Source organism: Streptomyces sp. PsTaAH-124 (genome assembly GCF_000373685.1).
Classification (GTDB): Bacteria; Actinomycetota; Actinomycetes; order Streptomycetales; family Streptomycetaceae; genus Streptomyces; species Streptomyces andamanensis.
This window is the reverse complement of record NZ_KB892163.1, coordinates 1-57,671: the sequence shown is the minus strand read 5'-3', so window position 1 is coordinate 57,671 and position 57,671 is coordinate 1. Positions and strand designations below refer to the sequence as shown.

The window sequence follows — 57,671 nt, the reverse complement described above, 5'->3', positions numbered from 1 at the left end:
CCGCCCGCGTCCAGCACGGTGACACTGACGGCGACACCGGCCGCCTCGGCGGCGCGGTAGGCCGCGGTGACCAGGGTCTCGGCGTCCTGGACGGTCAGCGGGGCGACGGCGTGGATGGTGCTCATCGGAGGGTTCTCCTCGTGGGTGGTGCCCTGGGCGGGAGTGCCGTGGGCGGACGGTGCTGCCCCGGGAGTACCAGGGACGGACGGTGCCGTGAGGGGTCACGGACGGATGGGGAGGGCCGTGATCTGGTCGGCGCGGTGAGGCTTCGGCTCCGCGGTACCCGGTCGTCCCGGGTCAGTGGGGGACGGGAGCCGGGTGCTCCGCCGGTACCGACCCGGTGGCGACCGTGCCGGAGACGCTGTCCCGGCGTTCCAGCGCGGCGGAGACGACGGCGAGCACCAGGGCGCCCGCCGCGAGTGCGGCACCGACCCAGTTGGGCGCGGTGTAGCCGAACCCGGCGGCGATGACCAGCCCGCCGATCCACGCGGACAGGGCGTTGCCGAGGTTGAAGGCGCCGATGTTCACGGCCGAGGCCAGCGTCGGGGCGCCGTGGGCCTGGTCGAGGACGCGCTTCTGAAGCGGCGGTACGGTCGCGAAGCCGAGGGCGCCGATGAGGACGACGGTCACGGCCGCCGCGATCTTGTTGTGCGCGGTGACGGTGAAGAGCGCCAGGACCAGGGCGAGGGCGCCCAGGGAGACGTACAGCAGGGGCATCAGGGCGCGGTCGGCGAACCGGCCGCCGACGAGGTTTCCCCCGACCATGCCGAGGCCGAAGAGGACGAGCAGCCAGGTGACGGAGCCGTCCGAGAAGCCGGCGACACGGGTCATCATCGGCGCGATGTAGGTGATGGCCGCGAAGACACCGCCGAAGCCGAGCACGGTCATCGCCATGGCCAGCAGCACCTGGGCGTTCTTGAAGGCGGCGAGTTCGTGGCGCAGGCGGACGCCCTCGGGCCGGGGCAGGTCGGGGACGAGCCGGGCGATGCCCGCCAGGCCGACGCCGCCGAGGGCGGCGACCGCGGCGAAGGTGACGCGCCAGCCGGCGGACTGCCCGACCAGGGTTCCCAGGGGCACGCCGACGACGTTGGCGACCGTGAGACCGGTGAACATCATCGCGATGGCACCGGCGCGCTTGCCTGGAGCGACCAGCTCTGCCGCGACCACCGAACCGATGCCGAAGAAGGCGCCGTGGGCCAGCGAGGCGACGACCCGGCCGATCAGCATGACGGAGAAGGAGGGGGCCAGTGCCGAGAGCAGGTTCCCGGCGATGAAGAGGCCCATCAGGAGCATCAGCATCCGCTTGCGGGAGATCTTGGTGCCCAGAACGGTCATCAGGGGGGCGCCGAGCATGACGCCGAGTGCGTAGCCGGTCACGAGGAGGCCCGCGGTGGGGATGGAGACCCCGAAGTCGCCCGCGACCTCGGGCAGCAGGCCCATGATCACGAACTCGGTCGTGCCGATCCCGAAGGCCCCGATCGCGAGGGCCAGAAGCGCGAGAGGCATGGGGAGAAACCTTCCCAGAAGATTGCAGGAGCGCTTTACTTTCTCTGACAATAGTTGCAGACGCGGGTTAAACGCAAGCGATGACAATTGCGCGGCTGCTCTATCCTGGAAGCAGCCACCCCGGGATGGAGGAACGCCCATGACAGCGACGGATCCGGCGCTCACCGCGCTCGCCCAGGGCTGGTGCGCCCTCTCTCTGCTGCACGGCAGGATCGAGACGCACATCGAGCGCGCCCTCCAGACGGGACACGAGCTGAGCGTGCGCGAGTACTCCCTGCTCGACGTGCTCAGCCGACAGCACGACGGCGAGGGCGGTCATCTACAGATGAAGCAGGTCGCCGACGCGGTCGTCCTGAGCCAGAGCGCCACCACCCGGCTCGTCACACGGCTGGAGGACCGCGGCCTCCTGGAGCGGTACCTGTGCCCGACCGACCGCCGCGGCATCTACACCAACGTCACCCCGGCGGGCCTCCAGCTCCTGGAGGAGGCCCGGCCGACGAACGACACCGCGCTGCGGGAGGCACTCGACGAGGCCGCGCAGAAGCCGGAACTGGCCCCTCTGGTGCGCGTCGTGGAGTCGCTGCACGCCCCCGCCCCGGCTCCGGCGCCCGTGTAGCCCCGGCGCCCCGCGTTCACCGTCTCCGCCTAGGCTGCGGGGCATGGGAGATCTTGAGATACGCGCCGCCGCCGCCGAGGACGTCCCCGCCATCGTCGCCCTGCTCGCGGACGATCCGCTGGGCGCGCTGCGCGAGTCCCCCGACGACCTCGCGCCGTACCTGGCCGCCCTGGAGCGGCTCCGTGCCGATCCGAACCAGCATCTGGTGGTCGCCGTGCGGCAGGGCCGCGTCATCGGCACCCTCCAGCTCACGATCGTCCCCGGGCTGTCCCGGCGCGGAGCCACCCGGTCGACCATCGAGGGGGTCCGTATCCACGCCGAGGAACGCGGCAGCGGCCTGGGCACCCAGCTCATCGAGTGGGCGGTCGGCACGTCACGGCGCGAGGGCTGCGCCCTGGTGCAGCTGACGACCGACCGGAGCCGCACCGACGCGCATCGCTTCTACGAACGGCTGGGCTTCGAGGCCTCGCACGTGGGCTACAAGCTGCCCCTGTGACCGCCGCGGGGCCGATGGAGGAGCGCCCCGGCCACCCTCGCGCCCGGCCCACCGACACCGGCCGAGGGTGGCTGTTTCACGTGAAACGGCCACCGTTCAGCTCCTCCTCGGCTAGCCGATGCCCCGCCACCCCTGCGGGTCCACGCCGCCGGGCACGGCGGAACCGCTGTCGTACGGCTGACGGGTGAACACGAACGAGCCGAGATCGAGGTGGTCCACGGATCCGTCCGGTCGCCTCACCACCCGCAGCGGCTCACCGGCGTAGTACCCCTCCAGACCCGTCCAGGTGCCGTCACCGTTCGCCCGGAACCGTGACCGGCGCCCGGGGCCTGCGAGCGGCTCCAGCGAGAGGAGTCCGTCGCCGGTCAGCCGCAGACCGAAGCCATGGGTCCCCCAGTACCACTGTCCCGCCAGCTCCAGCACCGCCGGATCGACGTCCCGCGACGGCCGCCAGGGCTCCGGGATGCGCGGTTCGGCATCGGCCACGATCCGGACCAGCTCGGCTCCCACCGTGGCCGTCGGGACACCGGAGGTGCAGTTGGCCAGCACCACGGCGGCCACGTCGTCGTCCACGGCGAGGGTGAGCGAGGCGAGGAAGCCGGGCAGCGACCCCGAGTGCCCCACGAGGAGCCGTTCGCCGGAGCGCCGCAGCTCCATTCCCAGTCCGTACGCGTACCCCGTCACCACATCCGCCGCCGCGCCCGGGGCCGCGGGGGTGCGCATCTCCTGGAGCGACCGGAGGCCGAGCACCCGTTCGTCGCCCCGGGCGAGGAAGGAGGCGAACCGGCCGAGGTCCCCCGTCGTGGACCAGAGTTGCCCGGCCGGAGCCATCCGCCCGAGGTCCTCCACGGGCTCGGGGAGCATCACATCGGCCCACGGGTGCACGGCCCAGCCGCCCGCGTGCGGCGTCCTGGGCCGCACTCCCGTCGCGTTCAGCCCCAGCGGATCGAGCAGCTCACGCCGGAGGACGTCCTCCCACGCGGCCCCACGCACCTTCTCGACCAGCGCGCCCAGCAGGGCGTAGCCGGGGTTGGAGTAGTGGAACCGTCGGCCGACCGGGTGCCGCAGCGGCTCCTCCCCCAGAACGTCGGACAGTTCGGGGCGCAGCGTCCCCGGTGTCCGCTCCCACCAGGGGGCGGGCGACTCGGCAGCCAGGCCGCCGGTGTGGGCCAGCAGGTCGACGATGGTCGCGTCGCCCGCGCCGGTGCCCGGCAGATGCTTCTCCAGCGGGTCGCCGAGGTCGAGCAGACCCTCGTCGCGCAGCCGCAGGACGAGCACGGCGGTGAAGGTCTTGGTGACGGAGCCGATGCGGTACTGGGTGTTCTCGTCCGGTGCGTGTCCGTCCACCGACGTCCGCGCGCCGTGCCAGACCGTCCTGCCGTCCCGCACGACGGACGCGACGAGCGAGGGCGCCCGCCCTTCGGCCTGGGCGACGGCGATCCGGTGCGTCAGGGCGCGGCGGGTGCCGGGCAGCAGTTCATCCTGAGGTGTCGTCATGCCCCCAGTCCATCCGGGACGGCGGTGCGCGTCGAGCCCATTTCGCCGGGCCGCGCCTCACCGTGCGGCCGGACGCCTCGTCAGTCGCGGTCCGTGGTCTCCGGCGCGTGGGGCAGCAGGGGGAACAGCCGCGTGATGAGTGCCACCGGCCGGGCGCCCTCCGGGCGGGCCAGCGGCCGTTGTTCACGGTCCCGGTAAGGCGCGAGGGCCTGCCGGACCGCTTCCGCGACGCGGTTCATCTCCTCGGGCGTCAGGTAGGCGACCGCGCTGAAGGCCGCGTCGTGGCGCCACTCGGGAGGGGCACCGTCCCGCTGGGTCAGCCAGCGCTGCCAGCTCTCGTCCTCCAGCCCTCTGGCCAGATCACCGAACGCGTCCTCGGCCGGCTGGTCGGCGGTGGGACTGTGCCGCGCCAGGCGCCAGGGCCGGGCACGTCCTCCGCGGTGCGGCGCCTCCTCGATGCGGCCGTGCCGGGCGAGCTGCCGCAGATGGAAGGAGCACAGGCCGGAGCTGTAGCCCAGCCGGGAAGCGGCTTCGGTGGCGGTGACGGTGCCGACCTCCGCGAGCAGGTCCAGCAGCGCGGTGCGGACCTCGTGCTCGCGCAGTCCGCCGTCGGTGTCACCCGTACGGTCGCGCGGGATGTCGCGGTCCTCAGTCACTTTGCAAAGTCTGCTACTTTGCAAAGCCCAGCGCAAGCCGAAGAGCCGCAAGTCGAAGAGCCGAGGAGCCGAGGAGAGACGCCGTGACCGAGCGAACCGAGCGTTCCCGCCCCGCCGACCGGCGGATCCGCGTCCAGGGCCGTCCCGTCGACACCTTTCCGGACCGGGCCGCGCGGGCGGAGCACGGCTCGTTCCGCCGGATCACGGTGGTGGGCGAGGAGGTGCTGAGCCGTCCGTGCCAGGAGGTGACCGCGTTCGGGACCGCGGAGCTGGCGGCGCTGATCGACGACATGTTCCTGACCATGTACCTGGCCGACGGGGCCGGTCTCGCCGCCAACCAGGTCGGCGTCGGCCTGCGGCTCTTCGTGTACGACTGCCCGGACGACGACGGGATCCGGCATGTCGGCCACCTGGTCAACCCGGTCCTGGAACTGCCCGAGCCGAGCGGCCGGCGGCTCCTCGACGACGTCGAGGGCTGTCTGTCCGTACCCGGGGCGAACATGACCGTGCCCCGCACCGACCGCGCCGTAGTGCGCGGCTTCGACCAGCAGGGCGCCCCGCTCCTCATCGAGGGCACGGGCTACTTCGCCCGCTGCCTCCAGCACGAGACCGACCACCTGGCCGGTCACACCTACCTGGACCGGCTCTCCGCACGCGACCGCAAGGACGCGCTGCGCCAGATGGCGGACCGCCGCGAAGCCGTCTTCGCCCAGCGGGCGTCCCGGGCCGCGGCGCTGAACGGCTGAGGTCCGGACGACCGAGCGCACCACACCGCGCCCTGAGCGCGAGCACTGCCGACGAGCCCGGACCGCGCACCGATGAGTTTCCCGCGCCGCGCCGGTTCCTACGGCAGGGCACCCACGGACGGAAGGCGGCGCCATGCGGAAACCGATCTACGGCATGAACCTGTCCCTGGACGGCTACATCGCTGCGGCCTGCGACGACATCGGCTGGAGCGGACCGCCGAGCGACGAGCTGTTCCGGTGGTGGCTCGACCACGAGCGGGCGAGTGGCCTGCGCCTGTTCACCGAGGACGCGGTCGCCGAGATCACCCGGCTCACGGCCGAGGACGGCGGCCCGATGGACATCGGCGGCGCGACGCTCGCCGGAGCGGCCCTGCGCGCCGGGCTGATCGACGAGTACGTGATCGCCACCCACCCGGTCCTGGTAGGCGGCGGTACGTCCTTCTTCGCCGCGCTGGACAGCTGGGTGAACCTGGACCTGGTCGAGACACGGACCTTCCCCGGCGGCGTGGTCCTGACCAGGTACGGGACGAGGCACTGAGCAGCAGCACCCGCGCGCTGGTCTCACGGTGCCGCCGTACAGGACACCGGCGCGACACGGCCCGTGGGGTGACGACCTCGGCCGGGAGACACCACAGGGACCGTGCTCAGGTCTGGGCCATGTCCACGAAGCGGGAGTAGTGGCCCTGGAAGGCGACCGTGATCGTCGCGGTCGGGCCGTTTCGGTGCTTGGCGACGATCAGGTCCGCCTCGCCCGCGCGCGGGGACTCCTTCTCGTAGGCGTCCTCGCGGTGCAGCAGGATGACCATGTCGGCGTCCTGCTCGATGGAGCCGGACTCACGCAGGTCGGAGACCATCGGCTTCTTGTCGGTGCGCTGCTCGGGACCGCGGTTGAGCTGGGAGAGGGCGATGACGGGCAGCTCCAGCTCCTTGGCGAGCAGCTTGAGGTTACGGGACATGTCCGAGACCTCCTGCTGACGGCTCTCGGCGCGCTTGGAGCCGCCGGACTGCATCAGCTGGAGGTAGTCGATGACGACCAGCTTGAGGTCGTTGCGCTGCTTCAGACGGCGGCACTTGGCCCGGATCTCCATCATCGACAGGTTGGGCGAGTCGTCGATGTAGAGCGGGGCGGCGGAGACGTCCGGCATCCTGCGGGCCAGCCGGGTCCAGTCCTCGTCGGTCATCGTGCCCGAGCGCATGTGGTGCAGGGCGACGCGGGCCTCCGCGGAAAGCAGTCGCATCGCGATCTCGTTGCGGCCCATCTCCAGCGAGAAGATGACGCTGGGCAGGTTGTGCTTGATGGAGGCGGCGCGCGCGAAGTCCAGGGCGAGCGTCGACTTGCCCATCGCGGGACGGGCGGCGATGACGACCATCTGGCCGGGGTGCAGGCCGTTCGTCAGCGAGTCGAAGTCGGTGAACCCGGTGGGCACGCCCGTCATCTCGCCGCTGCGCGACCCGATGGCCTCGATCTCGTCGAGGGCGCCCTCCATGATGTCGCCCAGCGGCAGATAGTCCTCGCTGGTGCGCTGCTCGGTGACCGCGTAGATCTCGGCCTGGGCACGGTTGACGATCTCGTCCACGTCGTCGTCGCCCGCATAACCCATCTGGGTGATCCGGGTGCCGGCCTCGACCAGGCGGCGCAGCACCGCGCGCTCGTGGACGATCTCCGCGTAGTAGGCGGCGTTCGCCGCAGTGGGCACCGTCTGCACCAGCGTGTGCAGATACGAGGCGCCGCCCACCTTGTTGATCTCGCCGCGCTTGGTCAGCTCGGCCGCGATGGTGATCGGGTCGGCGGGCTCGCCCTTGGCGTAGACGTCGAGGACGGCCTGGTAGATCGTCTCGTGGGCGGGTTTGTAGAAGTCGTGGCCCTTGAGGATCTCGACGACGTCCGCGATGGCGTCCTTGGACAGCAGCATGCCGCCGAGGACGGACTGCTCCGCGTCGAGGTCCTGCGGGGGGACCCGCTCGAAGGCCGAGCCGCCGCCCTCCCAGTCACCGCTCTCCCGGCCCCGGTCGTGCTGTTCGTCGCGGCCGCGCCCGCCTTCGGGCCGTCGGCGGGAGGCAGGCAGACGATCACCTGGTCCGCTGTCGGCCCACGGGTCGTCCAAGGGCTCGGAAATGCTCACCGAGCGGCCTCCTCCCGTCCGCCGAGCGGACCTCGCCGTGCCCCTCATTTCTACGGCACGGCACTGACATATCGAGCAGCCCGCCTCCGCTTCCGGCGCGTCGTCTCACGACGTTTCGGGAGCAGGCGAAAGGAGCAGGCGCCGGACCACGGTAGGCCCCCGGGCACCGTCAGCCAATCTGGTTATCCACAGGCCATGTGGACGACGGGCCCGATGCTGTGGAGAACTCGGCGAAACCTGTGCACGACCCGGTGGACAGTGCTGTGAACAAGCCCTCGCCGCATTCCGGGGACCACTGCTGACCTGGTGGTTTCCCGTCCACCGGCTGTGCAGAAGAAAAACTTTCCCCATCGGACCAAGATCGCTTCGAACAGTGCGCACACCTGCACAGCCCACCAGCAAAAGTAAGGGTCCAAAGCGCTTTGCATCGCTTACCTGTGGACGGTTAGATTGGTGCCCATGACACAGGCCCCCGCACGCCCCGCGGCCGACCGCCGCCGGCATGACCGAGAGATCGTCGCACTGGCGGTCCCGGCCTTCGGCGCACTCGTCGCCGAGCCGCTCTTCGTGCTGGCCGACAGCGCGATCGTCGGCCACCTCGGCACGGCGCAACTGGCCGGCCTCGGGGTCGCCTCCGCCCTGCTGACCACCGCCGTCAGTGTGTTCGTCTTCCTCGCCTACGCCACCACGGCGGCGGTCGCACGCCGTGTCGGCGCGGGCGACCTCCAGGCCGCGATCCGCCAGGGGATGGACGGCGTATGGCTGGCGCTGCTGCTCGGCGCCGCCGTCATCGTGGCGGTGCTGCCCACCGCACCGGCGCTGGTGGACCTCTTCGGCGCCTCGCACACGGCCGCCCCGTACGCGACGACCTATCTGCGGATCTCCGCCCTGGGCATCCCCGCCATGCTCGTCGTGCTCGCCGCCACCGGGGTGCTCCGCGGTCTCCAGGACACCCGGACCCCCCTCTACGTCGCCGTGGGCGGCTTCGTCGCCAATGCCGTCCTCAACGTCGGACTGGTCTACGGCGCCGGCCTCGGCATCGCGGGCTCCGCCTGGGGCACCGTGATCGCCCAGTGCGCCATGGCCGCGGTCTATCTTGTCGTGGTCGTCCGCGGAGCCCGCAGGCACGGCGCGTCCCTGCGTCCCGACGCCGCGGGCATCAGGGCCTGCGCACAGGCCGGTGTTCCCCTGCTGGTGCGCACACTCTCCCTGCGGGCGATCCTGATGATCGCCACGGCGGTCGCGGCCCGCCTCGGTGACGCGGACATCGCCGCCCATCAGATCATCCTGTCCCTGTGGAGCCTGCTCGCCTTCGCACTCGATGCCATCGCGATCGCCGGGCAAGCCATCATCGGCCGCTTCCTGGGCGCCGGTGACACCGCGGGCGCCCGGGACGTCTGCCGACGCATGGTGCAGTGGGGCGCGGTGGTCGGCGTCGTCCTCGGACTTCTCGTGGTCGTGAGCCGCCCGGCGTTCCTGCCCCTGTTCACCAGCGACGCCACGGTGAAGCACACCGCCCTTCCCGCTCTGCTGCTGGTGGCGCTCTCCCAGCCGGTCTGCGGCATCGTCTACGTCCTGGACGGCGTCCTGATGGGCGCGGGCGACGGCCCGTACCTGGCCGGGGCGATGATCCTCACCCTGGCGGTGTTCACCCCCGCCGCGCTTCTGGTGCCTGTGTTCGGCGGCGGGCTCACCGCGTTGTGGGCCGCGATGGCGCTCATGATGACCGTGCGCATGCTGACCCTGTGGATACGGACCCGGTCGGGCCGCTGGCTGGTGACGGGCGCGACGCGCTAAGACCGGTGCCCGCCCGTCACCGCCCCGGTGATCGCGCTGTTTCACGTGAAACCGTGAAAACCGGTGAAACCGTCACACCGTGAAACACGGACGTCCTTCCCGCCTCGTGAGCCGCGCTCGCACGCCGTACGGCCTGCGTGGCGCGAGCCCGCCCCGAGCACGAAGAGGGGCCGCACCCTGCCGGGTGCGGCCCCTCTCTCAGCTGTGTTCAGCCGAGCACGGCGATCAGGCCGCGACGACCTCGATGCTGACCTTGGCGGCCACCTCGGGGTGCAGACGCACGGACGTCGCGTGGGCGCCCAGGGTCTTGATCGGCGCGCCCAGCTCGATGCGGCGCTTGTCGACCTCGGGACCACCGGCGGCCTTGATCGCCGAAGCGACGTCGGCCGGGGTGACGGAACCGAAGAGACGACCGGCGTCGCCGGAGCGGACGGCCAGACGGACCTTCACACCCTCGAGCTGGGCCTTGATCTGGTTGGCCTGCTCGATGGTCTGGATCTCGTGGATCTTGCGAGCACGACGAATCTGCTCGACGTCCTTCTCGCCACCCTTGGTCCAGCGGATCGCGAACTTCCGCGGGATCAGGTAGTTGCGAGCGTAACCGTCCTTGACGTCGACGACGTCGCCCGCGGCACCGAGGCCGGTGACCTCATGGGTCAGGATGATCTTCATGAATGGCTCACCCTTCCCTTATCGCGCGGTGGAGGTGTAGGGCAGCAGCGCCATCTCACGGCTGTTCTTGACGGCCGTGGCGACGTCACGCTGGTGCTGCGTGCAGTTGCCGGTCACGCGGCGGGCACGGATCTTGCCGCGGTCGGAAATGAACTTCCGCAGCATGTTCGTGTCCTTGTAGTCCACGTACGTGACCTTGTCCTTGCAGAAAGCGCAGACCTTCTTCTTAGGCTTGCGCACAGGCGGCTTCGCCATGGTGTTTCTCCTGTGTGATCAAGAAGTGTGGGTACGGCCCACCCTCGGTCCGGCCGGGTCCGGGGACCCGGTGCACAGACCTAGAAGGGGGGCTCGTCCGAGTAGCCGCCACCGCCGCCGGAGCCGGAGCCGGAACCGCCGCCCCAGCCGCCGCCACCCTGGTTGCCACCGGCAGGAGCGCCGGTCGCCCACGGGTCGTCGGCGGGAGCGCCGCCACCGCCCTGCTGGCCGCCGCCGGGGCCGCCGCCCCAGCCGCCGCCACCCTGGCCGCCACCGCCACCGCCGCCGTAACCGCCCTGGCCACCACCGCGGCCGCTGGTCTTGGTGACCTTGGCCGTGGCGTTGCGCAGGCTCGCGCCGACTTCCTCGACGTCCAGCTCGTAGACCGTGCGCTTGACGCCCTCACGGTCCTCGTAGGACCGCTGCTTCAGCCGGCCCTGCACGATGACGCGCATGCCTCGCTGGAGCGACTCCGCGACGTTCTCCGCCGCCTGACGCCAGACCGAGCAGGTCAGGAAGAGGCTCTCGCCGTCCTTCCACTCGTTCGTCTGGCGGTCGAAGGTGCGGGGCGTGGACGCGACGCGGAACTTCGCGACCGCCGCACCGGAGGGGGTGAAGCGCAGCTCGGGGTCGTCGACGAGATTGCCGACGACCGTGATGACGGTCTCGCCTGCCATGGGGGTACCTCTCGGCGGGTTTGCTGCTGGCTGCTGGTGCTGCTACTCGGATCCCGAGAACGCTGAGCCGGGGCTCAGTGGGTCTCGGGGCGGAGGACCTTGGTCCGGAGGACCGACTCGTTCAGGTTCATCTGGCGGTCGAGCTCCTTGACGACCGCAGGCTCGGCCTGCAGGTCGATGACCGAGTAGATGCCCTCGGGCTTCTTCTTGATCTCGTACGCGAGACGGCGACGGCCCCAGGTGTCGATCTTCTCGACCTTTCCGCCGCCGTCACGGACGACAGAAAGGAAGTTCTCGATCAGCGGGGAGACAGCGCGCTCCTCGACATCGGGGTCGAGGATGACCATCACCTCGTAGTGACGCATGTGGAACCCACCTCCTTCGGACTCAGCGGCCACGGTCGTTCCGTGGCAGGAGGGTTGTGATGCGTACGCAATCGTGTGTGCCAGTAAAACAGCCGGCACTGACAACGGGGCCGGACCGGCGGATTCTCCGGGCCGTCCTCGGGTTGTCCCGTGCGCGGGCCGGGCAGACACAAGTGCAGACGGTACAGACTACCCGCACCCGGCTTCCGGTTGAAATCCGGGCACAGAACCCGGCAATCTGGACACCTCGGGTGTACACGGCGCTACGAAGCGCTGCCTCTCGCAGGAGGTGCCCCATGGCACAGACGATGCGACCGAACACCGCCGCGAACAACGGCCTCCTCGCCACGGACGGCAAGTCCCACCCGCTCCAGGACGCGCTGCTCGCGACGACCCTGGTGCTGGGCGTCCTCGCCTTCATCACCGGCCTCCTCTTCCACAGCCTGCATCTGGTGAGCTCCTGGGCCGGGCTGGTGGGCATCCTCACCGGCGCGTACGGCCAGTGGATCTCGGTGACCACGCGCGAACGCTTCGGCCTCATCCTCGGTCTCGGCGCCTCGGCGATCGGGTTCTTCCTCGGCATGGCCCACGGCGGCCTCTTCGGCGGCGTCATCAGCTGACACCGCACCGGGCCGGCCGGATCACGGACGGCGTCCGCCGCACCCCGCGGGCGCCGTCCGCGCGCCGTGCGCCGCTGCCGCCCCGGGCGACAGGCCGGGGCGAAGGTGGTGTGCGGCCAGTCTGCGCGCTCCCCTGGCGCAGTAGGCTTCGGCGCGAGAGCCGGAGCCCCTGAACCCATGGGGACACGCCAGCCCGAGGAGCGCCCCGAATGAGCCTGACCCTGAGGACCATCAGTCGAGAGCAGCATCTGGCCTACATCCAGAGCCTGCCGGCGGCGAGTCACATGCAGGTCCCGGCCTGGGCCGACGTCAAGGCGGAGTGGCGCTCCGAGAGCCTCGGCTGGTTCGACGAGCGTACGGGGTACATGGTCGGCGCCGGGCTCGTGCTGTACCGCCAGCTGCCCAAGATCAAGCGCTACCTCGCCTATCTGCCCGAGGGCCCGGTCATCAACTGGTTCGCGCCCAACCTCGACGACTGGCTCCAGCCGATGCTGGCCCATCTGAAGCGGCAGGGCGCCTTCTCGGTCAAGATGGGTCCGCCGGTGATCATCCGGCGCTGGAACTCCGAGAGCATCAAGAAGGGCATCCAGGACGCGGACGTCAAGCGGCTGCGCGATCTGGAGGCCGACTTCATCGAGCCCCGCGCCTTCGAGGTCGCCGACAAGCTGCGCCGCATGGGCTGGCAGCAGGGCGAGGACGGCGGCGCCGGCTTCGGGGACGTCCAGCCCCGCTACGTCTTCCAGGTGCCGCTGGCCAACCGCTCCCTGGAAGAGGTCCACAAGAACTTCAACCAGCTGTGGCGCCGCAACATCAAGAAGGCCGAGAAGGCCGGCGTCGAGGTCGTCCAGGGCGGCTACCACGAGCTGGAGGAGTGGCAGCGGCTGTACGAGATCACGGCCGTGCGCGACCACTTCCGGCCCCGGCCGCTGTCGTACTTCCAGCGCATGTGGTCCGCCCTCAACACCGAGGACCCCAACCGCATGCGGCTGTACTTCGCCCGGCACAACGGGGTGAACCTGGCCGCGGCGACGATGCTCATCGTCGGCGGGCACGTCTGGTACTCCTACGGCGCCTCGGACAACATCGGCCGTGAGGTCCGGCCCTCGAACGCGATGCAGTGGCGGATGCTGCGCGACGCCTACGCGCTCGGCGCCACGGTCTACGACCTGCGCGGCATCTCCGACTCGCTGGACGAGACCGACCACCTCTTCGGCCTGATCCAGTTCAAGGTCGGCACCGGCGGCCAGGCGGCCGAGTACCTCGGCGAGTGGGACTTCCCGCTGAACAAGCTGCTCCACAAGGCGCTCGACATCTACATGTCGCGACGCTGACCCCGCGCTCCGCTCCGACGGCGCCGGTGGTCCCCACCACCTCTCTGCCCCACCTCACCACACCCCAGCCACGAGAAAGGCCCCAGGTCCGGCCATGGCGCTCACGCTCTACGTCGACACCGCGCGCTGGCGGGCGCATCACAAGCACGTGCAGGAGCAGTTCCCCGGACTGGTCCCGGTCTGCAAGGGCAACGGCTACGGCTTCGGGCACGAGCGCCTGGCCGAGGAGGCCACCCGGCTCGGCTCGGACATCCTCGCCGTCGGCACGACGTACGAGGCCGCCCGGATCAAGGACTGGTTCGGCGGCGACCTGCTGGTGCTGACGCCCTACCGGCGCGGCGAGGAGCCCGTGCCGCTGCCCGACCGGGTGATCCGCTCGGTGTCCTCCATCGACGGCGTCTACGGCCTCGTCGGAGCCCGCGTCGTGATCGAGGTGATGTCCTCGATGAAGCGGCACGGTGTCAGCGAGCAGGAGCTGCCGCAGCTGCACGCCGCCATCGAGAACGTCCGCCTGGAGGGCTTCGCCATCCATCTGCCGCTGGACCGGACGGACGGCTCGGACGCCGTCGAGGAGGTCATCGGCTGGATGGACCGGCTGCGCGCGGCCCGGCTTCCGCTGCACACCATGTTCGTCAGCCATCTGAAGGCCGACGAACTCGCCCGGCTCCAGCAGCAGTTCCCGCAGACCCGCTTCCGCGCCCGGATCGGCACCCGGCTGTGGCTGGGCGACCACGAGGCCACCCAGTACCGCGGCGCGGTCCTGGACGTGACGCGCGTGGCCAAGGGCGACCGCTTCGGCTACCGCCAGCAGAAGGTGGCCTCCGACGGCTTCCTGGTGGTCGTGGCGGGCGGTACGTCGCACGGCGTGGGTCTGGAGGCGCCCAAGGCGCTGCACGGCGTCATGCCGCGCGCCAAGGGCGTCGCACGGGCCGGCCTCGCCACCGTGAACCGGAACCTCTCGCCGTTCGTCTGGGGCGGCAAGCAGCGCTGGTTCGCCGAGCCGCCGCACATGCAGGTCTCGATCCTGTTCGTGCCCTCGGACGCGCCGGAACCGACGGTCGGCGACGAACTCGTCGCCCATCTGCGGCACACCACCACGCAGTTCGACCGGATCGTGGACCGCTGAGCCCGGTCGCCGTCACGCGTGGATGAGGCCCTGTCCGGTGGTCCCCGGGCAGGGCCTCGTCCATGGCGCCATCAGCCTCATCAGCGGCGTTCGCTCAGAGCGAACGCCCTTCCGGGTGCTCCGGTGCTTCGCGGTACTCCGCGGGGCCACCGGCCCACTCCTCCTCGGCCTCGGCCTCGGTGTCCTCGTAGCAGGCCATGTGCCGGGCCGGGCGGGCCGCGGCTCCCAGCACGAAGACGTCCTCGGCCCCGTCGAGCACACCGCCCGAGGGATCGTCGTCCCCGGACCGGCGCACCACGTCGCGGTCCGGCACGAGGATGTCGCGCACGACGACCGCGCACAGGTACAGCGTCCCCGCCAGGTGGACGGCGATCGCCCAGTGGTAGCCGTCGGTCGGCAGTCCCTTGTGGGCGTCTCCGCTGGTCGTGTACGCGAGGTACAGCCAGATCCCGAGGAAGTACGCCACCTCGCACGCCTGCCAGATCAGGAAGTCGCGCCATTTCGGGCGGGCGAGCACGGCCAGCGGGATCAGCCACAGGACGTACTGCGGTGAGTAGACCTTGTTGGTGAGGATGAAGACCGCCACGATCAGGAAGGCGAGCTGGGCGAACCGCGGCCGGCGCGGGGCCATGAGCGCGAGGGCCGCGATGCCGAGGGAGCACACCACCACCAGCAGCGTGGCCACGGTGTTCACGAAGTCGGTGCTGGGCGGGTCGGTCGAGTTCTGGGCCCAGATCAGCCAGAAGGATCCGAAGTCGACGCCCCGGTCATGGCTGAACCGGTAGAACTGCCACCAGCCGTCACCGGCGAAGGCCATCACCGGCAGATTGACGACCAGCCAGGCGACGACCGCGCCCGCGAGCGCCTTGCCGAACTCGCTCCACCGGCCGGCCCGCCAGCACAGGACCAGCAGCGGACCGAGCAGCAGCGCGGGATAGAGCTTGGCGGCCGTGGCGAGCCCGAGCAGGACACCGAAGGCGACGGGACGCTCGCGCGCCCACATCAGCATCGCCGCGGCCGTCAGGGCGACCGCCAGCAGGTCCCAGTTGATCGTGGCGGTCAGGGCCAGGGCCGGCGCCAGGGCGACCAGCAGGCCGTCCCACGGGCGCCGGGCGTGCGTCCGGGTCACACAGACCGCGATGACGGCCGCGCACGCCATGAGCATCCCGGCGTTGACCATCCAGTACCAGCGCTCCTGGTGCTGGATGCTGCCGCTGTGCGGGGTCAGCCAGGAGGCCACCTCCATGAACACACCGGTCAGTACCGGGTACTCGAGGTAGGGCATGTCCCCGGTGAGTTTGTCGAAGTACGGCACGAGCCCGTCGGCGAATCCGCGTCCCTGGTAGAGATGCGGGATGTCCGAATAGCAGGCCTTCGTGTACTGCGAACTCGCTCCGAAGAACCAGGCGCTGTGGTAGCACGGCGCCTTCTGGACCAGGCCGAGGGCGAACATGCCGATCGCGACCAGGGCGATCACCCGCACCGGGGTCCACCAGGACGTCCCGAGCAGCGCGTACCGCCCGACAGGACCGCCGATCAGCTCACTGCCGGCCGCGGCGACCTCGTCCTCCTCGGTCGGCCGGACCGGGCCGGGCTCGTGCACGCTCGCTTGCGTCGATTCAGCACTGGGCATGCCGCACATCCTGCCGTACGCGTCGGTGAAAACGCCGTGGGCCGCCGCACCCGGTGGATGCGGCGGCCCGTGTTTCACGTGAAACGGTCCGGCGGAGCGACGCCCCGGCTCATGGCCGACGGCGGCGACGAGGCGGCCCCAGCCGCTGTGTCGCCGTCTCTACGGCCACCACGACGACTTCGTGGGCGACGGTGAGGTTCCGGTGCCTCCGTTCGCATCGCCCCCGCCACCGGGTCCGCCATCGTCGCCGCCATCACCTCCGTTGCCGCCGTTGCCGCCGTTGGCGCCATTGCCGCCGTTGGCCCCGTTGTTGCCGTTCTGCCCACCGTTGTCGTCACAGCCCCAGAAATTGCAGTGCGTCTGGCTGGGCGACGGCGGAGGCGGCGGCGCGACCGGGCTGTTCTCCGGCTTGCTGGGAGTGGTCGACGGGGACGGACTGTTCTCCTCGGTCTGGGTGGCCGTGGGAGTCGGCGTCGGGCTGGGCGCGGCGTTGACGATCTCACCGATGGGCTCGGGCGTCGGGAACTTCTCCGGGGACTGGCCCTTGAGCGCTTCCATCATGTAGTCGTGCCAGATCTCGGACGGGAACGAGGAACCGTGGATCTTGTCCTGGCCACCGGTGTGGTACATCTCCAGGAACGTGCGCGACTTGTTCTTCTCGTTGTCGTCCAGCCGGAACATGCTGATCGCGGTGGACAGCTGCGGGGTGTAGCCGACGAACCAGGCCGACTTGTTGCCGTCGGTGGTACCGGTCTTGCCCGCCACTTCCCGTCCGGGCAGCTGGGCGTTGGTACCGGTGCCCTTCTCGACCACGGTCTTCAGGACATCGGTGACGTTGTCGGCGACGTTGGCGTCGAAGGCCTGCTTGGCCGCGCTCTTGTGCTCGTAGACCGACCCGTCCTGGTTCTCGATCTTCGTGACGGAGAACGGTTCGTTCTGCTTCCCGCTGGTGGCGAACGTCGCGTAGGCGCCCGCCATGCGGATCGCGCTCGGGTCGGAGATACCGATGGAGAACGACGGGAAGGTGGTACCGGTCAGGCTGTCCTTCTTCAGGCCCGCGTCCAGCGCCGCGTCCTTGACCTTGTCCAGGCCGACGTCCATACCGAGCTGCACGAAGGCGGTGTTGACCGACTGCCGCATCGCCTCACGCAGGTCGATCATGTAGTTGGGCGCGGTACCGACCGACTCGTTGTCGTCGTTCGTCTGGAGCCACTCCTCGCCCTTCTCGTTCTTCCAGACGGTCCCGTCGTACTTCTTGATCTTGAGCTTGTTCTTGCCGCTGAAGCGGCTCTTGGGGGAGACGAGGGTGCGTTCGTCCGCCCCCTGGTTCTCGCCCCCGTCCGGATCACGGACACCGTCACGCATGGCCGCCGCCAGCACGAACGGCTTGAACGTCGAACCGACCTGGGCACCGGTGGCGTCCGCGTTGTCGGTGAAGTGCTTGGTCCAGTCCTCACCGCCGTAGATCGCCTTGATGGCCCCCGTCTTGGAGTCCACCGAGGCGCCGCCGAACTGCACGTGCGTGTCGTACTTCGGACGCTTCTTGGGGTCGATGTTGTTCTTCTGGACCTTCTCCACCGCGGTCTTCAGCTTGTCGACCTTGTCCTTCTCGAAGGTCGTGTGGATCTGGTAGCCGCCCTGCTGGAGCTTGTCCGCGGTGATGCCGGTGTTGTTGATCACGTAGGCCTTGGCGAGGTCGACGAGATAGCCGACCTGGCCGCTCAGCCGGGTGTTCGACCGGGGGCTCTGCCACTTGGGGAGCGACCGGTACTTGTCCCGCTCCGCGGCGCTCAGATGCCCGTACTCGACCATCTTGTTGAGCGTGTCCTGCATCTGGTTCATGACGCGCTTGGTGTTGGCCTGGGGCGTCGCCGACGGGTCGATGGACGTCGAGCCGGCCGGGTCGTAGTACGTGGCGCCCTTGAGCACCGCCGCCAGGAAGGCGCACTCGCCGGCGTCCAGGTCCTTGGCGTCCTTGTTGAAGTACGCCCGGGACGCCGCCTGGAGCCCGTAGGCCCCGCGACCGTAGTAGGAGGAGTTGAGGTACCCCGCCATGATCTGGTCCTTGGGCACCTTGGTCCCGACCTTGACCGACACGAAGATCTCCTTGAACTTGCGGGAGATCGTCTGCGACTGGTCGTTCAGCATCGCGTTCTTGACGTACTGCTGGGTGATGGTGGACCCGCCCTGGGTCTGCTGACCCCGGGCCATGTTGAGCAGCGCGCGCGTGATGCCCTTGGGGTCGATGCCGCTGTCGGTCTCGAAGGTCTTGTTCTCCTGCGAGATGACCGCGTTGCGCATGTTCTTGGGGATGTCCGAGTTGTTCAGGATCTGGCGGTTGATCTCGCCGCCCGTCCGGACCATCTCGCTGCCGTCGGCCCAGTAGTACACGTTGTTCTGGGCGGTCGCGGTCTCCTGGATGTTCGGGACGCTCACCATCGCGTACCCGATGCCGGCCACCGCCACCAGGCTGCCGACGAAGCCGATGAACAGCCCCGTGACCAGCTTCCAGGACGGCATCCAGCGCCGCCAGCCGTACTTGCCCGCGCGCGGATAGTCGATGAACCGCTTCTTGGCGGGCGGAGCCGTCCGGCCCTGGCCGCGTCCGGGCCCGGTGGGGCCGCCGGGCCCGCCTCCGCGCCGCCGGCCGCCGCGCTGCGCCGCCCGGCGGGCCTCGGCCCGGCCACCGTAGGGACGCCCCTCCTGTGCCGCGCCGTACGAGCCCGACCCGTGGGACGTGGACCCGGAGGTGGACCCATCGGAGTCGGCTGAAGATCCGTTGGCGCCTCGCGGGGCCGCGCGGCGGCCGGAGGACGAGCCGGACTGGCCGCGTCGGGCCGCGGCACGTCCGCCTCCCTGCGGCTGCGGCGGTTTGCGACGGTGCTCGCTCATCGAACGATTACTCCTCGGGCAGGCGCACCCGTGCGCGCCTGGAAACAGCGGCTGGTTTCCGGTCCCCCCGAACGTACGGATGTGGCCGGTCGCGCCTCCACCCGTACTGCACCAGGGACAAGGACGTCCCCATGCGTCGCCAGGTTCCCGGTGTCGTGCATGGCGGACAGACTACGCACCGCCAAAACCCACCGGGTCCCGAAGTTCACCCCAAACCAGGCAACTTGGCTGCAACGAAACAGTGATGTGATCCCGTTCACCCTGTCCCCCCTTGTCGCACACGCGGGGTCGTTCTATCGTCTGGATGTATCGAGTCGATACATCAGTGCGACATAAAGACCGTCACGGCACCCGGTACGGCATGAGCCGGCACCGGGTCGCGGCAGAGAGGAGGCGACGATGGGCCGGCGTTCCGGAATCCTTGAGTTCGCCGTACTCGGCCTGCTCCGCGAGTCCCCGATGCACGGCTATGAGCTGCGCAAACGGCTCAATACGTCGCTGGGTGTGTTCCGTGCGTTCAGTTACGGGACGCTGTATCCCTGCCTCAAGACGCTGGTCGCCAACGGCTGGTTGACCGAGGAACCGGGGAACACCACCGAGGACGCCCTCGCCGCCCCGCTCGCCGGGCGCCGCGCGAAGATCGTCTACCGGTTGACGGCAGAAGGTAAGGAGCACTTCGAGGAGCTGCTCTCCCAGACCGGCCCCGACGCGTACGACGACGAGCACTTCGCCGCGCGCTTCGCCTTCTTCGGGCAGACCTCGCGCGATGTGCGCATGCGCGTGCTCGAGGGCCGCCGCAGCCGGCTGGAGGAGCGTCTGGAGAAGATGCGCGCCTCCCTCGCGCGCACCAGGGAGCGCCTCGACGACTACACCCTTGAGCTCCAGCGCCACGGGATGGAGTCCGTGGAGCGCGAAGTGCGCTGGCTGAACGAGCTCATCGAGAGTGAGCGGGCCGGGCGGGACCTCAAGGGTTCCGCCGACGGGGGGACCGCTCAGCAGGACACCACCAATGGAGCGACGGGCGGCCTGCCCCGGACCGGGGATCCTTCCCGGCCGGATACGCCCGGCGACACCGCCACGTGAGGTCCCGTCGGGGCTTCACCAGTACACACAGGGAGCAACCGGAATGGGTTCGGTTCGCGTAGCCATCGTCGGTGTGGGCAACTGCGCCGCATCGCTGGTGCAGGGCGTCGAGTACTACAAGGACGCCGACCCGGCGGCCAAGGTCCCGGGCCTCATGCACGTGCAGTTCGGCGACTACCACGTGCGTGACGTCGAGTTCGTGGCCGCCTTCGACGTAGACGCGAAGAAGGTCGGTCTGGACCTCTCGGACGCCATCGGCGCCTCCGAGAACAACACCATCAAGATCTGCGACGTGCCCTCCGCCGGTGTGACGGTGCAGCGCGGCCACACCCTCGACGGCCTCGGCAAGTACTACCGCCAGACCATCGAGGAGTCCGCCGAGGCTCCGGTCGACGTGGTCCAGGTCCTCAAGGACAAGCAGGTCGACGTCCTCGTCTGCTACCTGCCGGTCGGCTCCGAGGACGCGGCGAAGTTCTACGCCCAGTGCGCCATCGACGCCAAGGTCGCCTTCGTCAACGCCCTCCCGGTCTTCATCGCCGGTACCAAGGAGTGGGCGGACAAGTTCACCGAGGCGGGCGTCCCGATCGTCGGTGACGACATCAAGTCGCAGGTCGGCGCCACCATCACGCACCGTGTCATGGCGAAGCTGTTCGAGGACCGGGGCGTCGTCCTGGACCGCACGATGCAGCTGAACGTCGGCGGCAACATGGACTTCAAGAACATGCTCGAGCGCGAGCGCCTGGAGTCCAAGAAGATCTCCAAGACGCAGGCCGTCACCTCGCAGATCCCCGACCGGGACCTCGGCGAGAAGAACGTCCACATCGGCCCGTCCGACTACGTGGCCTGGCTGGACGACCGCAAGTGGGCCTACGTCCGCCTCGAGGGCCGCGCCTTCGGTGACGTCCCGCTGAACCTGGAGTACAAGCTCGAGGTCTGGGACTCCCCGAACTCCGCGGGTGTCATCATCGACGCCCTGCGCGCCGCGAAGATCGCCAAGGACCGCGGCGTCGGCGGCCCGATCCTGTCGGCGTCCTCGTACTTCATGAAGTCCCCGCCGGTCCAGTACTTCGACGACGAGGCCCGCGAGAACGTCGAGAAGTTCATCCGCGGCGACGTCGAGCGCTGACGTCACGCTGAACGCTCCTGCCAGGGCTGAGAGGGTCCCCGAGGCGATCGCCCCGGGGACCCTCCCGTCTGTGCCCCGGGGACCCTCGCGTATGTGAGGCTGTGCCCCATGGCCGTCGTCCGTGACCTGCGCGTCCTGCTGCGCCAGCAGGGCTTCCGACGGCTGCTCGCCATACGGCTGCTCTCCCAGGGTGCCGACGGCGTCTATCAGGTCGCGCTCGCCGCCCACGTCGTCTTCTCCCCCGAGCACCAGGCCTCGGCCGCCGCCGTCGCCTCGGCGATGGCGGTGCTGCTGCTGCCCTACTCCCTGGTCGGCCCGTTCGCCGGTGTGCTGCTGGACCGCTGGCGGCGCCGTCAGGTCTTCCTCTACGGCAATCTCGCCCGCGCGGTGCTGGCCGCCGCCACCGCCGTGCTGATGGCGGCGGGCGCCGCCGACTGGCTGTTCTACGCCTCCGCCCTGTGCGTCACCGCCGTCAACCGCTTCGTTCTGTCGGGCCTGTCCGCCGCGCTGCCGCGGGTGGTGGACGCCGAGCGGCTGGTCGTCGCCAACTCCCTGTCGCCGACCGCGGGCTCCCTCGCGGCCTTCGGGGGCGGCGGCCTCGCCTTCGCCCTGCGCCTGGCCGGGGCCGACTCGGACGCCGCCGTGGTGCTGCTGGGCGCCGTCCTCTATCTGTGCGCCGCCCTCACGTCCCTGCTGATGGCCCGCGACCTCCTCGGCCCCGACCGCGACCCGGCGCCGCCCCGGCTGGGTGCCGCGCTGACCGGCACCGCGCGGGGCCTGCTGGCCGGTGTACGGCACCTCGCCGCGCCGCCGCGCCGGGCGGCGGCTCAGGCTCTGGGCGCGATGGCGCTGATGCGGTTCTGCTACGGCGCGCTGACGGTCATGGTGCTGATGCTGTGCCGCTACGGCCTGTCCGCGCACGCGGACGAGGGGCTGCGCCTGCTCGGTCTCGCGCTGGGCGCGTCCGGGGCCGGGTTCTTCGCCGCGGCGCTGGTCACTCCCTGGGCCGCCGGCCGGCTGGGCCCCCTGCGCTGGATCGCGGTGTGCGCCGGTTCCGCCGCGGTGCTGGAACCCGCTCTCGGGCTGCCGTTCGCCACCGGTCCGCTGCTGGTCGCGGCCTTCGTGCTCGGGCTCGTCACCCAGGGAGCGAAGATCGCCACGGACACGGTCGTGCAGTCCGGTGTCGAGGACGGCTTCCGCGGCCGGATCTTTTCCGTTTACGACGTGCTGTTCAATGTCGCCTTCGTCGGCGCGGCGGCCGTCGCGGCGCTGATGCTGCCTCCGGACGGCCGATCGACGGTCCTGGTCATCACGATTGCCGTGATCTACGGAGGGGTTGCGGGGGCTATGGCCCGGTTTGAACACCGCTGACTGTCACATCAAAGACACAGAGTCTCCTGGGAAGTACAGGGATGTCAGTGGGGGCCTGTAGCTTACGTGCGTCTTATTTCGACGCCGTGTTCGCGTCATCGTGCCTATGTTCTAGGGGGACCCCCAAGTGACCACTCCGCCGCCGCCCCAGGGCCAGAACCCGTACGCCCAGGCCCCCACCGCTCCCATGGGGCAGCAGCCCGGTCAGCCGGGAGTCCCGCAGCAGCCCTACCCGCCGCAGCAGCCGTACGCCCCCTTCCCCCAGCAGCAGGGCGCGCCGGTGCCGCCGCCCGCACCGGCCGGCAAGCGTCTGGGCAAGAAAGCCATCCGCATCATCGGTGTGATCGTGGTCGCCATCATCATCGCTCTCCTGAAGTTCGGCGCGGGCTGGTTCCTGACCCGCGACGACGCGGAGACCACCTCGGTGGGCTCGTGCATGCACAACGACGGAACGATGACCAAGGCCGACCTCAAGGAGGTCGACTGCTCGTCCGCCAACGCCCAGTACAAGGTGGTCGAGAAGTTCGACGGCTCCACCGACACGGATAAGTGCAAGACCGTCACCGACGCGACGATCTCCTACGTCCAGTACGGCGGCGGCCACGATGTGGTGCTCTGCCTGAAGGAAGCCAAGTAACGCCCTGACTCGGCAGTACGGCGAAGGGGCGGTGTTTCACGTGAAACACCGCCCCTTCGTCATGGCCGGGTGCCACGGAGGTCATGTTTCACGTGAAACACGGCCTCCGCACTGTCAGCCTTCCTGCTGGGCCCACCACTCCCGAAGGGCCGCCACAGCGGCATCGTGCTCCATCGGGCCGTGCTCCAGGCGCAGCTCCAGCATGTGCTTGTAGGCGCGGCCGATCGCGGGACCGGGCGGGACACCGAGGATCTCCATGATCTGGTTGCCGTCGAGGTCCGGGCGGATGGAGTCCAGCTCCTCCTTCTCCTGGAGCTGGGCGATGCGCTCCTCCAGACCGTCGTACGCACGGGACAGCGCGAGCGCCTTGCGCTTGTTCCGGGTGGTGCAGTCGGACCGGGTCAGCTTGTGCAGGCGGTCGAGTAGCGGACCGGCGTCGCGGACATAGCGGCGGACCGCCGAATCCGTCCACTCGCCGGTGCCGTAACCGTGGAAGCGCAGATGCAGCTCGACCAGGTGCGAGACGTCCTTCACCAGCTCGTTGGAGTACTTCAGGGCGGTCATGCGCTTCTTGGTCATCTTCGCGCCGACCACCTCGTGGTGGTGGAAGGAGACCCGGCCGTCCTTCTCGAAGCGACGCGTACGGGGCTTGCCGATGTCGTGCAGCAGGGCGGCCAGGCGGAGGGTGAGGTCGGGACCCGCCTCCTCCAGGTCGATCGCCTGCTCCAGAACGATCAGCGAGTGGTCGTAGACGTCCTTGTGCCGGTGGTGCTCGTCCCGCTCCAGCCGGAGGGCGGGCAGCTCGGGCAGCACCCGGTCGGCCAGCCCGGTGTCGACGAGCAGAGTCAGGCCCTTGCGCGGACGGGTGGAGAGGATCAGCTTGTTCAGCTCGTCCCGTACCCGCTCGGCGGAGACGATCTCGATGCGCCCGGCCATCTCCTTCATCGCCGTGACGACCTCGGGGGCGACCTCGAAGTCGAGCTGCGCGGCGAAGCGCGCGGCCCGCATCATCCGCAGCGGATCGTCCGAGAAGGACTCCTCCGGGGTGCCGGGGGTGCGCAGCACTCGCTCCGCCAGATCCTCCAGGCCGCCGTGCGGGTCGATGAACCTCTTCTCCGGCAGCGCGACGGCCATGGCGTTCACGGTGAAGTCCCGACGGACCAGGTCCTCCTCGATGGAGTCGCCGTACGCCACCTCGGGCTTGCGCGAGGTGCGGTCGTACGCCTCGGACCGGTAGGTCGTCACCTCGATCTGATAGCCGTCCTTCTGCGCACCGACCGTGCCGAAGGCGATCCCGACCTCCCACACGGCGTCCGCCCAGGGCCGCACGATCTTCAGTACGTCCTCGGGACGCGCGTCCGTCGTGAAGTCCAGGTCGTTGCCGAGCCGGCCGAGCAGCGCGTCACGGACGGACCCGCCGACCAGAGCGAGCGAGAACCCCGCCTCCTGGAAACGGCGCGCGAGGTCGTCGGCGACAGGGGCCACCCGCAGCAGCTCGCTGACCGCGCGCTGCTGCACCTGGCTCAGGGCAGGGGGAGTGTCATCGTTGGCGTTCGGCACAACAGAAGAGGGTACGTGCCCAGGCGGCCCGGCCGCGTCGTTCCGGTGCGCGCACGGGGACGCCCCCTTGCTTACCCGTTCAAGACCGTCCCATCGTGATGTAACGAACGGCATCCCCGGATACGCGGATATCCAGGGCGCGCCCCGGCTTCCCGGCGATCTTGTGGCCGCCTCCGCGGCACTTCCGCTCCGCAGGTCTCGTTACCATGCGGGGACGCACATTCCGACGACCACTGACGACGAGGGACGGGCGAGCGCGTGGCCGAGGCGGCAGACTTCCTGGGGACCAGTCCCTCACCTGCCCGCCGCTGGCTGCGGCGAACCGGGACACTGCTCGCCGGGGCGCCGCTGCTGGCCGGTCTGCTCCAGCTCTCCGCCCCGGCCGCGCACGCCTCCGGCCAGGAAGCGCCCCGGGCCGCCGTCTCCGGGTCGCGCACCGTCGCGGTGTCCCTCGACTCCCTCAGCCCCAGCATCCCCTCCGCGGGAGACACGGTGACCGTGTCGGGCACGGTGACGAACAAGGGGAAGCAGCCGGTCACCGACGCGCACGTCGGGCTGCGGGTGGGCCCGCTCCTGGACACTCGCTCCGAGATCGACACCGTGGCGCAGCGCACCGACTTCGAGCCCGGTACCGACGGCTCGGAGATCGGCGGCAAGTACACACAGAAGTTCACCGCGCTCCAGCCCGGCGTCGCGCAGCACTTCAGCATCTCCGTCCCGGCCGCCAAGCTGGACCTCGGCGCCGACGGCGTCTACGAGTTCTCCGTCTCGCTGTCGGGGCAGACGCCCGTCCAGCGGTGGGACCAGGTCCTGGGCATCCAGCACACCTTCCTGCCGTGGCAGCCCTCCGACGCATCGGTGAAGACGAAGACGACCGCCCTGTGGCCCCTCGTCTCCACCGTCCACATGACGGCGGAGACCGGCCCCGGCGCCGTGCAGACACCGGTCTTCCTCAACGACGACCTCGCCAAGGACCTCGCCCCGGGCGGCCGGCTGGAACGGATGCTCACCCTGGGCAAGGATCTCGACGTCACCTGGGTGATCGACCCTGACCTGCTGGCGTCCGTCGACGCCATGACCCGCAACTACCGCATCCGGACGGACCCCGGTGCGGATCCTGTCGCCGGCACCCACCAGGCGGTGGCCAAGCAGTGGCTCGCCGAGCTCCAGCAGGCGGTGGCGGGCAAGGAGGTCGTGGCGCTGCCGTTCGCGGATCCGGACCTCGCGGCGGTCGCCCACCGCGGCACCAGCGTCTCCGGGACCCTGAGCCTGCTCAAGGACGCCACGGACGTCGCCGCCAGCACGGTGGAGACGGTGCTCCACGTCAAACCGGCCACGGACTTCGCCTGGCCGGTGAACGGTGCCGTCGATCCGTCGATCATCCGGGTCGCCACCTCCGCCGGAGCCGACAAGGTCATCGCGCGCAGCGACAGCCTCGAAGAGCCGGACAGCATGACCTACACGCCGTCCGCGGCCCGGCCCATCGGCCAGGGCACCACCGCGGTCGTCGCGGACGCACGCCTGTCGACCGCGTTCGAGGGCGATCTGTCGCAGGCCGGTGCCAGCACGCTCGCGGTGCAGCAGTTCCTCGCCCAGAGCCTCGAACTCAACGGTCAGACGAGCAAGCAGCGCAGCATCGTCGTCGCCCCGCAGCGCATGCCCAGCACCAGCCAGGCCCAGGCCATGTACCAGGCCCTGCTCGCCCTCCAGCAGGGCACCTGGTCCCAGTCCCAGGATCTGGCCGGCGCGGCCAAGGCCGATCCGGACCCCAAGGCCACGACGAAGGTTCCGTCGGCGTCCCGCTACCCCTCGTCGCTGCGCAAGCGGGAGCTGCGGGGCCCGGCCTTCACGGAGATCGCCGACACCCAGGACAAGGTCGACAACTTCGCGGTGGTGCTCACCGACGAGTCCCGGGTCGTCACCCCCTTCGGACGCGCGATGAACCGCGAGATGTCCACGTCCTGGCGCGGCCGCGACAGGGCGGCCGCGGGCTTCCGCGACGGAGTCAAGGCCTACCTCGACGACCTCTCCGAAGAGGTCAAACTGATCGACAAGTCGGAGACCAAGCTCTCCGGCCGCAGCGCGACGATCCCTGTGACGGTCCAGAACAACCTGGTGCAGGGCGTCGACCACCTGGTGCTGCGGCTCACCTCGTCCAACCCCACCCGGTTGAAGATCGGCGGCAAGGCGTACGCGGAGCAGCCGATCGCGGTCTCCGGCGGGCACAGCCAGTCCGTGAAGTTCACCACGTCCGCCAACGCCAACGGGCCCGTGACGGTGGTCGCCCAGCTGTACACGCAGGACGGCCAGGAGTACGGCGCGCCCGTCAGCTTCGACGTGAAGGTCACCGAGGTCACCGCCACCGTCATGCTGGTCATCGGCGGCGGTGTGCTGCTGCTCGTCCTCGCCGGTTTCCGCATGTACACCCAGCGCAAGCGGGCGGCGGCCGGGGAGGAGCCGCAGGACGGCGAGAACGCGCAGGCCACAGGGGACGCAGAAGGACCGGGGGACACCGGAGCGGACGGCGGGGACGGTCCCGGCCGCGGCGACGGCGGTTCCGGCGGCTCTCCCGCCCCCGACGGCTCCGCCGAGACCGGCCGGGAACCGGGTGACCCGGAGAACAGCGAACCGGAGAACCCCGCGGGCCCCGCGGAACGTCTCACGCAGGAGTCGGGCAGCCGGTCCCCCGCAGCAGACCGGGAGCAGCCGAGTGACCCGACACCGGACACCGCATCCGAAAGCGCCGACCCGTCCGGCACGGGTGAGAAAGTGGACCGTTGAGGATGTCGTGGCCCGGAGGGCCCGGGACGATGAGGTGGGGTAACCATGAACGCGCCGTACGACCCTGACCACGGCCGGGCCGTGGGCGGCTCGGGCCACCCCGGTACCCCGCCGTCCGAGCACGGCCAGGTGCCGCAGCAGCCGCCCGCGGACATGTACCTCCAGGACGCCTACGCCGAGGACCCGTACCGGCAGCAGGACCTCACCGCCCAGGACCCGGTCGGCGAGGCCCTGTACGACCGTGCCGCGCACCCGCCACCAGCGCCGGGTACGTACGAGCCGCAGCAGCCGCTGTACGGCAGCCCACCGCCCTCCCCGTACCCACCGGACCCACGGATCTGGGCCCAGACCCCGCCGCCCGAGCCGTCGGGCACCACCCAGTACCTGCCGTACGGCGAGGATCCCCGCACCACGCAGTTCGTGGGCGTCGACGACCTGGTCAGCCACTCCGCCGAGGAGCAGCACGAGCCGGACGCCTTCGCGCACCTCTTCCGCGACCAGCAGCAGGGCGGCTACCCCCAGGACCCCCGGCAGTCCGCCCACCCGAACCAGCAGGAAGCCGGGCCGTACGGCTACGACCCCCGCCAGAGCGGCTACCAGGCCCCCGGGCAGCCCGCCTACCAGGACCAGCAGGGCTACGGCTACCCGCCCGCGGACCAGCAGGGCTACCCGGCCGGGCGGCAGGACTACCAGGCCCCGCAGAGCATGGGCGGGTACCCGGCGCCGCCCGAGCCGCCGTCCGTCCCCGGTCCCGCGCCGGTCCCGGCCGCCGGTCAGGGCCCGATGGGCCCCTACGCCCCGGCTCCGGGCGCTACCCGGACCGTGGCCGAGGCACCTGCCCCCGCCCCCTCGGCCGCCCCGGCGGCGAAGAAGGGCGGCAAGGCGTCGGGGCTGCTCAAGTCCAGCGCCGTGATGGCGGCCGGCACGATGGTCTCCCGGCTCACGGGCTTCATCCGCTCCGCGATGATCGTCTCGGCACTGGGCGTCGGCCTGCTCGGCGACACCTTCCAGATCGCCTACCAGCTGCCGACGATGATCTACGTCCTGACCGTCGGCGGCGGCCTCAACTCGGTCTTCGTCCCGCAGCTCGTCCGGGCCATGAAGGAGGACGACGACGGCGGCGAGGCCTACGCCAACCGGCTGCTGACGCTGGTCATGGTGGCGCTGGGGGCGCTCACCGTGCTCGCGGTGGTCGCGGCGCCGCTCCTGATCCGGGTGCTGTCCCCGTCGGTGGCGGGCGACCCGGCGGCCAACCAGGTCGGCATCACCTTCACCCGCTACTTCGTGCCCTCGATCTTCTTCATGGGCGTCCATGTGGTGATGGGGCAGGTCCTCAACGCGCGCGGGAAGTTCGGCGCGATGATGTGGACCCCGGTCCTGAACAACATCGTCATCATCGTGACGCTCGGCACGTTCATCTGGGTGTACGGCACCGCCGCCCACTCCGGCATGGGCGTGGCGAGCATCCCGCCGGAGGGCCAGCGGCTGCTCGGTGTGGGCATCCTGCTCGGTCTCATCGTCCAGGCGCTGGCGATGATCCCGTATCTGCGGGAGACCGGGTTCCGGCTGCGGCTGCGCTTCGACTGGCGGGGGCAGGGCCTCGGGAAGGCCGCGAGCCTCGCCAAGTGGACCATTCTCTTCGTCCTCGCCAACCAGGCCGGGGCGATCATCGTCACCCGGCTGTCGACCGCGGCGGGCAAGCAGTCCTCCGTGGACGGCGTCGGCTTCGCCGCCTACGCCAACGCCCAGCTGATCTGGGGCCTGCCCCAGGCCATCATCACCGTCTCCCTGATGGCCGCCCTGCTGCCGCGGATCTCCCGCTCGGCCCACGAGGACGACACCGGCGCCGTCCGCGACGACATCTCGCAGGGGCTGCGCACCACGGCCGTCGCGATCGTGCCGATCGCCTTCGGGTTCCTCTCGCTCGGCATCCCGATGTGCACCCTGATCTTCGGCTCCTCGGGCACCGGCGAGGCCACCAACATGGGATTCATGCTGATGGCCTTCGCCCTCGGCCTCATCCCCTACTCCGTGCAGTACGTCGTCCTGCGTGCCTTCTACGCCTACGAGGACACTCGGACGCCCTTCTACAACACGGTCATCGTGGCCGCGGTCAACGCGGGCGCCTCGGCCGTGTGCTACTTCGTGCTGCCGGCCCGCTGGGCCGTGATCGGCATGGCCGCCGCGTACGGCCTCGCCTACGCGATCGGCGTGGGGGTCGCCTGGAGCAGGCTGCGCAAGCGGCTCGGCGGCGACCTCGACGGCTCCCGCGTCCTGCGGACGTACGCCCGGCTGTGCATCGCCGCGGTACCGGCGGCGCTGGTCAGCGGTGCCGCCTGCTACGAGATCAGCCATCTGCTGGGCCAGGGCGTAGCCGGTTCGTTCGCCGCGCTGCTGGCCGGCGGTCTGCTGCTGCTCGGCATCTTCTTCGTCGCGGCCCGCCGGATGCGGATCGAGGAGATGAACTCGCTCGTGGGCATGGTCCGCGGACGGCTGGGACGTTGAGGCGGGGGTAGGCGCACAACCATCGTCCGCCGCCGTGTGTCGTGCATAGCGCCGGACTGTGGGCACAATTGGTTTCGGCGTCGGACAGCGCGATGGATGGGGAGGCAGGAGCGACGGTGGCGGAACGGAGCACGGCTGCCGTCGACGTGGCAGACAACAGCGGTGACGAACCGCTGACCGCCGAGGCGGACCAGTCCACGGCCGACGGGGTGGCCCAGAACCGGGAGCGGGACACGGACAACGACGAGGCGCAGGGGAGCGGCGGGACCGAACGTCCCGGTCAGAAGGCCTCACCGCCCGAACTGCACAGCGGTCACAAACTGGCCAGACGCTACCGCCTGGAGGAGTGCGTCACCCGTCTGGACGGATTCAGCAGCTGGCGCGCGGTGGACGAGAAACTCCGCCGGGCCGTCGGGGTGCACATCCTGCCCGCCGACCACTCCCGTGCCCGCTCGGTCCTGGCAGCGGCCCGTTCCTCGGCGCTGCTCGGGGACCCGCGCTTCGTCCAGGTCCTCGACGCCGTCGAGGAGAACGACCTCGTCTACGTCGTCCACGAGTGGCTTCCCGACGCCACCGAACTGACCACCCTGCTGTCCACCGGCCCGCTGGAGCCGCACGACGCCTACCAGTTGGTCAGCCAGGTCGCCTCCGCCATGGCCGTCGCACACCGCGAGGGCCTGGCCCATCTGCGCCTGAACCCGAACGCGGTGCTCCGTGCCTCCACCGGTCAGTGGCGCATCCGCGGCCTCGCCGTGAACGCCGCGCTCCGCGGGATCAGCTCCGAGACACCGCAGCGGGCCGACACCGAGGCGATCGGCGCGCTGCTGTATGCCGCGCTCACCCAGCGCTGGCCGTACGAGAACGACGCCTACGGGCTGTCCGGCCTGCCCAAGGCCGTCGGCCTCATCCCGCCGGACCAGGTCCGCGCCGGGGTCCACCGCGGTCTGTCCGAGCTGGCCATGCGCGCCCTGGTCAACGAGGGCGCCACCGCCTCGCGTCATGAGTCTCCGTGCACGACGCCGGAGGAGCTGGTGAAGGCGATCGGTGAGATGCCGCGGATCCGCCCGCCGGAGCCCGTCTTCACCGCACCGCCGGAGTACCAGGGCACGTCGTACCAGCAGGGCACGTACGGGCGCCCGGCACCGCGTCCCGGCGTCACCCAGCCGGTGCCGGCCCCGCCGCCCCCGCTCCAGAGCCGGACCGGCAAGGCCCTGAAGTGGGCCGTCTCCGCCCTGCTCATCGCCGCGCTGGGGCTGGGCAGTTGGCAGCTCGCCGACGCCCTGATGGACCAGGGCGGCAGGTCCACCAAGGACAGCCAGACGCAGACGCAGGACGGCAGCGACAAGAAGGACAAGCAGCAGCCGAAGCCGCTCCGGCCCCTCCCCGTCCAGGGGGCGCAGGAGTTCATCGCCAAGGGGGACGCACAGCACCCCGGCGACGTCGGCAAGACGTACGACGGCAATCCGTCGACGTACTGGAAGACGAGCACCTTCATGGAGGGCCCGCCTCTCGCACCGTTCAAGCCCGGTGTAGGGATCGTCTACGACCTCGGCTCGGAACAGAACCTCAGTCAGGCGTCCGCCGGTCTCCTCTACAGCGGTGACCACACCACGGTCGAGCTGTACGCGGCCGGGTCCCTGTCGCCGGGGTCGCTGGAGTCGATGCGGAAGATCGGGGACGCCACGACCAGCGGCGCCACCGTCACGGTCAAGACCGCCAAGCCGGAGAAGACTCGGTACGTCCTCGTCTGGATCACCGCCATGCCCTACTCGGGTGCCGACGCGAACACGTACAGCACCGCCGGCTACAAGCAAGCGATCACCGAAGTGAAGTTCGCCGGCTGACGCCGCACCGAGGGGGAGGGGGCCCGATGGCGGACGACAGCGCCTACCACGACGCGAGCGACCAGGACCTCCTGTCCCGCCACGTGGAGGGTGACCACGACGCCTTCGGTGAGCTCGTACGGCGTCACCGTGACCGGCTCTGGGCGGTCGCCCTGCGCACGCTCGGGGACCGCGAGGAGGCCGCTGACGCCGTGCAGGACGCGTTCGTCTCCGCCTACCGGGCCGCCCACACCTTCCGCGGGCAGTCGGCCGTCACCACATGGCTGCACCGGATCACGGTCAACGCCTGCCTCGACCGGGTCCGCAAGGCGGCCTCACGGAAGACCTCGCCGGTGGACGACACCGAGCGCCTGGAGCAGCTCCTGGAGCCGCACGAGTCGGCCTCCGCGCCTGCCGAGCGGAACGACGTGCAGCGGCAGCTCATCGAGGCGCTGGGCACACTCCCGGCCGACCAGCGGGCCGCTCTGGTGCTCGTGGACATGCAGGGCTATCCCGTCGCCGAGGCCGCTCGCGTCCTCGAGGTGCCGGTGGGCACGGTGAAGAGCCGCTGCGCCCGGGGCAGAGCAAGACTCCTCCCTCTGCTCACCCATCTCCGGCCGAACGGCTCCGGCGCCGAGGCCGGCGAGGAGCCGGGCCCGGGACGGAACCGGACGCAGGGTGCATCCGTCCCACCGGCAGCGAGTCCTCCGGACCGGGAGACGCGCAACGGCGAGCCAGGCGATTCAGCTGCGGTGAAGGGCGGAGGTGGGCGAGCGTGACTGCCACGACGGACACGGACGGGCACCCGGACGTCTCAGAGATCTCCGACCTCACCGAAGGACTGCTCACTCCTTCCCGGGCGGAGGATCTGCGACGGCATCTGAGCACCTGCGCCGACTGCGCCGACGTCCGGGCCTCGCTCGACGAGATCCGGAGCCTGCTCGGCACCCTCCCGGCACCGCACCACATGCCGAGCGACATCGCGGACCGGATCGACGCCGCTCTCGCCGCAGAGCCCCACCCCGCTGCCCCCGAGATGAAGATCACTGGTGGCGCCCGCCATGTTTCACGTGAAACAAGCGGCGATGTTTCACGTGAAACATCGGCACCTCCCACGGCGGACCGCCCGGTCGGCAACGTTCGGACATCCCGTACCGGCCCCGGCCGTAAACCGCGCCCGCGCCGTGTGCGCCGCGGGATCGCCGTCCTGGGCGCTGCTCTCACCGTCACCGCCCTCGGGGTCGCCACAATCGTCCTGACCTCCCAGAACGACGACCAGCACGCCAGCACAGCGGCTTCCGCCCCCTCAAGTACCTCCGCGCAGACCTTCTCCGAGGGAACTCTCGCGCGTCAGGTCACCAGCCTGCTCGACGGGACACCGCGGACGCAGGGCACGACCCACGCCCCGCACAGCTTCGGAACCGACGCCGGTCCGGACACCGGTGCGGAACCAGGTGCCACCACGCGCACGAGCCCAGGTGCCGAGCAGCCCCACATCCTCAAGGACGACCCGACCGTCGCGGTCCCCCCCTGCGTCCGCCAGGGCATCGACAGCACCGGCGCCCCTCTCGCCGCGCAGCCGGGCCTCTACGCCGGCCGGGACGCCTATCTGGTGGTGCTGTCCGACCCCTCCGGCGCGAGCTCCCGGGTCACCGCCTATGTCGTGGACGCGTCCTGTGTGCACGATCCCGCCATCACGGCCCGGGTCCTGCTGTCACACACCTACACGCGCTCCTGAGCAGGGATTCCCGAAGACGCCGCATCCCATCGCCGCTCTCCGTCCTTCCGCCGTGTCCGGGCGCCTCCGTGTGCCCGAGGACACCGGGAATGCACGCCCCTTAGGATCCGTTGGGTGGGGTGAGAGCACCGAGAGAAGCTCCACCGGCCGTAGGACACAGTCCAGAGACGAGGAAACAAGCCGTGAGCGACGTCCGCAACGTGATCATCATCGGCTCCGGGCCCGCCGGCTACACGGCGGCCCTCTACACCGCGCGCGCGTCGCTGAAGCCGCTGGTGTTCGAAGGCGCCGTCACCGCGGGTGGTGCGCTGATGAACACCACCGAGGTGGAGAACTTCCCCGGCTTCCGCGACGGCATCATGGGCCCGGATCTCATGGACAACATGCGGGGCCAGGCCGAGCGCTTCGGCGCCGAGCTGATCCCGGACGATGTCGTCTCCGTCGACCTCACGGGTGAGATCAAGACCGTCACGGACACCTCGGGCACCGTGCACCGGGCGAAGGCCGTCATCGTCACCACCGGCTCGCAGCACCGCAAGCTCGGTCTGCCCAACGAGGACGCTCTCTCCGGCCGGGGTGTGTCCTGGTGCGCCACCTGCGACGGGTTCTTCTTCAAGGACCAGGACATCGCCGTGATCGGCGGCGGTGACACGGCGATGGAGGAGGCCACCTTCCTCTCCCGGTTCGCCAAGTCCGTGACGATCGTCCACCGCCGGGACACGCTGCGCGCCTCCAAGGCGATGCAGGAGCGCGCCTTCGCCGACCCGAAGATCAAGTTCATCTGGGACAGCGAAATCGCCGAGGTCCAGGGCGAGCAGAAGCTGTCCGGCCTGAAGCTGCGCAACGTCAAGACCGGCGAACTCTCGGATCTCCCGGTGACGGGTCTGTTCATCGCGATCGGCCACGACCCGCGGACCGAGCTGTTCAAGGGCCAGCTCGACCTGGACGAAGAGGGCTACCTGAAGGTCGACGCGCCCTCCACGCGCACCAACCTCACCGGTGTGTTCGGTGCCGGTGACGTCGTCGACCACACCTACCGCCAGGCCATCACCGCCGCGGGCACCGGCTGCTCCGCCGCCCTGGACGCCGAGCGGTTCCTTGCCGCTCTCGCGGACAACGAGCAGCAGGCAGAGCCCGAGAAGACCACTGTCTGACCTCCCTGACCGCCCCACCCCGCACGAACGCGAAGAAACTAAGGAGCCCGCCGTGGCCGGCACCCTGAAGCACGTGACCGACGCCTCCTTCGAGCAGGACGTCCTGAAGAGCGACAAGCCCGTACTGGTGGACTTCTGGGCCGCCTGGTGCGGTCCCTGCCGCCAGATCGCCCCGTCCCTCGAAGCCATCGCCGCCGAGTACGGCGAGAAGATCGAGATCGTCAAGCTCAACATCGACGAGAACCCGGACACGGCTGCCAAGTACGGCGTCATGTCGATCCCGACGCTGAACGTCTACCAGAACGGCGAGGTCGCCAAGACCATCGTCGGCGCGAAGCCGAAGGCCGCGATCGTCCGCGATCTTGAGGACTTCATCGCCTAGTCAACCGATCCGCCGGGTCGGCGACGCATGTTTCACGTGAAACACGAATGGGCCAGCCCGTCAGGGCTGGCCCATTCGGCGTACAGCGGGGGTCACAGGGGGCGCAGTGCCGGTTCCTTCTGGACCGCTCCCAGCAACCGGTCGAGGGCCATCTCCACGTCTTCCTTCCAGGAGAGGGTCGAGCGCAGCTCCAGGCGGAGCCGGGGGTGCGCGGGGTGGTGCCGGACCGTCTTGAAGCCCACCGCCAGCAGATGATCCGCCGGCAGCACACAGGCGGGTTCCTTCCAGCGGGCGTCCCCGAAAGCCTCGATGGCCTTGAAACCGCGGCGCAGCAGATCCTTGGCGACGCTCTGCACCAGCACCCGCCCCAGCCCTTGTCCCTGGTAGCCGGGCTGCACGAAGCCCGTCATCAGCTGGACCGCGTCCGGGGAGACCGGGCTCGTCGGGAACGCGGTGGAGCGGGGCACATAGGCGGGAGGAGCGTAGAGCACAAATCCCACCGGCGCATCGTCGACGTAGGCGACGCGACCGCACGAGCCCCAGTCCAGCAGGACGGCGGAGATCCACGCTTCCTTCTCCACGGCGAGCCTGCCCGCTCTGACCGCGGCCTCACCGCTGACCGGGTCCAGCTCCCAGAAGACGCATGCGCGACAGCGCTGGGGAAGATCCTCAAGATTGTCCAGAGTGAGCGGCAGGAGCCTACGGCCCATGAAGGCTGATCCTCGCTTCCTTCGCCCGCTGCGTCACGAGCGGCCGTCCCTCCGGGACGAGGCGTCAAGTGGATGCGTCATACCTGATCGCATCGTATCCACGATGGGTTTCGGTGGACACCGAGGAGAAGCAAAGGCGGGCCGTGAACCGGTGGTGTTCCGGTTCACGGCCCGCCTGTGCGGAGCCTCTGCCCGCCCTGACCCGCCGAGGGGCCAGAGGCCCGAGGGATCAGGAGTCCGTCTCGGTCTCCTCCGGACCGCCGTCCAGCAGGCCCTTCTGAAGTACCGGTCCCTCGCCGGGAGCCAGCGAGCCGAGAATGCGTTCGAGGTCTTCCATCGAGGCGAACTCTACGGTGATCTTGCCCTTCTTCTGCCCCAGGTCGACCTTCACCCGGGTCTCGAAGCGGTCGGACAGCCGGGTCGCGAGATCGGACAGGGCGGGAGACAGCCGAGCTCCGGCACGCGGTCCCTTCGACCGCGGCGATGCCTGCGGCCGTGACCCCATGAGCGTCACGATCTCCTCCACGGCCCGCACCGAGAGGCCCTCGGCCACGATCCGGTGGGCAAGCCGGTCCTGCTCCTCCGAGTCCTCGACCGAGAGGAGCGCCCGCGCATGTCCGGCGGACAGTACTCCGGCGGCCACCCGGCGCTGCACCGCCGGCGAGAGCCGCAGCAGGCGCAGGGTGTTGGAGACCTGCGGGCGGGAGCGGCCGATGCGGTCGGCCAGCTGGTCATGGGTGCAGTTGAAGTCCTTCAGCAGCTGGTCGTAGGCGGCGGCCTCCTCCAGCGGGTTCAACTGGGCCCGGTGCAGGTTCTCCAGCAGGGCGTCGAGCAGCAGCTTCTCGTCGTCCGTGGCTCGTACGATCGCCGGAATGGCTTCGAGCCCGGCCTCACGGCAGGCCCGCCAGCGCCGCTCGCCCATGATGAGCTCGTAGCGTTCGGGAGCGATCTGCCGTACGACGACCGGCTGGAGCAGGCCGACCTCCTTGATGGAGGTGACCAGCTCGGTCAACGCCTCCTCGTCGAAGACCTCACGGGGCTGACGAGGGTTCGGCGTGATGAAGTCCAGGGGCACTTCCGCGAAGTGGGCGCCCACCGGCGGGGGCGGCACCATGGCCACCTTCGCCGCGGCCACTCCCCGGTCGGACATCAGCACCGGGCCGGGGTTTCCCGCCGGACCCGGCAGCGGGGTCCTCTCCGTCGGAGCGGCAGGGATCAAGGCCCCCAGGCCCCGGCCCAGCCCAGGCCTCCGTCGCTCACTCACTGGATCCCCTCCACCATGCTCGGGTCGCTCTGTGCGCCGATGTGGGCATGCGTGGCGTCATAGCTGACCCCGACGCCCTTCAACGCGATTTCTCGTGCCGCCTCAAGGTAGGAGAGGGCACCGCTCGATCCTGGATCGTAGGTCAGCACCGTCTGCCCGTAGCTGGGTGCCTCGGAGATACGCACCGAGCGGGGAATGCTCGTCCGCAGCACCTCGTCGCCGAAGTGGCTGCGCACCTCGTCGGCGACCTGGGACGCCAGACGGGTCCGGCCGTCGTACATGGTGAGCAGGATGGTCGACACATGCAGGGTGGGGTTCAGATGCCCCCGCACCAGATCGACGTTGCGCAGGAGCTGCCCCAGTCCCTCCAGTGCGTAGTACTCGCACTGGATCGGGATGAGGACCTCCTGGCCGGCTACCAGGGCGTTGACCGTCAGCAGACCGAGCGAGGGCGGGCAGTCGATGAGGATGTAGTCCAGCGGCTGCTCATACGCCTGGATCGCCCGCTCCAGTCGGCTCTCCCGGGCCACCAGGGACACCAGCTCGATCTCCGCACCGGCGAGATCGATCGTGGCGGGGGCGCAGAAGAGACCCTCGACATCGGGAACAGGCTGGACGACCTCCGCCAGAGGCTTGCTCTCCACCAGCACGTCATAGATCGACGGGACTTCGGCGTGGTGGTCGATCCCCAGCGCGGTGGAGGCGTTCCCCTGCGGGTCGAGGTCGACCACCAGGACCCGGCTGCCGTGCAGAGCCAGTGAGGCGGCGAGGTTGACGGTCGTCGTCGTCTTGCCGACGCCGCCCTTCTGGTTGGCGACCACCATGACACGGGTCTGTTCGGGGCGGGGCAGGCCCTCGCCGGCGCGGCCTAGAGCCTCGACCGCCAGTTGGGCAGCACGACCGATGGGGGTGTCGTCCATCGGGGGCGGTGTTTCACGTGAAACATGCTCCCCGATCGACTCGGTACGGGGACCGGGGACCGGATCGGTCATCGGTCCCGCGATGTTGGCGTCGGACCGCAAGGATTCACTCTCCTCGACTTCAGGCTCGCGATGAACAGAGCCTCCCATGCCTTCGGGGTCGCGAACCAGTGAGGCCTGTCGTTCTGTGGAGAAATCCACCTCTGTGGACAACTCCGTTCCCTCTCTGGGTGAACCGAGAGGCTTGCGGTCGCGGGGATGGGCCGCAGCGCGGCCACGGTTGATGATGCCGTGCAGCAGTGAGCGACGTTTCACGTGAAACACGATGACAACAATTCGCCCTTTTTGTGAGCGACACTCCGCCGCGCGCCCCCCAGCGGAGTCCGCCCGGCGGAGCAGAGACTCATCGCCTCCGGCGCACCCGGCCCGTCCGGGCCGCCTTCGCACGCTTCGCGGCGAAGCGCACTCCGCCCGGACTCTCACCGACCTCCACACGGACCACGGTGGACAGCGGATCCACGATCCCCTCACCCACATGCAGGATGGAGGTCTCCACCGCACCGAGTTTGCTCAGCGCGGTTCCGGCGCTCTTCAGCTCCTCCTCCGCCGTGTCCCCCTTGAGCGCCAGCATCTCGCCGTAGGGGCGCAGCAGCGGGATGCCCCAGGTGGCCAGACGGTCCAGCGGGGCCACCGCCCTGGCGGTCACCACATGGACCGGCGGAAGCTTGCCCATGAGTTCCTCGGCGCGTCCCCGGACGACGGTGACATGGTCGAGCCCCAGGAGCTCGACGACCTCGGTGAGGAAGTTGGTGCGCCGCAGCAGCGGCTCCAGCAGCGTGATCTTGATGTCGTCCCGGACCAGGGCCAGGGGGATCCCCGGCAGGCCGGCGCCGGAGCCGACATCGCACACGGTCACCCCTTCGGGAACGACCTCGGAGAGCACCGCGCAGTTCAGCAGATGCCGCTCCCACAGGCGAGGTACCTCCCGTGGGCCGATGAGCCCTCGCTGCACTCCTGCCTCGGCCAGCAGCTCGGCATACCGGACCGCATCCGCGAAGCGATCACCGAATACCTCACGTGCCTGCTCGGGCGCAGGGGGGAGCTCCGCTGCCTCCGTCACGGGAACCGTCCTTCCGTACCGCATCAGCGCGATCAGCGCCGACCATCAGAACTACCAGGCTGACAAAGTTCGGCCCCGCCTGCGCTACAGACGGGGCCGGTGGAACGTGGGGTCCGCTCAGGCGGGGAGTACGACGACGAAGCGCTGCGGCTCCTCGCCCTCGGACTCACTGCTCAGGCCCGCAGCCTTGACGGCGTCGTGCACGACCTTGCGCTCGAACGGGCTCATCGGCTTGAGCTTCACGGGCTCGCCGGTGCTCCGGGCCTCCGCCGCGGCCTTGGCGCCCAGCTCGGACAGCTCGGTCCGCTTCTGGGCGCGGTAGCCCGCGACGTCCAGCATCAGACGGCTGCGGTCGCCGGTCTCCCGGTGCACGGCCAGCCGCGTCAGCTCCTGGAGCGCCTCCAGCACCTCGCCGTCCCGCCCGACCAGCTTGTGCAGGTCACGGGTGCCGGCGTCACTGATGATCGAGACAGAGGCGCGGTCGGCCTCGACGTCCATGTCGATGTCGCCGTCGAGGTCGGCGATGTCCAGCAGACCCTCGAGGTAGTCCGCCGCGATCTCGCCCTCCTGCTCCAGGCGGGTCAGGGCGTCTGCGCCCTCGGCAGCGGCGGAGGTGGTGCCTTCCGTCACGGGATGGGCTCCTTCTTACTTCTTGGACGGGGACTTGGGGCGCTGCGGGCCCTTGCGCTGGCCGGACTGGGCCTTGCTGCGGGTGCCGCCCGCCGACTTGGCGGCAGGCTTCTTGGCAGCGGCGGGAGGAGTGTCCTGCGGTACGTCGGACTCGCTCTCCGGCTCGGCCTTGGTCAGCGAGGGGGCCTGCTCGGAGTCGTCGGCGCCTGCTGCCTTGGCCCCGCCCTGGCGCTGGGCCTTGCTCTGCCGCTTGGGCTGCTGGCGCCGGGGAGTGGTGCCGGCCGTGGTGGTGACCGTGCCGTCCTCGGTCTCCACGACGGTGGCGGCGTCGCTCTTGATCACGGTGCCGTCGGCCTGGGCCGCCAGACCGGCCTTGGTCAGGCTGTTGACGAACTTGCGCTCGAACTCGTTGCGGTCGCGGCCCTTGGCGACGATCGCCTTGACGATGGCCTTCTCGCCCCGGTTGCGGGTCTTGCCGTGGTGCGTGACGTGCTTGTACAGGCGCTCCAGGTAGGCGGCCTGGGCCTTGGAACCCGGGGTCGGGTTGTTGTGGATCACGTACATCTGCTGGCCCATGGTCCACACGTTGGTGGTCAGCCAGTAGACAAGGACACCGACCGGGAAGCGGATGCCGAAGAAGGCGAACATGATGGGGAAGACGTACATCAGCATCTTCTGCTGCTGCATGAACGGCGTCTTCACCGTGGTGTCGACGTTCTTCGTCATCAGCTGGCGCTGCGTGTAGAACTGCGACGCCGACATCAGGACGATCATGATCGCGGTGACGACCCGGACGTCGGTCAGCGAGGCGCCGAGCTTCTGCACCGTGTCGGCGCCGTCCAGGAACTTCGCGGCGAGCGGCGCGCCGAAGATGTGCGCCTGGCGGGCGCTCTCCAGCAGCGAGTCGTTGATGACGCCGATCTTCTTGCCCGAGGCGATGCCGTTGAGCACGTGGTACAGGGCGAAGAAGAACGGGGACTGCGCCAGGATGGGAAGGCACGAGGAGAGCGGGTTGGTGCCCGCCTCCTTGTACAGCTTCATCATCTCTTCGGACTGGCGCTGCTTGTCGTTCTTGTAGCGCTCCTGGATCTTCTTCATCTCCGGCTGGAGCGTCTGCATCGCCCGTGTCGCCTTGATCTGCTTCACGAAGAGCGGGATCAGGCAGATACGGATGAGGATCACCAGGGACACGATGGACAGGCCCCAGGCCCAGCCGGTATCCGGTCCGAAGATCGCCCCGTACACCGTGTGGAACTGGACGATGACCCAGGAGACGGGCCAGGTGATGAAACTGAAGAAACTGGCAATCGTGTCCACTAATCATGCTCCTTGGGCATGGGACGAGGTCTTCGCGGCCGGGCTCGGCGGGAGGTCCCCGTCGGTGGCCGGTTCGGCGGCGGAGGGCCCGCCCTTGCGCGCACGCCAGGCGGCACGCAGCGATTCGTGCCACCGCGGGCGCTTGCGCGGAGGAACGTGGTCCACACCGCCCAGCGACCACGGGTTGCAGCGCAGGATGCGCCAGGCGGTGAGTGCCGTTCCCTTGACGGCGCCGTGCCGGTCGATGGCCGTGTAGCCATAGTGGGAGCACGACGGGTAGTACTTGCAGACCGGCCCGAGCAGTGGACTGATCGTCCACTGGTACAGCTTGATCAGGGCCAGCAGCGGGTACTTCATCGCGTGCCCCCTCCCAGCAGTCGTTGAAGGGCGGCATCCAGGTCGCGGGCCAGTTGCGCGTGATCGGCGTCGCCCGCACCGGGTAGCGCTCGTACGACTACCAGGCTACCGGGGGGCAACTGGTCGACCCGGTCGCGCATCAGATGGCGAAGCCTTCGCTTCACCGTGTTGCGCACGACCGCGCCGCCCACTGCCTTGCTCACGACGAAACCCGCACGCGTCGGGGGAGCGCTCTCCCCAGGCGCGTGCGGGTCCGTTGCACCGCTACGAAGATGGACGACGAGGAGTGGGCGGCCGGCCCGGCGTCCTCGTCGTACCGCGGTCGCGAAGTCCTCGCGCCGCCTCAGCCGGTTCTCGGTGGGCAGCACGACGGCATGACCTGACCGGGATCAGGCGGACAGACGGGCGCGACCCTTGCTACGGCGGGACGCGAGAATCGCGCGGCCGGCACGGGTGCGCATACGCAGCCGGAAGCCGTGGGTCTTCGCGCGACGACGGTTGTTCGGCTGGAAGGTGCGCTTGCTCACTCGGGGGCTCCAGAAAGAATCGGTAGTGGCGGGGTGCCGTCCTGGCTGTCACCGTGCGCCCACGATCAGCTCGTAGTCACGCGCGTGTGCACCGCTTGACCGATCACCTTGACGCGATCTGTGCCCTTCGGAGGCAGGCGGCAGCAGCCATCGACAACTCGACCTGGTTACGGTACGCGCGGCTAGGCCATCCGGTCAAACCGCGCAGCGCCGGGACACACTTGTCCACAGCCTGGGGACAACAACTTGAACGGTACCCGCCGCGCTGACTACCGTGGGCGGACTCCCCTTCGTTCCCTTGTCCCCCGTTTACATCCCGACCCGTCCCGAACCACACGTTCGTGGGACCCCGTGAGAGAGCGTGCCCTGTGGCTGACGTACCTGCCGATCTTGCCGCAGTGTGGCCACGCGTACTGGAGCAGCTCCTCGGCGAGGGCCGGGGGCAGGGGCTGGAGACCAAGGACGGACGCTGGATCCGCCGCTGCCAGCCGCTCGCGCTGGTCGCGGACACCGCGCTGCTCGCCGTGCCGAACGAATTCGCGAAGAACGTCCTGGAGGGCCGTCTGGCCCCGGTCGTCAGCGAGAGCCTGAGCCGCGAGTGCGGCCGGCCGATCCGCATCGCGATCACCGTCGACAGCTCCATCGGCGAGTCCCAGCCCCCCGCACCGGCGGGCCAGCAGGCCCCCCCGGCCTCGAAGCAGCGCTACGACGAGTACGGGGAGTACGGGGAGTACGAGGAGCAGGAACTCCCCACCGGCCAGGGCGGATACGAGGGCTACGGCCGGCACCGGGCCGACACCCGCCGCCCGGACCGCCCGGACCGCCCCGATCACGCCGAGCGGCGCGACCAGCACGACCACCCCGACCGCTCCGACCGCCCGGAGCGGCACGACCGGCGCGAGCGGCAGGACCGCCCCGGCCGCGGCGACGAGCACCCCGGCGGCTCAGGCAAGAGCGGCGCGAGCGGCGATCCGCTGCCCCCGCGCACCGGCCCGGCCGACGGCGCTGACCAGTTGCCGACCGCCCGCCCCGCCTATCCCGCGGAGTACGGCGACTACCAGCGCCCCGCGCCCGGGGCCTGGCCGCGCCCCGCCCAGGACGACTACGGCTGGCAGCAGCAGCGGCTCGGCTTCCCGGAGCGGGACCCGTACGCGTCGCCCGCCCAGGAGCCGTACGGCGCACGCGACCAGTACGGACCGCAGGAGAGCTACGGCGCGCCCGAGGGGTACGGCGGCGCCAAGGACGCGTACGGCTCCGCGAAGGACACGTACGGCGGCGGGCACGAGCCCTATCCGCCGTCCCAGGAGTACTCCCCGTCCCAGGACTACCGTCCGCGTCCGGTGGAGCGCCCCGCGTACGACCCCTCGCGCTCCGACTACGACTCCGGCCGGTCCGAGTACGACCAGCGCGACCCGGTCCGCCGGGAGCTGCCCGAGCCGCCGCCCGGCGGCGGGCCCGCGCACCGCGGCGGTCCGGCGGTCCCGCCCTCGTCCGGCGGCGGCTCAGGACACGCGGCCGGGCACGCGGCGCAGGGCCACGGGCCGGGCGAGCCGACCGCGCGGCTCAACCCGAAGTACCTCTTCGACACGTTCGTCATCGGCGCGTCCAACCGGTTCGCGCACGCCGCCGCCGTGGCCGTCGCCGAGGCACCCGCCAAGGCGTACAACCCGCTGTTCATCTACGGCGAGTCGGGCCTCGGCAAGACGCACCTGCTGCACGCGATCGGGCACTACGCGCGCAGCCTCTACCCGGGCACGCGCGTGCGGTACGTCAGCTCGGAGGAGTTCACCAACGAGTTCATCAACTCCATCCGCGACGGCAAGGGCGACAGCTTCCGCAAGCGCTACCGCGAGATGGACATCCTCCTCGTCGACGACATCCAGTTCCTGGCGGACAAGGAGTCGACGCAGGAGGAGTTCTTCCACACCTTCAACACGCTGCACAACGCCAACAAGCAGATCGTGCTGTCCTCGGACCGGCCGCCCAAGCAGCTGGTCACCCTGGAGGACCGGCTGCGCAACCGCTTCGAGTGGGGCCTGATCACCGACGTCCAGCCGCCCGAGCTGGAGACGCGCATCGCGATCCTGCGCAAGAAGGCGGTGCAGGAACAGCTCAACGCCCCGCCGGAGGTGCTGGAGTTCATCGCCTCCCGCATCTCGCGCAACATCCGCGAGCTGGAGGGGGCGCTGATCCGGGTCACGGCGTTCGCCTCGCTGAACCGGCAGCCGGTGGACCTGGGGCTGACGGAGATCGTTCTCAAGGACCTCATCCCCGGCGGCGAGGACAGCGCGCCAGAGATCACGGCGCCGGCCATCATGGCGGCCACGGCCGACTACTTCGGCCTCACGGTCGAGGATCTGTGCGGTACCTCGCGCGGCCGGGCGCTGGTCACGGCACGGCAGATCGCCATGTACCTGTGCCGCGAGCTGACCGACCTGTCGCTGCCGAAGATCGGCGCGCAGTTCGGCGGCCGCGACCACACGACCGTCATGCACGCCGACCGTAAGATCCGCGCGCTGATGGCCGAGCGGCGCTCCATCTACAACCAGGTCACCGAGCTGACCAACCGCATCAAGAACGGCTGAGCACCCGCCGCACGGCGGCACGGCACAGCACGCACAGCACGGCACAGCACGGCACAGGACGACACGAGGGCGCCCCCGCGGAACGGATCCGCGGGGGCGCCCTTCGCAGTGCCCAGGAGGCCGGCACCGGCGGGAAGGCTCCCGACCGCCCGCCGACCGGCTTCGGACGGCCGGGCGCCGGGCGGTCGGGACGCGATCGGCGCCCGGCCGCACCTCGCCCACCAGTCCCCGCTGTTCGATTACTCGCCGGGTTACGGCCGCCCTCCACAGATTGGGCGACTTTCTTCCGTCCACATGCTGGGGACTGGGGAGTTGTCCCGAACGGCGTCCACAGGCAGGCCGCGGATCGGGCGTCCGCCCAGCTCAGCCCCCTGTGGAATCGTGGACGAAGGATCTCCACAGGCTGTGGACGAAGCGGAGATCCACAGGCTGTGCGTGAAGTTGTCCACGGACAACCCACAGGCTGTGGCCGGTTGTCCCCAATGATCGGCTGCTTCTCCACATGGTTGTCCACTGTTCGGCAACGCGACGCACCTGGTCACCGTGTCGAGTGAAAGCCGTCACACCAAGGTGCCGGATTGGGGTGTGGGAAACGTGGGTAAACCTGGGGACGCAGCTGGGGAGAACTGCCCTCGATCTGTGGGTTAGGTGTGCAGAACTTTCTGTTCTCCACAGAGACCCCGAGTTGTCCACCGGCTCCACCCACAGGGGCAGTGGACAAAATTCCTGCGCTGAGCTGGGCAAACGTGGTTATCCACGGTATCCACAGCCCCTACTACTACTCCCAACCAGTAAGAGAGCGGAATCCGTTTCGAAGCGGGTCCTGTGCACAACTCGCGCTCTCGAGCCCGGCCGCCCCCCGGAGCGACTTGACCCCGACCGGCACCTACTGTCAGTGCGGTGCGTCAGACTGGTCCCCGGTGCTCCTCCCGTCACAGCGGGCGGTGACACCGAGTCGGAGGACTCAGTAGCAACAGCAGGAGGCGGCTTACGGTGAAGATCCGGGTGGAACGCGACGTACTCGCGGAGGCAGTGGCCTGGGCGGCACGCAGCCTCCCGGCCCGTCCGCCGGCGCCTGTTCTCGCCGGCCTGCTGCTGAAGGCGGAGGACGGCCAGCTGAGCCTGTCGAGCTTCGACTACGAGGTCTCCGCGCGCGTCTCGGTGGACGCCGAGGTCGAGGAGGAGGGCACCGTCCTGGTCTCCGGCCGGCTGCTCGCCGACATCTCCCGCGCGCTCCCCAACCGGCCGGTGGAGATTTCCACAGACGGTGTACGGGCGACGGTGGTCTGCGGCTCCTCGCGCTTCACCCTTCACACCCTGCCTGTGGAGGAGTACCCGGCCCTGCCCCAGATGCCGAACGCCACCGGCACGGTCCCCGGCGAGGTCTTCGCCTCCGCGGTGCAGCAGGTCGCCATCGCCGCCGGCCGCGACGACACGCTGCCCGTGCTCACCGGTGTCCGCATCGAGATCGAGGGCGACACGGTCACCCTGGCCTCCACCGACCGCTACCGCTTCGCGGTCCGCGAGTTCCTGTGGAAGCCGGAGAACCCGGACGTCTCCGCGGTCGCCCTGGTGCCCGCCAAGACGCTCCAGGACACCGCCAAGGCGCTGACCAGCGGCGACAGCGTCATCCTCGCGCTCTCGGGCTCGGGTGCGGGCGAGGGCCTGATCGGCTTCGAGGGCGCGGGCCGCCGGACGACCACCCGCCTGCTCGAAGGCGACCTCCCGAAGTACCGCACGCTGTTCCCCACCGAGTTCAACAGCGTCGCCGTCATCGAGACCGCCCCCTTCGTGGAGGCCGTCAAGCGCGTGGCCCTGGTCGCCGAGCGCAACACCCCGGTGCGGCTCAGCTTCGAGCAGGGCGTGCTCATCCTGGAGGCCGGCTCCAGCGACGACGCACAGGCTGTGGAAAGGGTCGACGCCCAGCTGGAGGGCGACGACATCTCCATCGCCTTCAACCCGACGTTCCTGCTGGACGGCCTGAGCGCCATCGACTCCCCGGTCGCCCAGCTGTCGTTCACCACGTCCACCAAGCCCGCGCTGCTCAGCGGCAAGCCGGCCGTGGACGCCGAGGCGGACGAGGCGTACAAGTACCTGATCATGCCGGTCCGCCTGAGCGGCTGAGCGGCCTGTCCGGGCCCGACGGTGGGGCGTACGCGCGTACGTATGAGCGCGTATGCCCACGGATGTGCCCGAGCGTCCGGGTCTAGGCTCGGACCCGGGCACTCAAGTGCCCCCACATCACGTCGGACACCTAAGGACACAACTGATGGAGCTCGGTCTCGTCGGCCTCGGCAAGATGGGCGGCAACATGCGCGAGCGGATACGCCGCGCGGGCCACACCGTCTTCGGATACGACCGCAACCCCGACCTCGCGGACGTCCACAGCCTGCAAGAGCTTGTGGACAAGCTGGACGGCCCGCGCGTGGTCTGGGTGATGGTCCCGGCCGGAGCCCCGACCCAGTCGACCATCGACGAGCTGGCCGAGCTGCTCGAACCGGGTGACGTGGTCGTGGACGGCGGCAACTCCCGCTGGACGGACGACGAGAAGCACGCGAAGCAGCTGGCCGCCAAGGGCATCGGCTTCGTCGACTGCGGCGTCTCCGGCGGCGTGTGGGGCCTGGAGAACGGCTACGCGCTGATGTACGGCGGCGACCAGGAGCACGTCGACCGGGTGCTGCCGGTCTTCGACGCGCTCAAGCCGGAGGGCGACTTCGGCTCGGTCCACGCGGGCAGGGTGGGCGCGGGCCACTTCGCGAAGATGGTCCACAACGGCATCGAGTACGCGATGATGCAGGCGTACGCCGAGGGCTGGGAGCTGCTGGAGAAGGTCGACTCCGTGGACAACGTCCGCGAGGTCTTCCGGTCCTGGCAGGAGGGCACCGTCATCCGCTCCTGGCTGCTCGACCTCGCCGTCAACGCGCTGGACGACGACGAGCACCTGGAGAAGCTGCGCGGCTTCGCCCAGGACTCCGGTGAAGGGCGCTGGACGGTGGAGGCGGCCATCGACAACGCCGTGCCGCTGCCCGCGATCACGGCCTCGCTGTTCGCCCGGTTCGCCTCCCGCCAGGACGACTCGCCGCAGATGAAGATGATCGCCGCGCTGCGCAACCAGTTCGGCGGCCACGCCGTGGAGAAGAAGTAGTCCGAAGGACGTCGCGGTCCGCGGACCGCGAGGACCCGGGCCCCGGACGGTCCGTACGACACGGGACCGTCCGGCGGTCCACCCGCTGGAGGAGGCCGGCGCACGACCATGCACGTCACGCATCTGTCGCTGGCCGACTTCCGCTCGTACCCCCGGGCGGAGGTCCCGCTGGACCCGGGCGTCACCGCCTTCGTCGGTCCCAACGGCCAGGGCAAGACGAATCTCGTCGAGGCGGTCGGCTACCTCGCCACCCTCGGCAGCCACCGGGTCGCCTCCGACGCCCCCCTCGTCCGCATGGGCGCCGAGCGGGCGGTGATCCGTGCGCAGGTCCGGCAGGGCGAGCGGCAGCAGCTGGTGGAGCTGGAGCTGAACCCCGGCCGCGCCAACCGGGCCCGGATCAACCGGTCCTCGCAGGTCAGACCGCGTGACGTGCTCGGCATCGTGCGGACGGTGCTGTTCGCGCCCGAGGACCTCGCCCTGGTCAAGGGCGACCCCGGGGAGCGCCGCCGCTTCCTCGACGAGCTGGTCACCGCCCGCTCCCCGCGGATGGCGGGCGTCCGCTCCGACTACGAACGCGTTCTCAAGCAGCGCAATACCCTGCTGAAGTCCGCGGCGCTCGCCCGCCGCCACGGCGGGCGCACCATGGACTTGTCCACGCTGGACGTGTGGGACCAGCACCTCGCGCGCGCGGGCGCCGAACTGCTGGCCCAGCGCCTCGACCTGATCGCCACCCTCCAGCCGCTGGCCGACAAGGCGTACGAGCAGCTGGCTCCCGGCGGCGGGCCGGTCGCCCTGGAGTACAAGCCGTCGGCGCCCGGCGACGCGCACACCCGCGAGGACCTGTTCGCGCAGCTCATGGCCGCGCTCGCCGAGGTCCGCAAGCAGGAGATCGAGCGGGGCGTCACCCTGGCCGGCCCGCACCGCGACGACCTGGTGCTCAAGCTCGGGCAACTGCCCGCCAAGGGCTACGCCTCCCACGGCGAGTCCTGGTCCTACGCCCTTGCCCTGCGCCTGGCCTCCTACGACCTGCTGCGCGCCGAGGGCAACGAGCCGGTGCTGGTCCTGGACGACGTCTTCGCCGAGCTGGACGCCCGGCGCCGCGAGCGGCTGGCCGAGCTGGTCGCGCCCGGCGAGCAGGTCCTGGTGACGGCGGCGGTCGACGACGACGTACCGCATGTGCTGGCGGGTACGCGGTTCACCGTGTCGGACGGGACGGTGGAGCGCGTATGAGCGGCGGGAACGATCCGGCGGCCGGTGCCGGGAAGGCCGCCGACGCGGCGCGGGCGCCCAAGGCGTCCGGGCGGGCCCCCGAGCCCTCCGGCGTCGACCTCGCGCGCGTGGCGCTGCGCGCGGCCAAGGAGGCGGCACGCGCGCGTGGGGACGCGACGCGGCAGAAGAAGCAGGCGCGGCGCGGCGGCGGTCTGCGCTCGGGCGCCCGCGCCGACGGCCGGGACCCGATGGCGCTCGGGGCGGCCATCAACCGGCTGATCACCGAGCGCGGCTGGGAGACCCCGGCCGCGGTCGGCGGGGTGATGGGCCGCTGGCCGCAGATCGTGGGCGCGGACGTCGCCAAGCACTGCGTGCCGGAGCGGTACGACGAGGACGAGCGGGTGCTGGCCGTGCGCTGCGACTCGACGGCCTGGGCGACGAACCTGCGGCTGCTCGCGCCGAACCTGGTCGCCCGGCTCAACGAGGACCTCGGGCACGGCGCGGTCCGGCTGATCAAGGTGCACGGCCCCGGTGCGGGGCCCCGGCGCTACGGTCCGCTGCGCGCGCCCGGCAGCAAGGGACCCGGCGACACCTACGGGTGAAATGCCCTCTTTGTACGTCGGGGTGCGGGTGATGCGGCGCCCGTGGGGCGATCGGCGGACCATCGCCCGAAAAGGTGACAGAGATCACATCATGCGGTCACGGAGGGCTGTCGGCGGACCGGTCGCAGCACCTGGTCGCGCAACCGCACGCGCTTGCGAATCCTGACCTGACCCCGGAGTAGCGAAGGGTTGACATCCGGAAGCGCTGAGTGCCGCTGTGAGCCTCTTGGGGCCCCCTTCCGCATATCGGGACCCGGCGAAGGCCGGTTCAGGGCGCCACATGCGGACTCAGGTACCGGCAAACCCCCATCAGTGTCGGCGCTACCGGTAGACTGGGAGCAGATCCCGCCCCGACCGTGGGGACCGTCCGGGAAAAGCTGAGCAACGCTGATCAAAGGCTTACCAACGCAACATGCCGCAGCCGCTCCGGCGACCCTCCCCCAAAGGGGGCACCCCCAGGAGCCCGGCTCGTGCTGTGCCAGAAAGGGCGCTTCGTGGCCGATTCCGGCAACCCCAACGAGAACATCCCGTCCACCGACGCCGACGCCCAGCCGTCGGCCGCCTCTTTGCACAGTGAGGCCACGGCCTCGTACGACGCCAGCGCCATCACCGTCCTGGAGGGTCTGGACGCGGTCCGCAAGCGACCCGGTATGTACATCGGCTCCACCGGTGAGCGCGGTCTGCACCACCTCGTGTACGAGGTCGTCGACAACTCGGTCGACGAGGCGCTGGCCGGGCACGCGGACACCATCGACGTGACGATCCTGCCCGACGGCGGGGTCCGCGTCGTGGACAACGGCCGCGGTATCCCGGTGGGCATCGTCCCCTCCGAGGGCAAGCCCGCCCTGGAGGTCGTGCTCACCGTGCTGCACGCGGGCGGCAAGTTCGGCGGGGGCGGCTACGCGGTCTCCGGCGGTCTGCACGGCGTCGGCGTCTCCGTGGTGAACGCCCTGTCGTCCAAGGTCTCCGTCGAGGTCAGGACCGACGGGCACCGCTGGACCCAGGAATACAAGATGGGCGTCCCCACCGCCCCCCTGGACCGGCACGAGGAGACCGAGGAGACCGGCACCTCGGTCACCTTCTGGGCCGACCCGGACATCTTCGAGACCACCGAGTACTCCTTCGAGACGCTGTCGCGGCGCTTCCAGGAGATGGCCTTCCTCAACAAGGGCCTGACGATCCGGCTGACCGACGAGCGCGAGTCGGCCAAGGCCACCACCGGCGCGGACGAGGCGGGCGCGGACCAGAAGGACGAGGTCAAGTCCGTCACGTACCACTACGAGGGCGGCATCGTCGACTTCGTGAAGTACCTCAACTCCCGCAAGGGAGAGGTGGTGCACCCCACGATCATCGACCTGGAGGCCGAGGACCGGGACAAGAGCCTGTCCCTGGAAGTCGCCATGCAGTGGAACGGCGGCTACAGCGAGGGTGTGTACTCGTTCGCCAACATCATCCACACGCATGAGGGCGGTACGCACGAGGAGGGCTTCCGGGCGGCCCTCACCAGCCTGATCAACAAGTACGCGCGCGACAAGAAGCTGCTGCGCGACAAGGACGACAACCTCACGGGCGACGACATCCGCGAGGGCCTGACCGCGATCATCTCGGTCAAGCTGAGCGAGCCGCAGTTCGAGGGCCAGACGAAGACCAAGCTGGGCAACACCGAGGCGAAGACCTTCGTCCAGCGCGCCGTCTACGAACACCTGAACGACTGGCTGGACCGCAACCCGGTCGAGGCGGCGGACATCATCCGCAAGGGCATCCAGGCGGCCACCGCGCGCGTGGCGGCCCGCAAGGCCCGCGACCTCACCCGCCGCAAGGGCCTGCTGGAGTCCGCCTCGCTGCCGGGCAAGCTCTCGGACTGCCAGTCGAACGACCCCACCAAGTGCGAGATCTTCATCGTCGAGGGCGACTCCGCCGGCGGCTCGGCCAAGTCCGGCCGCAACCCGGAGTACCAGGCGATCCTGCCCATCCGCGGCAAGATCCTCAACGTCGAGAAGGCGCGGATCGACAAGATCCTCCAGAACCAGGAGATCCAGGCGCTGATCTCCGCGTTCGGCACGGGTGTGCACGAGGACTTCGACATCGAGAAGCTCCGCTATCACAAGATCATCCTGATGGCGGACGCCGACGTCGACGGCCAGCACATCAACACCCTGCTGCTGACCTTCCTGTTCCGCTTCATGCGGCCGCTGGTCGAGGCCGGCCATGTGTTCCTGTCCCGCCCCCCGCTGTACAAGATCAAGTGGGGCCGGGAGGACGTCGAGTACGCCTACTCCGACCGCGAGCGCGACGCGCTCCTGGAGATGGGCCGCCAGCGCGGCAAGCGGGTGCGCGAGGACTCGATCCAGCGCTTCAAGGGCCTCGGCGAGATGAACGCCGAGGAACTGCGTGTGACCACCATGGACCAGGAGCACCGTGTGCTCGGCCAGGTCACCCTCGACGACGCCGCCCAGGCCGACGACCTGTTCTCGGTCCTGATGGGCGAGGACGTCGAGGCCCGCCGCCAGTTCATCCAGCGCAATGCCAAGGACGTCCGCTTCCTCGACATCTGAGTCGGTCTCAGCTGACCGCACCAGGAAGGATCCTCACCAGCAATGGCCGACGAGAACACTCCAGTCACCCCTGAAGAGGGCGGCGACATCGCCATGCGCATCGAGCCCGTCGGGCTCGAGACGGAGATGCAGCGCTCGTACCTCGACTACGCGATGTCCGTCATCGTCTCGCGTGCGCTGCCCGACGTCCGGGACGGTCTCAAGCCCGTCCACCGGCGTGTGCTGTACGCCATGTACGACGGCGGCTACCGCCCCGAGCGCGGCTTCTACAAGTGCGCCCGCGTCGTCGGCGACGTCATGGGCAACTACCACCCGCACGGCGACTCCTCGATCTACGACGCGCTGGTCCGCCTGGCGCAGCCGTGGGCGATGCGGATGCCGCTGGTGGACTCCAACGGCAACTTCGGCTCGCCGGGCAACGACCCGGCGGCGGCCATGCGCTACACCGAGTGCAAGATGGCGCCGCTGTCGATGGAGATGGTCCGCGACATCGACGAGGAGACCGTCGACTTCACGGACAACTACGACGGCCGCTCCCAGGAGCCGACCGTCCTGCCCGCCCGCTTCCCGAACCTGCTGATCAACGGCTCGGCCGGCATCGCGGTCGGCATGGCGACCAACATCCCGCCGCACAACCTGCGCGAGGTCGCCGCCGGTGCCCAGTGGTGCCTGGAGAACCCGGACGCCTCGCACGAGGAGCTGCTCGACGCGCTCATCGAGCGCATCAAGGGCCCCGACTTCCCGACCGGCGCGCTGGTCGTCGGCCGCAAGGGCATCGAGGAGGCGTACCGCACCGGCCGCGGCTCCATCACCATGCGCGCGGTCGTCGAGGTCGAGGAGATCCAGAACCGGCAGTGCCTGGTCGTCACCGAGCTGCCGTACCAGACCAACCCGGACAACCTCGCGCAGAAGATCGCCGACCTGGTGAAGGACGGCAAGATCGGCGGCATCGCGGACGTCCGCGACGAGACCAGCTCGCGCACGGGCCAGCGCCTGGTCATCGTCCTCAAGCGGGACGCGGTCGCCAAGGTCGTCCTGAACAACCTCTACAAGCACACCGACCTCCAGACCAACTTCGGCGCCAACATGCTGGCCCTGGTCGACGGCGTGCCGCGCACCCTCTCGCTGGACGCGTTCATCCGCCACTGGGTGACGCACCAGATCGAGGTCATCGTCCGCAGGACCCGCTTCCGGCTGCGCAAGGCCGAGGAGCGCGCGCACATCCTGCGCGGCCTGCTGAAGGCCCTGGACGCCATCGACGAGGTCATCGCCCTCATCCGGCGCAGCGCGACCGTGGACGTGGCGCGCGAGGGCCTGATGGGCCTGCTGGATATCGACGAGATCCAGGCCAACGCCATCCTGGAGATGCAGCTGCGCCGGCTGGCCGCCCTGGAGCGCCAGAAGATCGTCCAGGAGCACGACGAGCTCCAGGCGAAGATCACCGAGTACAACGCGATCCTGGCCTCCCCGGTCCGCCAGCGCGGCATCGTCAGCGAGGAGCTGGCCGCGATCGTCGAGAAGTACGGCGACGACCGCAAGACCAAGCTCATCCCGTACGAGGGCGACATGTCCATCGAGGACCTGATCGCCGAGGAGGACATCGTCGTCACGGTCACCCGCGGCGGCTACATCAAGCGGACCAAGACCGACGACTACCGCGCCCAGAAGCGCGGCGGCAAGGGCGTGCGCGGCGCGAAGCTCAAGGAAGACGACATCGTCGACCACTTCTTCGTCTCCACCACGCACCACTGGCTGCTGTTCTTCACGAACAAGGGCCGGGTGTACCGGGCGAAGGCGTACGAGCTGCCGGACGCCGGGCGGGACGCGCGCGGCCAGCACGTGGCGAACCTGCTGGCCTTCCAGCCGGACGAGGCCATCGCCGAGATCCTGGCGATCCGCGACTACGAGGCGGCCCCCTACCTGGTGCTCGCCACCAAGGCCGGACTGGTCAAGAAGACGCCTCTGAAGGATTACGATTCGCCTCGCTCGGGCGGCGTCATCGCGATCAACCTGCGCGAGGGCCAGGACGGCGCCGACGACGAGCTGATCGGCGCCGAGCTGGTCTCGGCCGACGACGACCTGCTGCTCATCAGCAGGAAGGCGCAGTCGATCAGGTTCACCGCCTCGGACGACACCCTGCGGCCCATGGGCCGTGCCACCTCGGGTGTGAAGGGCATGAGCTTCCGCGAGAGCGACGAACTGCTGTCGATGAATGTGGTGCGAGCCGGTACGTTCGTGTTCACTGCCACCGACGGCGGGTACGCCAAGCGGACCCGGGTCGACGAGTACCGCGTCCAGGGCCGCGGCGGCCTCGGCATCAAGGCCGCCAAGATCGTGGAGGACCGCGGTTCGCTCGTGGGCGCGCTGGTGGTCGAGGAGAGCGACGAGATCCTCGCCATCACACTCTCGGGCGGAGTGATTCGCACGCGAGTCAGCGAGGTCAGGGAGACGGGCCGTGACACCATGGGCGTCCAACTGATCAACCTGGGCAAGCGCGATGCCGTCGTCGGTATCGCACGTAACGCCGAGGCGGGACGCGAGGCGGAGGAAGTCGACGGCGACGTGGCCGTGGACGAGGCCGTCGAGGGTGCCGCGACCACCGGCACGGACGAGGGTGAGGCGCCCTCGGCCGAGTAGCACGAGGAGTGAGTCATCGTGAGCGGAGCCACGGGCGCCGGATCGTCCGGTACCTCCACTGGTACGGAATCGGGCGGCGGCCGTGGCTCCGCCGCGCGTGCGACGGACTCGCACACCACCAACCTGAACGCGATCAAGTCGCCCGCGACCGACTCGCACTCTCCCACGCACGGATCCCAGGGGGGAACGGTGACGGACACCAGAGGCCCGCAGACGCAGGGTCAGCCCGGGGAGGCCCAGCAGCACGCTGCGGCCTCCCCGCTGCCCGGGGAGCGGCAGCCGCAGCAGCACGGCGGCCCGTACCACCCGCCCCAGGCCTACCCGGCGGCCGGCGCGGACCGGTCCGGCACCGTGCGCAGGCCGCGCACCGGCGCCAGGACCACCCCGCGCACCCGCAAGGCGCGGCTGCGGGTGGCCAAGGCCGACCCGTGGTCGGTGATGAAGGTCAGCTTCCTGCTCTCCATCGCGCTGGGCATCTGCACCGTCGTGGCCTCCGCCGTGCTGTGGATGGTCATGAACGCGATGGGCGTCTTCTCGACGGTCGGCGGGACCATCTCGGAGGCGACCGGCTCCACCGAGTCGAACGGCTTCGACCTCCAGTCCTTCCTCTCCCTGCCGCACGTCCTGATGTTCGCGGCGATCATCGCGGTCATCGACGTCGTCCTGGCGACGGCGCTGGCGACCCTCGGCGCCTTCATCTACAACCTCTCGGCGGGCTTCGTCGGCGGCATCGAACTGACGCTGGCCGAGGACGAGTGAGGCGTCGTCCGTAGCGATCTCCGGCGGCCCCTCGTGGGCCGCCGTAGCCCGTCCTCCCACCGATTTTGGGACTGCCCCCGTCGTGCGCTAATCTTCAGGGGTCAGCGCGCGGGACATACACCGCAGAGCGCGGCGGGGCTATAGCTCAGTTGGTTAGAGCGCATCCCTGATAAGGATGAGGCCACAGGTTCAAATCCTGTTAGCCCCACCAGCACGAAGACCCCCAGCCGGTACCGGTTGGGGGTCTTTGACATCCACGGCTGACATCAGCCGATGAGCGGGTCTTCCAGAAGTTCTGCGAGGAGTGCGACCGCTTCGCGCTCGTCGTCGCCCACCACGTGGGTGTAGACGTCCATGGTCATACTGATCTGGCTGTGCCGGAGGATCGCCTGGGCAACCTTGGGGTGCACCTTCAGGAAGGCGAGCAGGGTGCCGCAGGTGTGCCGGGCGAGCCGGACCGTGATGCGGCGGACGCCGGCGCGCTTCACGAGGCGGTCGAAGGTCCGCGAGAAGCCCACCGGGTCGATCATGCCGCCGCGCTCCGAGGAGAAGATCAAGTCATGATCCGGCTCCTGCGACCAGTGCTCACCGGCGATCTTTCGTTCCAGCTCTTGCAGCTCCCGCCGCTCCTCCAAGGCGCGGGCGCAGAACTCGGGGAGGGGAAGCACGGCCTGTGAGGACTCGGTCTTGAGGTCCTTGAGGACCAGCCCGGCGCCCTTGACACGCTGCACCTGCTTGACCGGGGTGCAGTGGCGAGCCTCGAAGTCGATGTCCTGCCAGCGCAGGCCTAGGACCTCACTGCGACGGAGCCCCAGCACGAGGACCAGGACGCACGCCGCGTAGAGACGGTGAGCGCGGGACGCCCGGAGGAAGGCGACAGCCTCACGCGCGGTCCATGCCTTGCCCTTGTCCTTGCTCACCTTGGGCATGTCCACCAGGAGGGCGACGTTGCGCGTCAGGATCTCCTCACGGATGGCCCGGTTCAGAGCGTTGCGCAGCACCCGCAGCACCTCGAAACGGGTGGCAGCCCCAACTTCCTCACGTTTCAGTGCGGCCATGAACGTGCGGATCTGCGCTGGCGTGAGCTTGGTCAACGGCTTCTTGGCCAGGCGCGGCAGCAGGTACAGCCTGATCTTGGACTCGTACTTGACGTAGGTGTTGTGCTCCCGTTCCGGCTTGACGATGTGCTCCAGCCAGTAGGCCAGCCACTCACCGAGCGTCCAGGCCCGAGAGGGCACCGGAATGCCGTTCCGCTCCTGCTCCTGGAGCTTGCCGAGCTTCTCGTTGGCCTCGTCCCAGGTCGCGCCGTAGACGTACTTCCGGACACGGTTGCCGTCCGTGTCGGTGACGTACGCGGCGCCCTGATAGCGACCGTCCTTGCGCTTGGCGATGGTGCCCCCGCCGTTGGGCCGTCGCTTGGCCATCAGGCAGCCTCTCCCATCTGTCCCGTGATGAAGGCGCGCACCGCGTCCGTGGGGATGCGGCGGCAGCCGTCGACCTTGATGGACACCAGCCGACGCGTGCGGATCAGGTCGTAGACCTTGGTGCGGCCGACCTTGAGCCGTTCCATGACCTCGGGAACGGTCAGTAGCTCGGGCATGGCAGTGGTCATGAAGCGGCTCCTTCCAGGTCGAGCAGGGCGGGTAGTTCTTCGCGGGCGGTGTCGCGGTTGGCCCGGATCTCTTGGGCGATGGTGGCGGCGAGCCAGGATTCGCCGGGGGTGTGGCCTTGTCCGGCGTAGGTCCAGTGGGCGAGGACGAGGGTGGAGCCGTCCGGGTCGTCGGGGTCTTCGGGGAGTCCGCGTTCGTGGCGTTCCTGGCGGGCGCGGTAGTCGGCGCGTACCTGGCGGCGTTCGCTGAGGGTGGTGGAGTAGGCGCGGGACTTGGTCATGAAGTGGCCGCGGAAGCCGAGCATGTGGGCCCAGCGCCACAGCAGCCGGTCGGGGTAGGCGTCGTCCAGGGNGTGGCANGCNTCGATCAGGCGGCGGGTGTGCGGGGGCAGTGGCAGGCGGTCGAGTTCGGCCAGCTCCCCGATCCGGCGGTCCACTGTCTCGGTGGCTTCGGCGGCTTTGGTGGCGTATTTGGCGACGTAGGAGGCGACCGCCGTGTCGGTCAGTTCGACACCCTGCAGGCTGCCGATCGGCTGCACGTCCACCTGGGAGCCCCA

51 protein-coding genes and 1 tRNA gene (1 of these 52 running past the window's edge) are annotated in these 57,671 nt (G+C 69.9%); 28 read left to right on the top strand and 24 right to left on the bottom strand.

Annotated features, from left to right (window positions below; translation table 11 throughout):
* Together B086_RS0109860 and B086_RS0109855 are read right to left on the bottom strand one after the other, a co-directional pair.
* Positions 1-125, bottom strand: the beginning of a protein-coding gene (locus B086_RS0109860) for a GlcG/HbpS family heme-binding protein (RefSeq protein ID WP_018566251.1). It extends 298 nt beyond the left edge of the window; 125 of the gene's 423 nt are visible here — the first part of the coding sequence; the start codon lies at positions 123-125; the stop codon falls past the left edge of the window.
* A gap of 172 nt (positions 126-297) precedes the next feature.
* The gene (locus tag B086_RS0109855; RefSeq protein WP_018566250.1) at positions 298-1,506 is read right to left on the bottom strand and encodes an MFS transporter; all 1,209 of its coding nucleotides are present in this window, start codon (positions 1,504-1,506) and stop codon (positions 298-300) included.
* Between the two features lie 139 nt (positions 1,507-1,645).
* On the opposite strand from B086_RS0109855, the gene B086_RS0109850 reads away from it, so the two are divergent.
* Together B086_RS0109850 and B086_RS0109845 are read left to right on the top strand one after the other, a co-directional pair.
* Positions 1,646-2,122 carry a MarR family winged helix-turn-helix transcriptional regulator gene (locus tag B086_RS0109850; RefSeq protein ID WP_018566249.1) on the top strand — a complete coding sequence of 159 codons (477 nt, stop codon included), beginning with the start codon at positions 1,646-1,648 and terminating at the stop codon, positions 2,120-2,122.
* A 43-nt stretch (positions 2,123-2,165) separates the two neighbouring features.
* A complete protein-coding gene (locus tag B086_RS0109845; RefSeq protein ID WP_018566248.1) occupies positions 2,166-2,618 on the top strand; it encodes a GNAT family N-acetyltransferase in 453 nt (150 codons plus the stop codon).
* 111 nt (positions 2,619-2,729) lie between these two features.
* Here B086_RS0109845 and B086_RS0109840 read toward each other — a convergent pair whose 3' ends face one another.
* Together B086_RS0109840 and B086_RS0109835 are read right to left on the bottom strand one after the other, a co-directional pair.
* Complete coding sequence (locus B086_RS0109840) at positions 2,730-4,115, bottom strand: serine hydrolase domain-containing protein (RefSeq protein ID WP_018566247.1); 1,386 nt, start codon at positions 4,113-4,115, stop codon at positions 2,730-2,732.
* Positions 4,116-4,195: 80 nt separating this feature from the next.
* Positions 4,196-4,771 (bottom strand): helix-turn-helix domain-containing protein, encoded by a 576-nt coding sequence (locus B086_RS0109835; RefSeq protein WP_018566246.1) that lies wholly within the window; start codon positions 4,769-4,771, stop codon positions 4,196-4,198.
* Positions 4,772-4,854: 83 nt separating this feature from the next.
* Here B086_RS0109835 and def point away from each other — a divergent pair, with 83 nt between their 5' ends.
* Positions 4,855-5,517 (top strand): peptide deformylase, encoded by a 663-nt coding sequence (gene def / locus B086_RS0109830; protein WP_018566245.1) that lies wholly within the window; start codon positions 4,855-4,857, stop codon positions 5,515-5,517.
* A 133-nt stretch (positions 5,518-5,650) separates the two neighbouring features.
* Positions 5,651-6,055, top strand: coding sequence for a dihydrofolate reductase family protein (locus B086_RS0109825; protein ID WP_018566244.1), 405 nt, complete (start codon positions 5,651-5,653; stop codon positions 6,053-6,055).
* A gap of 106 nt (positions 6,056-6,161) precedes the next feature.
* Here B086_RS0109825 and dnaB read toward each other — a convergent pair whose 3' ends face one another.
* Positions 6,162-7,640, bottom strand: coding sequence for a replicative DNA helicase (gene dnaB, locus B086_RS0109820; RefSeq protein WP_026252268.1), 1,479 nt, complete (start codon positions 7,638-7,640; stop codon positions 6,162-6,164).
* Positions 7,641-8,099: 459 nt separating this feature from the next.
* On the opposite strand from dnaB, the gene B086_RS0109815 reads away from it, so the two are divergent.
* Positions 8,100-9,437, top strand: coding sequence for an MATE family efflux transporter (locus tag B086_RS0109815; protein ID WP_018566242.1), 1,338 nt, complete (start codon positions 8,100-8,102; stop codon positions 9,435-9,437).
* Positions 9,438-9,662: 225 nt separating this feature from the next.
* On the opposite strand, the gene rplI is transcribed toward B086_RS0109815, so the two are convergent.
* The 4 genes from rplI to rpsF all read right to left on the bottom strand — a co-directional run bounded on the left by rplI (position 9,663) and on the right by rpsF (position 11,406).
* A complete protein-coding gene (rplI, locus tag B086_RS0109810; protein WP_018566241.1) occupies positions 9,663-10,109 on the bottom strand; it encodes a 50S ribosomal protein L9 in 447 nt (148 codons plus the stop codon).
* Between the two features lie 18 nt (positions 10,110-10,127).
* The gene (gene rpsR / locus B086_RS0109805) at positions 10,128-10,364 is read right to left on the bottom strand and encodes a 30S ribosomal protein S18 (RefSeq protein WP_003949403.1); all 237 of its coding nucleotides are present in this window, start codon (positions 10,362-10,364) and stop codon (positions 10,128-10,130) included.
* 80 nt (positions 10,365-10,444) lie between these two features.
* Positions 10,445-11,041, bottom strand: coding sequence for a single-stranded DNA-binding protein (locus B086_RS0109800; RefSeq protein WP_018566240.1), 597 nt, complete (start codon positions 11,039-11,041; stop codon positions 10,445-10,447).
* A 74-nt stretch (positions 11,042-11,115) separates the two neighbouring features.
* Positions 11,116-11,406 (bottom strand): 30S ribosomal protein S6, encoded by a 291-nt coding sequence (gene rpsF, locus B086_RS0109795; protein WP_018566239.1) that lies wholly within the window; start codon positions 11,404-11,406, stop codon positions 11,116-11,118.
* Between the two features lie 296 nt (positions 11,407-11,702).
* Between rpsF and B086_RS0109790 the strand changes: the two genes are divergently transcribed.
* The 3 genes from B086_RS0109790 to B086_RS0109780 all read left to right on the top strand — a co-directional run bounded on the left by B086_RS0109790 (position 11,703) and on the right by B086_RS0109780 (position 14,483).
* Complete coding sequence (locus tag B086_RS0109790; RefSeq protein WP_018566238.1) at positions 11,703-12,026, top strand: hypothetical protein; 324 nt, start codon at positions 11,703-11,705, stop codon at positions 12,024-12,026.
* Positions 12,027-12,235: 209 nt separating this feature from the next.
* A complete protein-coding gene (gene femX / locus B086_RS0109785; RefSeq protein ID WP_018566237.1) occupies positions 12,236-13,357 on the top strand; it encodes a peptidoglycan bridge formation glycyltransferase FemX in 1,122 nt (373 codons plus the stop codon).
* Positions 13,358-13,451: 94 nt separating this feature from the next.
* On the top strand, positions 13,452-14,483 hold the full coding sequence (locus B086_RS0109780; protein ID WP_018566236.1) for an alanine racemase: 1,032 nt from the start codon (positions 13,452-13,454) through the stop codon (positions 14,481-14,483).
* A 94-nt stretch (positions 14,484-14,577) separates the two neighbouring features.
* On the opposite strand, the gene B086_RS39670 is transcribed toward B086_RS0109780, so the two are convergent.
* The gene (locus tag B086_RS39670) at positions 14,578-16,125 is read right to left on the bottom strand and encodes a glycosyltransferase family 87 protein (protein WP_078531048.1); all 1,548 of its coding nucleotides are present in this window, start codon (positions 16,123-16,125) and stop codon (positions 14,578-14,580) included.
* Positions 16,126-16,275: 150 nt separating this feature from the next.
* Entirely contained in the window at positions 16,276-19,008 is a 2,733-nt protein-coding gene (locus tag B086_RS0109770; RefSeq protein WP_018566234.1) for a transglycosylase domain-containing protein, read from the bottom strand.
* Positions 19,009-19,407: 399 nt separating this feature from the next.
* Between B086_RS0109770 and B086_RS0109765 the strand changes: the two genes are divergently transcribed.
* The 4 genes from B086_RS0109765 to B086_RS0109750 all read left to right on the top strand — a co-directional run bounded on the left by B086_RS0109765 (position 19,408) and on the right by B086_RS0109750 (position 23,225).
* A complete protein-coding gene (locus B086_RS0109765; protein ID WP_018566233.1) occupies positions 19,408-20,091 on the top strand; it encodes a PadR family transcriptional regulator in 684 nt (227 codons plus the stop codon).
* A 43-nt stretch (positions 20,092-20,134) separates the two neighbouring features.
* Entirely contained in the window at positions 20,135-21,217 is a 1,083-nt protein-coding gene (locus tag B086_RS0109760; protein WP_026252267.1) for an inositol-3-phosphate synthase, read from the top strand.
* 108 nt (positions 21,218-21,325) lie between these two features.
* Entirely contained in the window at positions 21,326-22,588 is a 1,263-nt protein-coding gene (locus tag B086_RS0109755; RefSeq protein ID WP_018566231.1) for an MFS transporter, read from the top strand.
* Between the two features lie 127 nt (positions 22,589-22,715).
* Complete coding sequence (locus B086_RS0109750) at positions 22,716-23,225, top strand: LppU/SCO3897 family protein (protein WP_018566230.1); 510 nt, start codon at positions 22,716-22,718, stop codon at positions 23,223-23,225.
* Between the two features lie 114 nt (positions 23,226-23,339).
* Here B086_RS0109750 and B086_RS0109745 read toward each other — a convergent pair whose 3' ends face one another.
* Positions 23,340-24,785, bottom strand: a complete 1,446-nt coding sequence (locus B086_RS0109745; RefSeq protein WP_026252266.1) for a CCA tRNA nucleotidyltransferase — start codon at positions 24,783-24,785, stop codon at positions 23,340-23,342.
* Positions 24,786-25,043: 258 nt separating this feature from the next.
* On the opposite strand from B086_RS0109745, the gene B086_RS0109740 reads away from it, so the two are divergent.
* The 7 genes from B086_RS0109740 (at position 25,044) to trxA (ending at position 35,168) form a co-directional block, all read left to right on the top strand.
* Complete coding sequence (locus B086_RS0109740; RefSeq protein ID WP_018566228.1) at positions 25,044-27,566, top strand: DUF6049 family protein; 2,523 nt, start codon at positions 25,044-25,046, stop codon at positions 27,564-27,566.
* A gap of 45 nt (positions 27,567-27,611) precedes the next feature.
* Complete coding sequence (murJ, locus tag B086_RS0109735) at positions 27,612-30,071, top strand: murein biosynthesis integral membrane protein MurJ (protein ID WP_018566227.1); 2,460 nt, start codon at positions 27,612-27,614, stop codon at positions 30,069-30,071.
* A gap of 116 nt (positions 30,072-30,187) precedes the next feature.
* Entirely contained in the window at positions 30,188-31,915 is a 1,728-nt protein-coding gene (locus B086_RS0109730; RefSeq protein WP_018566226.1) for a protein kinase family protein, read from the top strand.
* Positions 31,916-31,941: 26 nt separating this feature from the next.
* Positions 31,942-32,673, top strand: coding sequence for an RNA polymerase sigma factor SigM (sigM, locus tag B086_RS0109725; RefSeq protein ID WP_018566225.1), 732 nt, complete (start codon positions 31,942-31,944; stop codon positions 32,671-32,673).
* Entirely contained in the window at positions 32,670-33,632 is a 963-nt protein-coding gene (locus B086_RS0109720) for an anti-sigma factor family protein (RefSeq protein WP_026252265.1), read from the top strand. Before sigM ends, B086_RS0109720 begins: the two co-directional genes overlap by 4 nt.
* Positions 33,633-33,814: 182 nt before the next feature.
* A complete protein-coding gene (gene trxB / locus B086_RS0109715) occupies positions 33,815-34,786 on the top strand; it encodes a thioredoxin-disulfide reductase (protein WP_018566223.1) in 972 nt (323 codons plus the stop codon).
* 52 nt (positions 34,787-34,838) lie between these two features.
* Entirely contained in the window at positions 34,839-35,168 is a 330-nt protein-coding gene (gene trxA / locus B086_RS0109710) for a thioredoxin (protein WP_018566222.1), read from the top strand.
* Positions 35,169-35,260: 92 nt separating this feature from the next.
* On the opposite strand, the gene B086_RS0109705 is transcribed toward trxA, so the two are convergent.
* The 9 genes from B086_RS0109705 to rpmH all read right to left on the bottom strand — a co-directional run bounded on the left by B086_RS0109705 (position 35,261) and on the right by rpmH (position 42,013).
* The gene (locus B086_RS0109705; protein WP_026252264.1) at positions 35,261-35,878 is read right to left on the bottom strand and encodes a GNAT family N-acetyltransferase; all 618 of its coding nucleotides are present in this window, start codon (positions 35,876-35,878) and stop codon (positions 35,261-35,263) included.
* 229 nt (positions 35,879-36,107) lie between these two features.
* A complete protein-coding gene (locus B086_RS0109700) occupies positions 36,108-37,142 on the bottom strand; it encodes a ParB/RepB/Spo0J family partition protein (RefSeq protein ID WP_026252263.1) in 1,035 nt (344 codons plus the stop codon).
* A complete protein-coding gene (locus tag B086_RS0109695; protein WP_078510029.1) occupies positions 37,139-38,212 on the bottom strand; it encodes a ParA family protein in 1,074 nt (357 codons plus the stop codon). Before B086_RS0109695 ends, B086_RS0109700 begins: the two co-directional genes overlap by 4 nt.
* A 253-nt stretch (positions 38,213-38,465) precedes the next feature.
* Complete coding sequence (gene rsmG, locus B086_RS0109690) at positions 38,466-39,182, bottom strand: 16S rRNA (guanine(527)-N(7))-methyltransferase RsmG (protein ID WP_026252262.1); 717 nt, start codon at positions 39,180-39,182, stop codon at positions 38,466-38,468.
* 117 nt (positions 39,183-39,299) lie between these two features.
* Positions 39,300-39,812 carry a protein jag gene (locus B086_RS0109685; protein ID WP_018566217.1) on the bottom strand — a complete coding sequence of 171 codons (513 nt, stop codon included), beginning with the start codon at positions 39,810-39,812 and terminating at the stop codon, positions 39,300-39,302.
* A 15-nt stretch (positions 39,813-39,827) separates the two neighbouring features.
* A complete protein-coding gene (yidC, locus tag B086_RS0109680; protein ID WP_018566216.1) occupies positions 39,828-41,129 on the bottom strand; it encodes a membrane protein insertase YidC in 1,302 nt (433 codons plus the stop codon).
* Between the two features lie 3 nt (positions 41,130-41,132).
* On the bottom strand, positions 41,133-41,486 hold the full coding sequence (gene yidD / locus B086_RS0109675) for a membrane protein insertion efficiency factor YidD (RefSeq protein WP_018566215.1): 354 nt from the start codon (positions 41,484-41,486) through the stop codon (positions 41,133-41,135).
* The gene (gene rnpA / locus B086_RS42710; RefSeq protein ID WP_078510028.1) at positions 41,483-41,854 is read right to left on the bottom strand and encodes a ribonuclease P protein component; all 372 of its coding nucleotides are present in this window, start codon (positions 41,852-41,854) and stop codon (positions 41,483-41,485) included. The genes yidD and rnpA overlap by 4 nt, the downstream gene beginning before the upstream one ends.
* Before the next feature lie 21 nt (positions 41,855-41,875).
* Positions 41,876-42,013, bottom strand: coding sequence for a 50S ribosomal protein L34 (gene rpmH / locus B086_RS42705; protein ID WP_003956500.1), 138 nt, complete (start codon positions 42,011-42,013; stop codon positions 41,876-41,878).
* Positions 42,014-42,381: 368 nt separating this feature from the next.
* On the opposite strand from rpmH, the gene dnaA reads away from it, so the two are divergent.
* The 9 genes from dnaA (at position 42,382) to B086_RS0109625 (ending at position 55,716) form a co-directional block, all read left to right on the top strand.
* On the top strand, positions 42,382-44,598 hold the full coding sequence (dnaA, locus tag B086_RS0109665) for a chromosomal replication initiator protein DnaA (RefSeq protein ID WP_078531040.1): 2,217 nt from the start codon (positions 42,382-42,384) through the stop codon (positions 44,596-44,598).
* 993 nt (positions 44,599-45,591) lie between these two features.
* On the top strand, positions 45,592-46,722 hold the full coding sequence (gene dnaN, locus B086_RS0109660; RefSeq protein ID WP_018566212.1) for a DNA polymerase III subunit beta: 1,131 nt from the start codon (positions 45,592-45,594) through the stop codon (positions 46,720-46,722).
* Positions 46,723-46,867: 145 nt separating this feature from the next.
* Positions 46,868-47,743 carry a phosphogluconate dehydrogenase (NAD(+)-dependent, decarboxylating) gene (gene gnd, locus B086_RS0109655; protein WP_018566211.1) on the top strand — a complete coding sequence of 292 codons (876 nt, stop codon included), beginning with the start codon at positions 46,868-46,870 and terminating at the stop codon, positions 47,741-47,743.
* Between the two features lie 108 nt (positions 47,744-47,851).
* The gene (recF, locus tag B086_RS0109650; protein ID WP_018566210.1) at positions 47,852-48,973 is read left to right on the top strand and encodes a DNA replication/repair protein RecF; all 1,122 of its coding nucleotides are present in this window, start codon (positions 47,852-47,854) and stop codon (positions 48,971-48,973) included.
* Positions 48,970-49,554 carry a DUF721 domain-containing protein gene (locus B086_RS0109645; protein ID WP_018566209.1) on the top strand — a complete coding sequence of 195 codons (585 nt, stop codon included), beginning with the start codon at positions 48,970-48,972 and terminating at the stop codon, positions 49,552-49,554. The genes recF and B086_RS0109645 overlap by 4 nt, the downstream gene beginning before the upstream one ends.
* A 494-nt stretch (positions 49,555-50,048) precedes the next feature.
* Entirely contained in the window at positions 50,049-52,109 is a 2,061-nt protein-coding gene (gene gyrB / locus B086_RS0109640) for a DNA topoisomerase (ATP-hydrolyzing) subunit B (RefSeq protein ID WP_199790735.1), read from the top strand.
* A gap of 42 nt (positions 52,110-52,151) precedes the next feature.
* Complete coding sequence (gyrA, locus tag B086_RS0109635) at positions 52,152-54,746, top strand: DNA gyrase subunit A (RefSeq protein WP_018566207.1); 2,595 nt, start codon at positions 52,152-52,154, stop codon at positions 54,744-54,746.
* A gap of 18 nt (positions 54,747-54,764) precedes the next feature.
* Positions 54,765-55,505: a DUF3566 domain-containing protein gene (locus B086_RS0109630; RefSeq protein ID WP_018566206.1), complete on the top strand. Its 741-nt coding sequence runs from the start codon at positions 54,765-54,767 to the stop codon at positions 55,503-55,505.
* A gap of 134 nt (positions 55,506-55,639) precedes the next feature.
* Positions 55,640-55,716, top strand: a tRNA-Ile gene (locus B086_RS0109625).
* 55 nt (positions 55,717-55,771) lie between these two features.
* On the opposite strand, the gene B086_RS0109620 is transcribed toward B086_RS0109625, so the two are convergent.
* From B086_RS0109620 to B086_RS0109610, 3 genes are all read right to left on the bottom strand, one after another.
* Complete coding sequence (locus B086_RS0109620; RefSeq protein WP_018566205.1) at positions 55,772-56,929, bottom strand: tyrosine-type recombinase/integrase; 1,158 nt, start codon at positions 56,927-56,929, stop codon at positions 55,772-55,774.
* The gene (locus tag B086_RS0109615; protein WP_018566204.1) at positions 56,929-57,117 is read right to left on the bottom strand and encodes a helix-turn-helix domain-containing protein; all 189 of its coding nucleotides are present in this window, start codon (positions 57,115-57,117) and stop codon (positions 56,929-56,931) included. Before B086_RS0109615 ends, B086_RS0109620 begins: the two co-directional genes overlap by 1 nt.
* Positions 57,114-57,671, bottom strand: a 558-nt coding sequence (locus B086_RS0109610) for a replication initiator (protein ID WP_018566203.1), incomplete at its 5' end; no start/stop codon positions are given. The genes B086_RS0109610 and B086_RS0109615, both read right to left, overlap by 4 nt.

Bases quoted from the DNA above. Each gene is read 5' to 3' on its own strand.
- B086_RS0109855 (WP_018566250.1), bottom strand. From the start codon at position 1,506: ATGCCTCTCGCGCTTCTGGCCCTCGCGATCGGGGCCTTCGGGATCGGC.
- B086_RS0109850 (WP_018566249.1), top strand. From the start codon at position 1,646: ATGACAGCGACGGATCCGGCGCTCACCGCGCTCGCCCAGGGCTGGTGC.
- B086_RS0109845 (WP_018566248.1), top strand. From the start codon at position 2,166: ATGGGAGATCTTGAGATACGCGCCGCCGCCGCCGAGGACGTCCCCGCC.
- B086_RS0109840 (WP_018566247.1), bottom strand. From the start codon at position 4,115: ATGACGACACCTCAGGATGAACTGCTGCCCGGCACCCGCCGCGCCCTG.
- B086_RS0109825 (WP_018566244.1), top strand. From the start codon at position 5,651: ATGCGGAAACCGATCTACGGCATGAACCTGTCCCTGGACGGCTACATC.
- B086_RS0109815 (WP_018566242.1), top strand. From the start codon at position 8,100: ATGACACAGGCCCCCGCACGCCCCGCGGCCGACCGCCGCCGGCATGAC.
- rplI (WP_018566241.1), bottom strand. From the start codon at position 10,109: ATGAAGATCATCCTGACCCATGAGGTCACCGGCCTCGGTGCCGCGGGC.
- rpsR (WP_003949403.1), bottom strand. From the start codon at position 10,364: ATGGCGAAGCCGCCTGTGCGCAAGCCTAAGAAGAAGGTCTGCGCTTTC.
- B086_RS0109800 (WP_018566240.1), bottom strand. From the start codon at position 11,041: ATGGCAGGCGAGACCGTCATCACGGTCGTCGGCAATCTCGTCGACGAC.
- rpsF (WP_018566239.1), bottom strand. From the start codon at position 11,406: ATGCGTCACTACGAGGTGATGGTCATCCTCGACCCCGATGTCGAGGAG.
- B086_RS0109790 (WP_018566238.1), top strand. From the start codon at position 11,703: ATGGCACAGACGATGCGACCGAACACCGCCGCGAACAACGGCCTCCTC.
- femX (WP_018566237.1), top strand. From the start codon at position 12,236: ATGAGCCTGACCCTGAGGACCATCAGTCGAGAGCAGCATCTGGCCTAC.
- B086_RS0109780 (WP_018566236.1), top strand. From the start codon at position 13,452: ATGGCGCTCACGCTCTACGTCGACACCGCGCGCTGGCGGGCGCATCAC.
- B086_RS39670 (WP_078531048.1), bottom strand. From the start codon at position 16,125: ATGTGCGGCATGCCCAGTGCTGAATCGACGCAAGCGAGCGTGCACGAG.
- B086_RS0109770 (WP_018566234.1), bottom strand. From the start codon at position 19,008: ATGAGCGAGCACCGTCGCAAACCGCCGCAGCCGCAGGGAGGCGGACGT.
- B086_RS0109765 (WP_018566233.1), top strand. From the start codon at position 19,408: ATGGGCCGGCGTTCCGGAATCCTTGAGTTCGCCGTACTCGGCCTGCTC.
- B086_RS0109760 (WP_026252267.1), top strand. From the start codon at position 20,135: ATGGGTTCGGTTCGCGTAGCCATCGTCGGTGTGGGCAACTGCGCCGCA.
- B086_RS0109755 (WP_018566231.1), top strand. From the start codon at position 21,326: ATGGCCGTCGTCCGTGACCTGCGCGTCCTGCTGCGCCAGCAGGGCTTC.
- murJ (WP_018566227.1), top strand. From the start codon at position 27,612: ATGAACGCGCCGTACGACCCTGACCACGGCCGGGCCGTGGGCGGCTCG.
- sigM (WP_018566225.1), top strand. From the start codon at position 31,942: ATGGCGGACGACAGCGCCTACCACGACGCGAGCGACCAGGACCTCCTG.
- B086_RS0109705 (WP_026252264.1), bottom strand. From the start codon at position 35,878: ATGGGCCGTAGGCTCCTGCCGCTCACTCTGGACAATCTTGAGGATCTT.
- B086_RS0109695 (WP_078510029.1), bottom strand. From the start codon at position 38,212: ATGGGAGGCTCTGTTCATCGCGAGCCTGAAGTCGAGGAGAGTGAATCC.
- yidD (WP_018566215.1), bottom strand. From the start codon at position 41,486: ATGAAGTACCCGCTGCTGGCCCTGATCAAGCTGTACCAGTGGACGATC.
- gnd (WP_018566211.1), top strand. From the start codon at position 46,868: ATGGAGCTCGGTCTCGTCGGCCTCGGCAAGATGGGCGGCAACATGCGC.
- recF (WP_018566210.1), top strand. From the start codon at position 47,852: ATGCACGTCACGCATCTGTCGCTGGCCGACTTCCGCTCGTACCCCCGG.
- B086_RS0109645 (WP_018566209.1), top strand. From the start codon at position 48,970: ATGAGCGGCGGGAACGATCCGGCGGCCGGTGCCGGGAAGGCCGCCGAC.
- gyrA (WP_018566207.1), top strand. From the start codon at position 52,152: ATGGCCGACGAGAACACTCCAGTCACCCCTGAAGAGGGCGGCGACATC.
- B086_RS0109620 (WP_018566205.1), bottom strand. From the start codon at position 56,929: ATGGCCAAGCGACGGCCCAACGGCGGGGGCACCATCGCCAAGCGCAAG.
- B086_RS0109615 (WP_018566204.1), bottom strand. From the start codon at position 57,117: ATGACCACTGCCATGCCCGAGCTACTGACCGTTCCCGAGGTCATGGAA.